Annotated in this window: 50 protein-coding genes and 2 pseudogenes (2 of these 52 running past the window's edge); 22 read left to right on the top strand and 30 right to left on the bottom strand. The window is 62.5% G+C overall.

The genetic code is table 11. The annotated features are described in order from the left end of the window. On the bottom strand, positions 1 to 657 hold the beginning of the coding sequence (locus CP556_RS23280) for an aminotransferase family protein (RefSeq protein ID WP_098727985.1). Its footprint begins 672 nt before the window's first position; only the first 657 of its 1,329 coding nucleotides appear in the window; it begins with the start codon at positions 655 to 657; its stop codon lies off the left edge, out of view. Positions 658 to 889: 232 nt separating this feature from the next. After that, the gene (locus CP556_RS23275; RefSeq protein ID WP_098727984.1) at positions 890 to 1,300 is read right to left on the bottom strand and encodes a hypothetical protein; all 411 of its coding nucleotides are present in this window, start codon (positions 1,298 to 1,300) and stop codon (positions 890 to 892) included. Between the two features lie 9 nt (positions 1,301 to 1,309). Here CP556_RS23275 and CP556_RS23270 point away from each other — a divergent pair, with 9 nt between their 5' ends. After that, on the top strand, positions 1,310 to 1,495 hold the full coding sequence (locus tag CP556_RS23270) for a hypothetical protein (protein ID WP_098727983.1): 186 nt from the start codon (positions 1,310 to 1,312) through the stop codon (positions 1,493 to 1,495). 1 nt (position 1,496) lies between these two features. On the opposite strand, the gene CP556_RS23265 is transcribed toward CP556_RS23270, so the two are convergent. After that, the gene (locus CP556_RS23265; protein ID WP_098727982.1) at positions 1,497 to 1,871 is read right to left on the bottom strand and encodes a VOC family protein; all 375 of its coding nucleotides are present in this window, start codon (positions 1,869 to 1,871) and stop codon (positions 1,497 to 1,499) included. Positions 1,872 to 2,034: 163 nt separating this feature from the next. On the opposite strand from CP556_RS23265, the gene CP556_RS23260 reads away from it, so the two are divergent. Then, the gene (locus CP556_RS23260) at positions 2,035 to 3,270 is read left to right on the top strand and encodes a Zn-dependent hydrolase (RefSeq protein WP_098727981.1); all 1,236 of its coding nucleotides are present in this window, start codon (positions 2,035 to 2,037) and stop codon (positions 3,268 to 3,270) included. Between the two features lie 75 nt (positions 3,271 to 3,345). Here CP556_RS23260 and CP556_RS23255 read toward each other — a convergent pair whose 3' ends face one another. Continuing rightward, positions 3,346 to 4,728, bottom strand: coding sequence for a dihydroorotase (locus CP556_RS23255; protein ID WP_098727980.1), 1,383 nt, complete (start codon positions 4,726 to 4,728; stop codon positions 3,346 to 3,348). A 204-nt stretch (positions 4,729 to 4,932) separates the two neighbouring features. On the opposite strand from CP556_RS23255, the gene CP556_RS23250 reads away from it, so the two are divergent. The 5 genes from CP556_RS23250 (at position 4,933) to CP556_RS23230 (ending at position 10,733) form a co-directional block, all read left to right on the top strand. Beyond that, the gene (locus CP556_RS23250; protein ID WP_098727979.1) at positions 4,933 to 6,531 is read left to right on the top strand and encodes a uracil-xanthine permease family protein; all 1,599 of its coding nucleotides are present in this window, start codon (positions 4,933 to 4,935) and stop codon (positions 6,529 to 6,531) included. Positions 6,532 to 6,716: 185 nt separating this feature from the next. Further along, complete coding sequence (locus CP556_RS23245; protein WP_098727978.1) at positions 6,717 to 7,925, top strand: molybdopterin molybdotransferase MoeA; 1,209 nt, start codon at positions 6,717 to 6,719, stop codon at positions 7,923 to 7,925. 102 nt (positions 7,926 to 8,027) lie between these two features. After that, positions 8,028 to 9,233 carry a CaiB/BaiF CoA transferase family protein gene (locus CP556_RS23240; protein WP_098727977.1) on the top strand — a complete coding sequence of 402 codons (1,206 nt, stop codon included), beginning with the start codon at positions 8,028 to 8,030 and terminating at the stop codon, positions 9,231 to 9,233. Between the two features lie 16 nt (positions 9,234 to 9,249). Further along, positions 9,250 to 10,395, top strand: coding sequence for a thiolase family protein (locus tag CP556_RS23235; protein ID WP_098727976.1), 1,146 nt, complete (start codon positions 9,250 to 9,252; stop codon positions 10,393 to 10,395). Beyond that, on the top strand, positions 10,392 to 10,733 hold the full coding sequence (locus tag CP556_RS23230) for a Zn-ribbon domain-containing OB-fold protein (protein WP_098727975.1): 342 nt from the start codon (positions 10,392 to 10,394) through the stop codon (positions 10,731 to 10,733). Before CP556_RS23235 ends, CP556_RS23230 begins: the two co-directional genes overlap by 4 nt. Before the next feature lie 108 nt (positions 10,734 to 10,841). On the opposite strand, the gene CP556_RS23225 is transcribed toward CP556_RS23230, so the two are convergent. From CP556_RS23225 to CP556_RS25610, 11 genes are all read right to left on the bottom strand, one after another. Further along, positions 10,842 to 11,615, bottom strand: coding sequence for an urease accessory protein UreF (locus tag CP556_RS23225; RefSeq protein WP_098727974.1), 774 nt, complete (start codon positions 11,613 to 11,615; stop codon positions 10,842 to 10,844). Continuing rightward, positions 11,605 to 12,258: an urease accessory protein UreE gene (gene ureE, locus CP556_RS23220; RefSeq protein ID WP_098727973.1), complete on the bottom strand. Its 654-nt coding sequence runs from the start codon at positions 12,256 to 12,258 to the stop codon at positions 11,605 to 11,607. The genes CP556_RS23225 and ureE overlap by 11 nt, the downstream gene beginning before the upstream one ends. Then, positions 12,258 to 13,229, bottom strand: coding sequence for an urease accessory protein UreD (locus CP556_RS23215; RefSeq protein ID WP_098727972.1), 972 nt, complete (start codon positions 13,227 to 13,229; stop codon positions 12,258 to 12,260). The genes ureE and CP556_RS23215 overlap by 1 nt, the downstream gene beginning before the upstream one ends. Continuing rightward, on the bottom strand, positions 13,226 to 13,846 hold the full coding sequence (gene ureG / locus CP556_RS23210) for an urease accessory protein UreG (RefSeq protein ID WP_098727971.1): 621 nt from the start codon (positions 13,844 to 13,846) through the stop codon (positions 13,226 to 13,228). Before ureG ends, CP556_RS23215 begins: the two co-directional genes overlap by 4 nt. After that, entirely contained in the window at positions 13,846 to 14,286 is a 441-nt protein-coding gene (locus CP556_RS23205; protein ID WP_098727970.1) for an urease subunit gamma, read from the bottom strand. Before CP556_RS23205 ends, ureG begins: the two co-directional genes overlap by 1 nt. Positions 14,287 to 14,423: 137 nt before the next feature. Beyond that, positions 14,424 to 16,130 carry an urease subunit alpha gene (gene ureC / locus CP556_RS23200; protein ID WP_098727969.1) on the bottom strand — a complete coding sequence of 569 codons (1,707 nt, stop codon included), beginning with the start codon at positions 16,128 to 16,130 and terminating at the stop codon, positions 14,424 to 14,426. Next, positions 16,127 to 16,513: an urease subunit beta gene (locus tag CP556_RS23195; RefSeq protein WP_098727968.1), complete on the bottom strand. Its 387-nt coding sequence runs from the start codon at positions 16,511 to 16,513 to the stop codon at positions 16,127 to 16,129. Before CP556_RS23195 ends, ureC begins: the two co-directional genes overlap by 4 nt. Before the next feature lie 64 nt (positions 16,514 to 16,577). Continuing rightward, positions 16,578 to 16,736: a hypothetical protein gene (locus tag CP556_RS26285; protein ID WP_176548326.1), complete on the bottom strand. Its 159-nt coding sequence runs from the start codon at positions 16,734 to 16,736 to the stop codon at positions 16,578 to 16,580. A 1,074-nt stretch (positions 16,737 to 17,810) separates the two neighbouring features. Then, positions 17,811 to 18,050 carry a DUF2061 domain-containing protein gene (locus CP556_RS23190; protein ID WP_098727967.1) on the bottom strand — a complete coding sequence of 80 codons (240 nt, stop codon included), beginning with the start codon at positions 18,048 to 18,050 and terminating at the stop codon, positions 17,811 to 17,813. A 532-nt stretch (positions 18,051 to 18,582) separates the two neighbouring features. Beyond that, positions 18,583 to 19,611 carry an LLM class flavin-dependent oxidoreductase gene (locus CP556_RS23180; RefSeq protein ID WP_098727965.1) on the bottom strand — a complete coding sequence of 343 codons (1,029 nt, stop codon included), beginning with the start codon at positions 19,609 to 19,611 and terminating at the stop codon, positions 18,583 to 18,585. Positions 19,612 to 19,832: 221 nt separating this feature from the next. Beyond that, complete coding sequence (locus CP556_RS25610; protein ID WP_141551752.1) at positions 19,833 to 20,735, bottom strand: hypothetical protein; 903 nt, start codon at positions 20,733 to 20,735, stop codon at positions 19,833 to 19,835. A gap of 178 nt (positions 20,736 to 20,913) precedes the next feature. On the opposite strand from CP556_RS25610, the pseudogene CP556_RS23175 reads away from it, so the two are divergent. Together CP556_RS23175 and lonB are read left to right on the top strand one after the other, a co-directional pair. Further along, positions 20,914 to 21,260 (top strand): annotated as a pseudogene (locus CP556_RS23175) (transposase); the annotation flags it as partial. A gap of 203 nt (positions 21,261 to 21,463) precedes the next feature. Continuing rightward, positions 21,464 to 23,608, top strand: a complete 2,145-nt coding sequence (gene lonB, locus CP556_RS23170) for an ATP-dependent protease LonB (protein WP_098727964.1) — start codon at positions 21,464 to 21,466, stop codon at positions 23,606 to 23,608. A gap of 272 nt (positions 23,609 to 23,880) precedes the next feature. Here lonB and CP556_RS23165 read toward each other — a convergent pair whose 3' ends face one another. From CP556_RS23165 to CP556_RS23155, 3 genes are read right to left on the bottom strand one after another with little or no spacing between them, the layout of a single operon-like run. Next, positions 23,881 to 24,705, bottom strand: coding sequence for a polyprenyl synthetase family protein (locus tag CP556_RS23165; RefSeq protein WP_098727963.1), 825 nt, complete (start codon positions 24,703 to 24,705; stop codon positions 23,881 to 23,883). A 5-nt stretch (positions 24,706 to 24,710) separates the two neighbouring features. Next, positions 24,711 to 26,183 carry an MATE family efflux transporter gene (locus CP556_RS23160; protein WP_098727962.1) on the bottom strand — a complete coding sequence of 491 codons (1,473 nt, stop codon included), beginning with the start codon at positions 26,181 to 26,183 and terminating at the stop codon, positions 24,711 to 24,713. Then, the gene (locus tag CP556_RS23155) at positions 26,180 to 26,779 is read right to left on the bottom strand and encodes a TetR/AcrR family transcriptional regulator (RefSeq protein ID WP_098727961.1); all 600 of its coding nucleotides are present in this window, start codon (positions 26,777 to 26,779) and stop codon (positions 26,180 to 26,182) included. Before CP556_RS23155 ends, CP556_RS23160 begins: the two co-directional genes overlap by 4 nt. Positions 26,780 to 26,959: 180 nt before the next feature. Between CP556_RS23155 and CP556_RS23150 the strand changes: the two genes are divergently transcribed. Further along, positions 26,960 to 27,583 carry a TetR/AcrR family transcriptional regulator gene (locus tag CP556_RS23150; RefSeq protein ID WP_098727960.1) on the top strand — a complete coding sequence of 208 codons (624 nt, stop codon included), beginning with the start codon at positions 26,960 to 26,962 and terminating at the stop codon, positions 27,581 to 27,583. Between the two features lie 5 nt (positions 27,584 to 27,588). Here CP556_RS23150 and CP556_RS23145 read toward each other — a convergent pair whose 3' ends face one another. Further along, a complete protein-coding gene (locus CP556_RS23145) occupies positions 27,589 to 28,014 on the bottom strand; it encodes a zinc ribbon domain-containing protein (RefSeq protein WP_098727959.1) in 426 nt (141 codons plus the stop codon). 332 nt (positions 28,015 to 28,346) lie between these two features. Here CP556_RS23145 and CP556_RS23140 point away from each other — a divergent pair, with 332 nt between their 5' ends. Beyond that, positions 28,347 to 29,384 (top strand): sodium:calcium antiporter, encoded by a 1,038-nt coding sequence (locus CP556_RS23140; protein ID WP_098727958.1) that lies wholly within the window; start codon positions 28,347 to 28,349, stop codon positions 29,382 to 29,384. Positions 29,385 to 29,655: 271 nt separating this feature from the next. Here the strand turns inward: CP556_RS23140 and CP556_RS23135 are convergent, their stop codons facing one another. Beyond that, positions 29,656 to 30,264: a TetR/AcrR family transcriptional regulator gene (locus CP556_RS23135; protein ID WP_098728260.1), complete on the bottom strand. Its 609-nt coding sequence runs from the start codon at positions 30,262 to 30,264 to the stop codon at positions 29,656 to 29,658. 626 nt (positions 30,265 to 30,890) lie between these two features. Here CP556_RS23135 and CP556_RS23130 point away from each other — a divergent pair. After that, a complete protein-coding gene (locus CP556_RS23130; protein ID WP_098727957.1) occupies positions 30,891 to 33,638 on the top strand; it encodes an efflux RND transporter permease subunit in 2,748 nt (915 codons plus the stop codon). A 195-nt stretch (positions 33,639 to 33,833) separates the two neighbouring features. Continuing rightward, positions 33,834 to 34,823 (top strand): annotated as a pseudogene (locus CP556_RS23125) (winged helix-turn-helix domain-containing protein). 174 nt (positions 34,824 to 34,997) lie between these two features. Here CP556_RS23125 and CP556_RS23120 read toward each other — a convergent pair. Further along, a complete protein-coding gene (locus CP556_RS23120; RefSeq protein WP_141551751.1) occupies positions 34,998 to 36,872 on the bottom strand; it encodes an archaea-specific SMC-related protein in 1,875 nt (624 codons plus the stop codon). 346 nt (positions 36,873 to 37,218) lie between these two features. Next, complete coding sequence (rdfA, locus tag CP556_RS23115; RefSeq protein ID WP_098727955.1) at positions 37,219 to 37,881, bottom strand: rod-determining factor RdfA; 663 nt, start codon at positions 37,879 to 37,881, stop codon at positions 37,219 to 37,221. A gap of 960 nt (positions 37,882 to 38,841) precedes the next feature. Between rdfA and CP556_RS23110 the strand changes: the two genes are divergently transcribed. Next, entirely contained in the window at positions 38,842 to 39,591 is a 750-nt protein-coding gene (locus CP556_RS23110) for an SDR family oxidoreductase (RefSeq protein ID WP_098727954.1), read from the top strand. Positions 39,592 to 40,133: 542 nt separating this feature from the next. Here CP556_RS23110 and CP556_RS23105 read toward each other — a convergent pair. The 3 genes from CP556_RS23105 to CP556_RS23090 form a co-directional block, all read right to left on the bottom strand. Then, positions 40,134 to 41,408 carry an MFS transporter gene (locus CP556_RS23105; protein ID WP_098727953.1) on the bottom strand — a complete coding sequence of 425 codons (1,275 nt, stop codon included), beginning with the start codon at positions 41,406 to 41,408 and terminating at the stop codon, positions 40,134 to 40,136. A gap of 516 nt (positions 41,409 to 41,924) precedes the next feature. Next, on the bottom strand, positions 41,925 to 43,931 hold the full coding sequence (locus tag CP556_RS23095) for a TRAP transporter permease (RefSeq protein ID WP_098727951.1): 2,007 nt from the start codon (positions 43,929 to 43,931) through the stop codon (positions 41,925 to 41,927). A 27-nt stretch (positions 43,932 to 43,958) separates the two neighbouring features. Continuing rightward, entirely contained in the window at positions 43,959 to 45,008 is a 1,050-nt protein-coding gene (locus tag CP556_RS23090) for a TAXI family TRAP transporter solute-binding subunit (protein WP_098727950.1), read from the bottom strand. 310 nt (positions 45,009 to 45,318) lie between these two features. On the opposite strand from CP556_RS23090, the gene CP556_RS23085 reads away from it, so the two are divergent. After that, positions 45,319 to 46,713: a M20/M25/M40 family metallo-hydrolase gene (locus CP556_RS23085; protein ID WP_098727949.1), complete on the top strand. Its 1,395-nt coding sequence runs from the start codon at positions 45,319 to 45,321 to the stop codon at positions 46,711 to 46,713. Between the two features lie 81 nt (positions 46,714 to 46,794). Here the strand turns inward: CP556_RS23085 and CP556_RS23080 are convergent, their stop codons facing one another. Continuing rightward, complete coding sequence (locus CP556_RS23080) at positions 46,795 to 47,586, bottom strand: SDR family oxidoreductase (RefSeq protein ID WP_098727948.1); 792 nt, start codon at positions 47,584 to 47,586, stop codon at positions 46,795 to 46,797. Positions 47,587 to 47,695: 109 nt separating this feature from the next. Between CP556_RS23080 and CP556_RS23075 the strand changes: the two genes are divergently transcribed. Further along, the gene (locus CP556_RS23075; RefSeq protein ID WP_098727947.1) at positions 47,696 to 49,321 is read left to right on the top strand and encodes a gamma-glutamyltransferase family protein; all 1,626 of its coding nucleotides are present in this window, start codon (positions 47,696 to 47,698) and stop codon (positions 49,319 to 49,321) included. Between the two features lie 356 nt (positions 49,322 to 49,677). Here the strand turns inward: CP556_RS23075 and CP556_RS23070 are convergent, their stop codons facing one another. Continuing rightward, a complete protein-coding gene (locus CP556_RS23070; protein ID WP_098727946.1) occupies positions 49,678 to 50,115 on the bottom strand; it encodes a universal stress protein in 438 nt (145 codons plus the stop codon). Positions 50,116 to 50,203: 88 nt separating this feature from the next. Then, on the bottom strand, positions 50,204 to 51,220 hold the full coding sequence (locus CP556_RS23065) for a 3-hydroxyacyl-CoA dehydrogenase family protein (protein WP_098727945.1): 1,017 nt from the start codon (positions 51,218 to 51,220) through the stop codon (positions 50,204 to 50,206). Between the two features lie 61 nt (positions 51,221 to 51,281). On the opposite strand from CP556_RS23065, the gene CP556_RS23060 reads away from it, so the two are divergent. Further along, complete coding sequence (locus CP556_RS23060; RefSeq protein WP_098727944.1) at positions 51,282 to 52,127, top strand: beta-keto acid cleavage family enzyme; 846 nt, start codon at positions 51,282 to 51,284, stop codon at positions 52,125 to 52,127. A 67-nt stretch (positions 52,128 to 52,194) separates the two neighbouring features. On the opposite strand, the gene CP556_RS23055 is transcribed toward CP556_RS23060, so the two are convergent. Beyond that, complete coding sequence (locus CP556_RS23055; protein WP_098727943.1) at positions 52,195 to 52,377, bottom strand: hypothetical protein; 183 nt, start codon at positions 52,375 to 52,377, stop codon at positions 52,195 to 52,197. A gap of 88 nt (positions 52,378 to 52,465) precedes the next feature. On the opposite strand from CP556_RS23055, the gene CP556_RS23050 reads away from it, so the two are divergent. The 5 genes from CP556_RS23050 (at position 52,466) to CP556_RS23030 (ending at position 57,601) form a co-directional block, all read left to right on the top strand. Further along, positions 52,466 to 53,860, top strand: a complete 1,395-nt coding sequence (locus CP556_RS23050) for an FAD-binding oxidoreductase (protein WP_098727942.1) — start codon at positions 52,466 to 52,468, stop codon at positions 53,858 to 53,860. Between the two features lie 121 nt (positions 53,861 to 53,981). Beyond that, positions 53,982 to 55,214 (top strand): mandelate racemase/muconate lactonizing enzyme family protein, encoded by a 1,233-nt coding sequence (locus CP556_RS23045; RefSeq protein ID WP_098727941.1) that lies wholly within the window; start codon positions 53,982 to 53,984, stop codon positions 55,212 to 55,214. An 80-nt stretch (positions 55,215 to 55,294) separates the two neighbouring features. After that, positions 55,295 to 55,810, top strand: a complete 516-nt coding sequence (locus CP556_RS23040) for an Lrp/AsnC family transcriptional regulator (RefSeq protein WP_098727940.1) — start codon at positions 55,295 to 55,297, stop codon at positions 55,808 to 55,810. A 100-nt stretch (positions 55,811 to 55,910) separates the two neighbouring features. Continuing rightward, complete coding sequence (locus CP556_RS23035) at positions 55,911 to 56,915, top strand: ornithine cyclodeaminase family protein (RefSeq protein WP_098727939.1); 1,005 nt, start codon at positions 55,911 to 55,913, stop codon at positions 56,913 to 56,915. Between the two features lie 251 nt (positions 56,916 to 57,166). Continuing rightward, on the top strand, positions 57,167 to 57,601 hold the full coding sequence (locus CP556_RS23030; RefSeq protein WP_098727938.1) for a GNAT family N-acetyltransferase: 435 nt from the start codon (positions 57,167 to 57,169) through the stop codon (positions 57,599 to 57,601). 64 nt (positions 57,602 to 57,665) lie between these two features. Here the strand turns inward: CP556_RS23030 and CP556_RS23025 are convergent, their stop codons facing one another. After that, on the bottom strand, positions 57,666 to 57,671 hold the 3' portion of the coding sequence (locus CP556_RS23025; protein ID WP_098727937.1) for an MFS transporter. It continues 1,248 nt past the right edge of the window; 6 of the gene's 1,254 nt are visible here — the last part of the coding sequence; the start codon falls outside the window, past its right edge; its stop codon occupies positions 57,666 to 57,668.

Raw genomic sequence — 57,671 nt, 5'->3', positions numbered from 1 at the left:
CGGAACGAGAATGCCGTTCGAGCCGACGATCGGCTCGACGAGCACCGCCGCGACCGTATCGCCCTCGAGTTCGAGCATTTCGTCGATGTACTCGAGGCTCTCCATCGGCTCGAGCGTCGAGCCGTACGCGTACGGGTCGGGCGCTTTGATCGCGCCGGGAACGCTGGGTTCGGCCGGCAGCCGCCGCGGATCGCCGGTGACGCTGATCGAACCGGCGGTCGCGCCGTGGTAGGAGCGGTACCGCGAGATGATCTTCTGCTTGCCCGTGTAGAAGCGCGCGATTTTGATCGCGGCCTCCACTGCCTCGGTGCCGCTGGTCGAGAAGAACGTTTTGGTGAGGTCTCCCGGTGTGACGTCGGCCAGTTTCTCGCCGAGTCGGGCGCGTGCCTCCGTCGTGAAGCCGGGCGCGAAGTACGCACCCTCTCGGGCCTGCTCGGCGATCGCATCCGCGACGCCGTCCGCGGAATGGCCGAGATTGGAACACATGAGCTGTCCGGAGAAGTCGATGTACTCCTCGCCGTCGGCCGTCGTAAATCGCGCTCCGTCACCGCCGACGACCTGCGTCGGGCTGACTTCGCTCTGGAACGACCACGTGCCGAAGACGTGTCGCTTGTCGGTCTGTTCGATGTCGTTGAGGGATGATAGCTCGTCTCCCATGAGACTACGTACGAAACAAAAGTTGAAAACTGTTGGCATAATATCGCCCTAAATTGATCTGTATCCAATATACTCGATATCTATCGAACAGTTATATAGTGGCGTCGAGCCGACGAATCGAGCGGGGACGACGAGCGATGATCACTGGAAACGGACACCGGGACGAGTCCGGATTCGCCGACGGAAACGCGACGACAGACGAGTCCGAATCGAATCTGTCCCGCGATGGGGGTCACTCCGACAGATGTGGACGGAGCGCCTCGTAGGCGGCGTCCGGACGCTCGGGAAACACTGTGAGTGGCTTCGTACGACCGGTGACTTTGAACGAGAGTTTGCCGCGCTTCCGGTACGTCAGGAAGAGGCTCACGACGCCGATGACGGCGAACGCGACGCCGCCGAGCACGTGTTCCGTCGTCGAGTACCCGCCGAACACGATGAGTCCGACGCTGAGCACGGCGAGAAACCAATCGAAGGCGTTGTACTCGACCTCTACGACATCCTCGAAGGTGATACGTATCGGTTCTCCATCGCCGCGAGCGACGTAGATGTGGTCCGCTGTGAGCGCGAACGCGTCGCCGCGACGAAGTGCGAACGTCTCCGCGGCAGCGGCGTCGATGTCGTCGAGCGTGTTGTCAGTGGTCACGAGTACAGCATGAGCGGTCACTGTCGTTACTGTTATGGTCGGGTCGAGGATCGCACTCCCAATCGGACCCTCGAGCGGGCGGACCGGATCGTGAGGGCGCACGCGGATACCGACTCCCTGCGGGGCAAGGAGGTGGAGATACTGTGTGACGGCGAGGTAGAGACGCTGTGTGACAGCGAGGAGGAATCCGCGTGACTTAGACCGGCTGAACGAACTCGACGACGTAGCCGTCCGGATCGTAGACGAACGCTGCTCGCCTGTTCGCCGCGTCGAACGTCGTCGGTTCGAGGTGGACATCGCACCCGCTCTCCTCGAGGACCCGCTCGAAGGTCGCGTCGACGTCCTCGACCGAGAACGCGAGGTGGTCGATACCCGACGGGTCGACGGCCCCGTCGGCGGTCGGGTCGAACTTGAACTGGAGAGAAGCGCCGTCGTCGGTTCCGACGTAATAGTTGACGACGCCGTCATCTCCCGTGAACTCTCGCTGGTACTCCAGCCCGAGCACCCCTTCGTAGAAATCGGTCGTCGCCTCGAGGTCGCTCACCGTGACGGCAGTATGTGTGGCGTGCATACACCACGAACGAGCCGCCGTCTACATATAGCTTGGTTCCACCGCTACGAAACCGACGTATTGTATCGATGTGTCCGATTATCGTGAAGAATCGGGAGTAGTATTCGAGTATTTTACCGCAATTGGGACAAGAGCTAATACGCGTCGTGATAGTCGTGAACGTATGTCGATAGGGATTGACAGGGAGCGGTTCGTCGAGACGATGAAAGAACAGGCGGCGATCGGCGGTACAGAAGACGGCGGCCTCCACCGGCTCGCGCTGTCCGACGAGGACAGGGAGATCCGGGACTGGTTCCGCGATCAGCTCGAGGAACTCGGGCTCGACGTCAGAATCGACGAATTCGGAAATATGTTCGGGCGTCGCGAGGGCACGGATCCCGACGCCGCGCCGGTGCTGATCGGGTCGCACCTCGACTCCCAGCCGTACGGGGGGATCTACGACGGGGCGCTCGGCGTGATCGCTCCCCTCGAATTGCTTCGCACGCTCGAGGAGGAGGGAATCGAGACCGAACACCCGATAGAGATCGTCAACTGGACGAACGAGGAGGGGTCGCGCTTTCAGCCGGCGATGCAGGGCAGCGGCGTCTGGGTCGGAGCCCACGACATCGAGACGGAGTACGAGCGGACCGACGAGAACGGCGATCTGCTGGTCGACGAACTCGAACGGATCGGGTACCGTGGCGACGTCCCGGCCGAACCCCAGGAGGAGTACGAGGCGTACCTCGAACTCCATATCGAGCAAGGGCCGTACCTCGAACTGGAGGGCAAGGAGGTCGGCGTCGTCACGGGCGTCGTCGGATTCTACTGGGGTGCGATCACGTACTACGGCGAGGCGGACCACTCGGGTCCGACCCCGATGCACTTCCGCAATGACGCGCTCGTCGGGGCCGCCGACGTAATCACGCAGGTCCGACGCATCCCGAGCACGCTGGGCGATCGAACCGTCGGAACGGTCGGCTACGTCGACGCGCAGCCAAACTCCATCAACATCATCCCCGAGGAGGTGACGTTCACGTTCGGGTTCCGGGACCCGTCCGACGATATCGTCGAGGAGGCGAAACATCGGGTGCTCGCCGAAGCGGAGGCAGCAGCGGAGCGAGAGGGGCTCGAGTGGGAGTGGGAGAAACGCCACCAGTCGGACAGCGTGCGCTTCGCCGACACGTGCGTCGACGCCGTGCAGGCGTCGGCCGACGAGCTCGGCTACGACAGCATGCGCATCTTCAGCGGCGCCGGCCACGACGCCGTCCACCTCACCGACGTCTGCGATACCAGCATGGTGTTCGCGGTCAGCGAGGACGGCAAGAGCCACAGCGAAGCGGAGTACACGAGCTGGGACGACTGCTACTCGTCGGCGAACACGATCGCCAACGCGGCGTTCCGACTCGCAAACGGCGAGTAGTCGACAAAAATAGCCAGGTACGCGGGCGGATACCGGACGGCCGCTGGCCGATACCGGCTTGGGTCCCGGCGGATATCAGAACTCCCAGTCGGGGAGGTCCCGTTCGACGAACTGGCCGTGCCCGGGCTCCCCGACGATTTCGCCGTCGTCGGCCACGAGTTCGCCCCGGACGAAGGTCTTCTCGACGCGACCGGTCACCTCTCGACCCTCGTAGATGGAGAAATCGGCGACGCTCGCGTTGTCCGCGGCGTCGATGGTGTCGGACGCGTCGGGATCGAACACGAGGACGTCGGCGTCAGTCCCCGGTTCGAGCGTTCCCTTCGAGGAGAGCCCGAACACTCGAGCAGGGTTCGTACACATCGCGCGAACGAGGAACGGGTACGAGTAGCCGCGCTCGTTGACCGCTTCATCGTGGAACACCGGCAGGCTCGTCTGGAGGGCGTTCGCGCCGAACTTGCTGTCCCACCAGTTCTCGACCTGTTTGCTCTCTTCCGTGTACCCGCAGTGATCCGTCGAGACGACGTCGAGCGTCCCGCGCTCGAGGTGCTCGAACATCGCCTCGTTGTCGTCGGGCTTCCGAATCGGCGGGGCGATCATCGGAAGGTGCCCCAGTTCCGCGAAGATGGAATCGTCCAGCGTCGTGTAGTGGGTACACGTCTCCGCCCGAACCATCTCCTCGCCGAACTCCTCCCGGAACTGCGCGAGCACCTCGGCGGACTTCCGACAGGACGTGTGGATCCCGTAGTACCGACAGCCAGCCTCCATCGCCATCCGGACGGCGTCCTCGGCGGCCATCGCTTCCGCGTAATCCGGCCGCGACTGTGGATACCACTCGGGGTCTCCCTTCCCTTCCGCCTGGAAGCGCTCGGCCAGATAATCACAGAGGGCGGCGTCTTCGGAGTGCAAGACGGCGACCGCGTCGTGGTCGGCCAGTTCACCGAACGTCCGGTCCATGAACCCGTTCGTCAACCCGAACTCGTAGGCGGTGAACAGTTTGAACGTGGGGACGCCGGCCTCGACGACGGCCTCGAACTCCTCGAAGACCGCCTCGTCTTCTCGAGTGATCGCCGCGTGGAGTCCGTAGTCGACGACCGGGTTCTCCGCTTTGTCGCGTTTGCGCTCGATTCCCTCCAGGAGCGTCCCCTCCTCGTCCCACAGGCTCGTCTCGCCGACCCAGGCCTGCCAGGCGAAGTCGATGAACGTGGTCGTTCCGCCGAGGGCCGCCGCCTTCGAGGCGCTCTCGTAGGTGTCGAACGAGAACATGTCGTCGATGTGGACGTGGGGATCGACCACGCCGGGCAGCACCAGTCTGTCAGTGGCGTCGACGACCGTCTCGGCATCGCTCATCTCGTCGCCGTCCCCGACGGCAACGATGCGTTCGCCGGTGATTCCGACATCGGCCTCGAACGTGTCCGCGGCCGTGACGACAGTCCCCCCTCGTATGAGTATGTCTACCATGTGCGCTCGTATTTACATAGAACAATCAAATATAGATTTCGATCAAATATAGGAGCGGTTATTCCGCATTCCACCCGACTCTATGCAATAAATACGAATATTTTTGAACATGCTTTGTCAAGAGCTAGCAACAGACTTAAGTAATTGTCTTTGAATTATGAGGGATGTGGGGATGACAGCTCTTCACACAATCGGAGTCACGATATGACAGACAACGATCCACCGAACGACGGCGATGGTATAGCCGCTGCAGAGGGGAACATTCCGGCCACACAGGAGTCGGATTTCGTCGAATACAGCATCGAAGACAAACCGCCACTCCTCGAGTCGATACTGTTGGGGTTCCAGCACTACCTCACGATGATCGGTTCGACCATCGCTATCCCGCTGGTACTCATCGGGGCGATACAGGGTGCGGGCGGGTCCATGCCCGCGTCGGCCCAGGCGCAACTGATCGGGACCTTCTTCGTCGTTTCGGGCGTCGCAACCCTCGCACAGACGACGATCGGTAACCGGTACCCGATCGTTCAAGGCGGGACGTTCTCGATGATCGCCCCCGCAATCGCGATAATCGGGGCTCTCGGCGCCCAAGGCGTCGGGTACGAACTCATGTTGCGGGAGCTACAGGGCGCGATCATCGTCGCAGCGCTAGTCGAAGTAGTGATCGGCTACACCGGCGTAATGGGTGCACTGAAACGGTTCCTTTCGCCGGTCGTTATCGCACCGACCATCGCGCTGATCGGTCTCGCTCTCTTCAATACGGGACAGATCACGAGCGCGACCCAAGACTGGTGGCTGTTCGGCCTCACACTGGTGCTCATCATCGCGTTCTCGCAGTACCTCGACAAGTACCACACCGTGTTCCGACTGTTCCCGATCCTCCTCGGCGTCGGCCTCGCGTGGATTATCGCCGCCCTGCTCTCGGTGGGCGGCGTCTACGGCACCGGCGCAGCTGGATACGTGGACTTCGGAGCCGTTACCTCGGCATCCGCGATCCAGCCCGTCTCGCCGTTCCAGTGGGGTATGCCGACGTTCACGACGTCGTTCATCATCGGAATGTTCGCTGGCGTCGTCGCGTCCATGATAGAGAGCTACGGCGACTACTTCGCCGTCGCCCGGCTCTCGGGAATGGCCGCACCCAGCAAGAAACGCATCAACCACGGCATCGGCATGGAGGGACTCGGGAACCTGTTCGCCGGCATCATGGGGACCGGGAACGGATCGACCTCCTACTCGGAGAACGTCGGCGCCATCGGGATCACCGGCGTGGCGTCCCGATACGTCGTCCAGATCGGTGCGCTCGTCATGTTGGTCGTCGGCTACGTCGGCTACTTCGGGCAGCTGGTCGCGACCATCCCCAATCCGATCGTCGGGGCGCTGTTCCTCGCGATGTTCGGACAGATCACCGCGGTCGGTCTCTCGAACCTGAAGTACGTTGACCTCGACACGAACCGGAACGTGTTCATCGTCGGTATCGCGCTGTTCTCGGGGCTCGCGATTCCGAACTACATCGGCAACGTCGGGGCCGTGACTGACTTCCAGGCCGGACTCGAGGGCGTTGCCGTCCTCGGCCCAGTGTTGGGAACCGAACTCGTCTCGCAGACGCTGTTCGTCATCCTCGGAACGGGGATGGCCATCGGAGGCATCATCGCGTTCGTCCTCGATAACACCATCGAGGGGACGACCGAAGAGCGCGGGCTCGACGCATGGGACGAGCTCTCGGAGGACGAAGACGACTTCGTTAGCATCTTCGATCGGCTCAGCTCGGACGGCGGATCGAAACCTGTCGATCGCGCGGACTGATCGCCAATCGTCGAGCGTCGAGCGTCCTCGGCCGGTCGAGGAAGACGACGAGGAGCGGGTCACGTTCCACGATGAAGCCGATCCGTTGACCGTCTCTCTCGATCGCAACGAATGACTCGGCTCGCGGTGGGCCGTCGCGATCACCCCAACCGAACCTTTTTTCCGGTCACTGACGATTCTGTGGCATGGACGACTACGACGAGATGTGCTGGCAGCACGAGGCCGTCGACCACGTTCTCGCCGCTCGAGAGGAGTTCCTCGAGGATCGTGCGACATCGACCGTTCCAGTCGCTGAAATCGCCGGCCAACGCCTCGCCGAGCCGATAGTCGCCGAGACGGCCCAGCCGACGATCGATCGCGCCACCATGGACGGCTACGCGTTCGCCGACGACGACGGGCCGCTCGAGATCGTCGAGAACGCGGTGTTCCCGGAGACGAAACCGCCCGCGCTCGAGGCCGGACAGGCGATCGAGATCGCCACGGGGGCACCGCTTCCCGACCGGGCCGATACCGTCGTCAAGCGCGAGGACGCGGTCGTCGACGGTGGCCGCCTGCAGACGCCCGACCTCGCGACCGGAACGTACGTCTACGAGCGCGGCTCGAACGTCGAGGCCGGCGAGCAACTCTACATAGCCGGTGATCGGCTCACCGCGCTCGACGCCGTCTTGCTTCGGGACCTCGGCCGGGAGTCGGTCGTCGTCACCGCGCCGCTGTCGGTCGCCGTGCTCGCCACGGGGACCGAGATCCACGAGGGCCGGCACACGGACCTCGATTCGCCGATGCTCTGTAACCTGGTGCGGTCGTGGGGGCACTCCCCCTCGTATCGGGGATCGGTCCCCGACGAGGGCGACCGGGTCGAACGGCGAATCGCCGAGCTCGCGAGCGAGGCCGACGTGGTCGTGACCACCGGCGGGACGAGCGTCGGCAAGAAGGACTACGTGATCGACGCGCTCGAGTCCCTCGGCGACGTCGTCTTCCACAGGGTTCGGATCCGACCGGGCAAGCCGATTGCCGTCGCTCGGTTGCCCGACCACGACGCCCTGGCCGTCGCTATTCCCGGGAAGCCGATCGGGGCGTACGTGAGCGCTGCCCTCGTGGCTCGCCCGCTGTTCACGGGCGATCGAACGACGCCGACGCTCGAGCGAACGATCACTCACGATGTCGGACTCGGCCCCGAGGGCTTCGAGTACGCGATTCCGGTCACCCTCGAGGGCGACGATGCCACGCCGCTCGGGCACGTCGACTCCCCGCTCGCGGTGTACGAGGAGACGTTCGATCCCAGCGTGCTCTCCTCGAGCACGCGCGCGGCGACCGCCGACGGCTTCGTGCTCACGACCGACCCCCTCGACGCCGGAGCGCGGGCGGACGTGATTCCGACGGACAGCCTCGAGTGAGACGAGGCCGTGTGATCTCGACGGACAGCCTTGAGTGAGTCGGAGCCGAGACTGCCGATAGCAAAGTTTTTTGCCGACTGTGCGAATTGGTCATGGTATCACATGACTACCGGTGATCGCATTCTCGACGGCGTGAGAGTCGTCGATCTGACCACGTTCGTTACCGGCGGCTTCTGCTCGCTGATGCTCGCCAATCAAGGCGCTGAGGTAATCAAAGTCGAGCGGCCCGGCGTCGGCGACGACAATCGCCACTCGGGACCGCCGTTCATCGACGGCGAGTCGCCGTACTTCTGGACGGTCAACTACGGCAAGAAGAGCGTCGAACTCGACCTCAAGAGCGACGCCGGACGGGAGGCGCTGTACGACCTCGCGAGCGAGGCCGACGTCTTCCTCCAGAACTACCGCCCGGGGACGGCCGAGCGCCTTGACGTCGACGAAGAGACGATCCGGTCGCACAATGACGACATCATTTACTGTGCGATTTCGGCGTTCGGACAGACGGGGCCCTGGCGCGAACGGCCCGGCTACGATCTGCTGATTCAGGGGATGAGCGGCATGATGAGCGTCACCGGAGAGCCCGACGGCCGGCCGGTGAAAGTCGGCCTCCCGACGACCGATCTCATCACCGGGATGTGGGCCGCATTCGGCATCTCGAACGCGCTCTACCGGCGCGAACGGACGGGCGAGGGCGAGACCATCGATCTCGGCATGCTCGACGCCGCGCTTCCGTGGCTGACGAAACAGGCCGGCAAGGTGTTCGCGGGCGAGTCCCCCTCGCGTATGGGAACGAAAGATCCGGTGCTCGCCCCCTACCAGACGTTCGAGACCGCCGACGGCTACCTCAACGTCGCCTGTCTCAATCAGAAGCTCTGGAATGGGCTGTGCGAGGCGATCGATCGCCCCGAACTGGCCGACGACGACCGCTTCGAGACGAACGCCGACCGCGTCGAGCACATGGCCGAACTCGAGACCGAACTCGAACGGACGTTTCGCGAGCTGACGACCGACGAATGGATGACCCTGCTCGTCGACGAGGCGGGGCTTCCGGCGGGTCCGGTACACGACGTCGAGGACGCGCTGTACAACGAGCAGACGGAGGCCCGCGAATCGGTCACGTCGATGGAGCACCCAGAACACGGCGAGATTCCCGTGATCGAGCACCCGCTGAAGTACGATCGCTCGAGCAGCGGCTTCGAGTCGCCGCCGCCGAAACTGGGCGAGGACACCCGGAGCGTCTTCCGGGACCTCGGCTACGACGAAGCGGAACTGGACGACCTCACCGAGCGCGGCGCGTTCGGATCGGAGTGATGGGAGGCCCATCGAGATGACCGACGCGTTCGTTACCGGTGTCGGAATGACGCGATTCGAATCCGAGAGTGCCGGATCTGCGCTCGAGTTAGCCGAGCGAGCAGCGTGGCGAGCCCTCTCCGACGCTGCTGTCGAGCCGGCGGACGTGACGTCCGTCCACGTCGGAAACATGGCGGCCGAGGCGTTCGAGGGGCGAACGGGGCTCGAGAACGCCCTCTGTGGTGCGCTCGGCGTCGAGGGGGCAATCGCGGATCGAATCGAGAACACCAGCGCGAGCGGGGCGAGCGCCGTCCTTCGCGCCGTCCACGCGCTCGAGGCGGGCGCGTCGTCGCGCGCCCTCGTCGTCGGTGTCGAGACGATGACGGCCGCCGAGACGGACGCGGCGACGGAGCTCATCAGCCGTCTCGTCCACGACCGGGAGTACGCCCAGGGCGTCACCCTCCCGTCGTTTGCGGGACTCGCGGCCGAGCACTACCTGCGGACGTACGACATCGAGCCATCGGCGATCGCGCACGTGGCCGTCAAGAACCACCGCAACGCCGCGGCGAATCCGTACGCGCAGTTTCAGGAGCCGATCACGCTCGAGGAGGCGCGAACCTCGCCGCCCGTCGCGGAACCCCTTCGGCTGTACGACTGCTGTCCGACGAGCGACGGCGCGGCCGCGATCGTCCTCGAGACGACCCCGGAAACGGACGGGATCCGAGTCGCGAGCGTCACCGGCGCGACCGGCACCCACGCGGTCGCCGAACGACCGAATCCGCTCGAGATCGAGAGCGTCGAGCGGGCCGGTCAGCAGGCGTTAGCCGACGCGAACGTCATGCAGGACGACGTCGACGTCGCCTGTATTCACGACGCGTTCACGATCCTCGAGTTGCTCGAACTCGAGGAGCTGGGGTTCTACGACCCCGGCGACGCCTGGCGGGCGACGGCGGACGGCGAAACGGCCATCGACGGACGGCTGCCGGTCAACCCCGGTGGCGGGCTCAAGGCCCGCGGGCATCCCCTCGGCGCGACCGGCGTCGCCCAGATAATCGAACTCACCTGGCAGTTGCGCGGCGACGCCCCCGAGGAGCGACGCGTCGAGAGTCCGCGGACGGGGCTCGCGCTCAACGTCGCCGGATTCGGAAACAACGCGGTCTGTACGATCCTGCAAGTACCATGACTCGAGACGTTCCGACCGACCACGCGTTCGTCTGTGAATCGTGTGGAAGCCGCTGGTATTACACGCGCGACCGGTGCCCGGAGTGTCGGTCGACGGCGGCCGACTCCTACCGGCTCGGTGAGGGAACCGTCGTCACCGCGACGACTGTCCACGCGACGCCGCCCGGCGTTCGCTCGCCGAACCGGCTCGGGATGGTGCGGTTCGACGGCGACGTGACGATCGTCGCCCAACTCGGAGACGATAGCTCCGCCGGCGATACCGTGCGGTTCGGAGACGCCTCGGTCCTTCGAGCGGGCGATCGATCCGCCTCCGGGCCCCGGCTCATCGGAGTCGAGTGAGTCCGTTCCCGGCTCGGTACACTCGAGGAAGTTGCTAACCCGACTCGGCAGTTTCGAGCGAGCGTGACTGCTTCTCGCGCCGCGACAGATCGAAGAACGACCGCGGCGTCAGCTCATGAACAGCCGTCTTCCGGCGCGTTCGTGGTTCATCCCCATTATTTCGGCCAGCGGGGCAAAGGACGCCATCGCCGTCGGCTCGTCGTCGACGTGGCGCTCGCAGACCTCCGTTATCGTCGGCTCGAGTCGCTCGAGCACGGACTGGATCTCGGTGTGCCCGAACCGACCGAGCCGCTGGGCCGCCCCGAGCAGCCCCGACACGAACGAGTACGCGTGTGCGAGACAGGCCTCGAGTCGCGAGAGGCCGCGCGACGCGGTGACGACCCCGAAGACGACCGGGTAGTGGCCCGGCGTCGAACCGGTATCGATGGCGTCGGCGACGGTCGCTGCGAAATCGCCACCGTCGGTCGCCGTTTCGGTCGCGTCGGAGGAGGCTCCGGCCCGGTCGCCGTGCCCTTCGCCTGCGTTCGAGCCCGCCGCCCCGTTCGGTCCGAACAGTTCGGAGAGCTTCGCGCCCGCCTTGGTCGAACTCTCGCGGAACTCTCGGGGCAGGGTGACCGCATGGAGTCGCTCGTCGACGGCCAGCAGCCGCTCGAGATCCGATTCTGCGCACGCGGCGTGAGCGTTCGCTAGCGCGACCGTCTCGCAGGGACCGACCACGCGACGGAGGTAGGCCGCGAGCAGGTCCCGCAGATCGTCGCCGGTCTCGACCCGATCCTCGTTGATGTACTGCTCGAGACCGTAAGAGGCTGTGTACCCCCCGACGGGGAGAAACGAATCCGAGAGCCGGAGCGCCGTCAGGAACGGACTCGGGTCAGTGGTCATGGTGGGATTCGTGCGGGTTGTCGTGTGTGTGGTCGTGATCGTGGGAGTGACCGTGTTCGTGCTCGGTCCCGTGGCCGTGACCGTGTTCAGGCCCGTGCTCGTGTCCCTGCTCTGAACCGTGATCGACGCCGCGTGCGCCGCCGGGATCCGCGTCCTCGAGGTCGGTCACGAACAGGTCGGCCTCGACGGTCGTCTCGCGGACGTCCGAGCCGGGAACGACGTCGGCGACGACCCGCTCGACGATGTGGCGGTCGGCCTCGAGCGGGACGTAAACGTCCCCGTCGTCGATCGCGAGATCCCAGTGCTGGTTGCCGATTCGGTGGCCGAGTTCGACCGCCGCCTCGAGCCGCTCGGCCGTCGCGTCGGGCAGCGAGACGACCAGCGCGTCGCGGGGTTCGAACGCGACGACGATCAGCCGGTCGTCCTCGACCAGCAACACGTCGCCCGCCGAGACCGCGGCCTTGTCCACGACGACGCCGACATCGGTGCCCGCGTCCGTCGTCGCCCGGAACCGCGACCGCCGGCGGTCGTCCGCGTCGATGACGACGCGCTCGAGCGTGCCCGCCGACTCGTGGCCGGCGTACAGCGCCGCGAGGTCGTCGTCGGCGTGGACGTTGCCGACAATACCGTCGATTCGTTCCATCAGTATCGCCGGTCGGCGGGTACGCCGACCCCCACTAGCTGTCGTCTCGTCGCGTCCCACGCGGCGCGCAGCGTCTCGGTCACGTCCGCCTCCCGGTGGCCGAGGAGACGGACGACTGCGCCGACGTCGTGGGGAAGCCGCGAGACCCCGGCCTCGACGCCGTCGCGGTCCGCGATCTCGTCGTGGATCCCGTCGATCAGCGCCTCGAGGTCGCTCTCGCCGGGCGCGGGCGCGTCGTCATGATCGTCACCGCTCGGTGCGAAGACGTACAGCGAGCCGACGACGCCGTACTCGCCGACGCTGGCCGGATCGCGCGGATCGCGCTCGTTCGGCCGCAGATCGACCGCGTCGGCACAGACCAATCGCCCCTCGTGTTCGGCCTCGACGCGCGACTGGTAGTGATCGAAGCCGAACGGCTCGTGGTCGCTCAGCCCGTCCGGAACGAGGACATCGGCCACCACGACGACCGCGTCGTCCGCCAGTTCGACATCGATCGTTTGGAGGCAGCGCGCGTCTTCGTTGACGATCGTCGGCCCCGGAACGTACTCGAGGTAGCTCCCCTCGGCCGCCCGGAGCGCGGTATCCAGGTGGGCGTAATTCGCGGTCATGCTGTGGACCTTCGTCGCGCTCTGGGTCGTCACGTGCGCTCGCGCCCCCGCTCGAGCGTCGATCCGCATCCGGTGGCGGTCGCCCTGGGCGACGCCGCCGGTCGGCTCCTGTGCGACCAGCGTCGTCAGCCCGGGCACCGGATCGGTGTCGAGCGTTCCCGTCAGGTGGTAGGGGACCGTCACGTGGTCGCGGATCAACCGGGTCGGGCCATCGTCTCGCCGGGCGAACGTCGCCTCGAGCAGGCCGTTCTTCCCGGGGCCGCCAGCGGGCGCCTGCGCGAGCGATTCGTCGGCGTAGGCCTCGAAGGACGGCGGAAGGGGGAGCCCGTCGTCTGCGGTCGTCCCCGAGCGCGCCCCACTCACGCGAACAGCACCTCCCGCTCGACGTGCTCGAGGACCGCGTCGATCCCCTCGCCGTCCTTGCAGTTAGTGAAGACGAACGGGTCGTCGCCCCGCACCGCGTTCGTATCGTCCTCGATCACCTGCAGGTCGGCGTCGACGTGCGGTGCGAGGTCCGTTTTGTTGACGACTAGCAGGTCGGCCTGCATGACGCCAGGGCCGCGCTTGCGGGGAATATCCTCGCCCTCCGCGACGCTGATGACGAACAGGAAGTAGTCGGCCAGTTCGGGGTTGAAGGTCGCGGCGAGGTTGTCGCCGCCGCTCTCGACGAGGACCACATCCAGATCGGGATGACGTTCGGTGAACTCGTCGATCGCCGCAAGGTTCATGGAGGGATCCTCGCGGATGCCCGTGTGTGGGCAGGCCCCCGTTTCGACCCCCTCGACGAGGTCTGCGGGTAGCAGGTCGGCGAACGACTCCCGAAAGACGTCGGCGTCCTCCTGCGTCATGATGTCGTTGGCGATGACGCCGACCTCGTAGCCCCGGTCGACGAGTTCGGGGACGATCCGCTGGACCATCGCCGTCTTCCCGGAGCCGACGGGGCCGCCGAGACCGACTTTTGCGACGTCGCGGTACCCCATCAGTCGCCCTCCGTGGGTTCGGGGCCGCCGCCCGTGGTATGCGCTTCGCTCGAGTCGTCGCTTCCCAGCGCGTCGGGATCGGTCACGACGTCCTCGCCGGGGTCCGGATCGACTGTCTCGAGTTGGTCTGGGCCGTCCGCGCGGATCGGATCGTGGACGGTCACCAGCTTGGTTCCGTCGGGGAAGACGGGCTCGACCTGGATCATGTCGACCATCGCCGGGACGCCGTCCATGACGTCCTCGCGAGTGAGTAACTGGGTCGCCTCCGAGCGGATCTGCGCGACGGACTTGCCCTCGCGGGCGGCCTCGCAGGCCCAGTCGGAGATGTACGCGACCGTCTCAGGGTGGTTGAGCTTCACACCGCGGTCCTTTCGCCGGCGGGCGAGTTCGGCGGCCATGAACACCGTCAGCCGCTCCATCTCCTTGGGCGAGAGGTTCATCGGTCCACCTCCGTTCGGACGGGGCGTCGGTTCGAGTGACTCGAGCGCGGCGTCCTCGAGGCGGTCGACCTCGAGCGAACTGTTCGTCTCCTCGATTCCGTCGCGATCGGTGGGATAGCTGTGTGGGAGATCATGATTCAGAGCAGGTATCGCTGTGCCAGCGGGACGTCGTCGGCCGGGTCACAGGTGACGTGTTCGCCATCGACCTGGACCTCGAACGTCTGCGCGTCGATTTCGATGTCGTCCGGGCAGTGATCGTTGTGCAGCATATCCGATTTTCGGACCGATCGCGTGCCGCTGACGGGCCGGACGGGCGTCTTGAGGTCGTAGGCGTCGCCGACCTCGTTCTCGGAGGCGGCCTCGCTGACGAACGTCACCGAGAGGCCGTGTTTCGCTCGCCCCTGTGCGCCGGCGCGTTCGCGACCGATCACGGGCTCGCAGGTCATCAGCGAGCCGTTGGCCTCACCCATCTGGGACCAGACCGGGAAGCCGCCCTTGATAACGACTTCCGGCTTGATCCCGAAGAAGGCCGGATCCCACAGCGCGATGTCCGCGAGGTTTCCGGGCTCGAGCGAGCCGACGTAGTCGTCGATTCCCGCCGTGATCGCCGGGTTGATCGTGTACTTGGCGACGTAGCGCTCGATCCGGGCGTTGTCCGCGTCGGTTCCCTCGTCGGCCTCGAGCGGGCCGCGCTGGGCTTTCATCTTGTGGGCGGTCTGCCACGTTCGGCTCACCATCTCGGCCATTCGGCCCATCGCCTGCGAATCGGTGGTCATCATCGAGATAGCGCCGGTGTCGTGGAGGACGTCCTCCGCGCCGAGCGTCTCCGCGCGGATGCGCGACTCGGCGAAGGCGACGTCCTCGGGGACGTCCGGGTTGAGGTGATGACAGACCATCACCATATCGAGGTGTTCGTCGAACGTGTTCTCCGTGTAGGGCATCGACGGGTTCGTCGACGACGGCAGCATGTGCTCGTGGCCGATCAGTTCGAGCACGTCGGGCGCGTGGCCGCCGCCGGCGCCCTCGATGTGGAACGTGTGGATCGCGCGGCCGTCGATGGCGTCGAATGTGTCCTCGACGAACCCCGACTCGTTCAGCGTGTCCGTGTGGATACAGACCTGAACGTCCTCCTCGTCGGCCACCTCGAGGCAGGTATCGATAGCCGCGGGCGTGGAGCCCCAGTCCTCGTGGAGTTTCATCCCGCACGCGCCGGCCTCGACCTGCTCGTGGAGCGATTCCGGCCGGCTGCTGTTGCCCTTCGCATAGAAGCCGACGTTGACGGGCCAGTCCTCGGCGGCCTGCAGGAACCGCTGGATGTTCCGCGGACCGGGCGTACAGGTGGTCGCACCGCCCCCGAAGCCGCCGCCGAGCATCGTCGTCACGCCCGAGGCGAGCGCGTGGTCGACCAGCTGCGGGCTGTTGAAGTGAACGTGGATGTCCAGCGCGCCGGGCGTCGCGATCAGCCCGTCGGCGGGGACGGTGTCGGTACTCTGCCCGATCACCATGTCGACGCCGTCCATCGTGTCCGGGTTGCCCGCCTTTCCGACGCCGACGATCTTCCCGTTGCGGACGCCGATGTCGCCTTTGCAGACGCCCAGCACGGGATCGATGATCACGACGTTCGTAAAGACCCAATCGAGGGTCCCTTCGGCCTGCGTCGTGCCGGATTGCATTCCCATCCCGTCGCGCATCGTCTTCCCGCCGCCGAAGACCGCCTCCTCGCCAGGGACGCCGTAGTCGGTCTCGATCTTCGCGAACAGGTTCGTATCGCCCAGCCGAAGCCGGTCGCCCTCGGTCGCGCCGAACAGTTCCGTATACTCCCTGCGCGGGAGGTCCCGGCTCATTCGTCCGCCTCCGCGATATAGCCCCGCTCTCGAGCACGCTCGAGCGCTCGAGCCTTCACGTCCTGGTCGTCGAGTTCGCCGCCGACCAGGCCGCCCATCCCGTGAACGATTCGGTCGCCGCCGATATCGACGAGATCGACCTCGCGTTCGCAGCCGGGCTCGAATCGAACGGCCGTGCCCGCCGGAATATCCAGCCGCATCCCGTACGCCGACTCGCGGTCGAACTCGAGTCCCGGGTTCGCCTCGAAGAAGTGAAAGTGTGAGCCGACCTGTGCGGGCCGATCGCCGGTGTTCTCGACCGTGACCGTCGTCGTCGACCGTCCCTCGTTTATCGTCACCGGCTCGTCGGCCGGGAGCAACGCTCCCGGAACGAACTCGCTCATTCCTCGATCACTCCGGACGCGGTACCGGAGACCGCAATATCATGTGTACTCGTCATGGTAGCGGTCAGTTGTTCGCGGCGTCCTGCTGTGGACGGAGCCAATTGCGCAACCGGTCCGAGACCGAACCGAGTCCGAGGCCCGCCACGAACGAGAGGAAACTCGGGACGAGTATCCAGAGGAGGTCGGGGTGCTGTGCACCAGTGTGTAACGGAGCGTCAAGCATACACGTTCTCCATAGCCGATTACGGCAGTTAATATCCTGATGGCGGCCATATTTGCCACACCTACAACTAAATCTGGTACTCTTTGTGGAAACGGGACGCGTTCTCGAGTAAAGTCTACTGTTCGTCCACGGCGTTAAAATAGCCGGTCCGATTGTGTAGCGCGACGACGGCATCAATACTGGCTGTCAGAGAGACCGCGGAGTCACTGTCGGACTCGGAAACGAGTTCTATCGACGCCAAAATATTCGCGAATATCCCTCACGAGATCAGTCTCGACTCCCATTCGGTCACACGTCGGCCCGTCATCGCTCTGTCGACTCCCGTTTCCGCGAGTGATCGCACTCCGTGGCGTGCGAAGCGACACCGCGCGAACTCGTTCGATCGAGCATCCCGCTTCACCTGCCCATAGTACCGCATTCTAATACTATCGCTGTTTCAGAGGTGTTCGGTATCGATCGGGCGGAGTCGACGAGCCAAAATCGGGGACAGAACGCTGACCGACGGCCGGTCGACGGAAGCAACTGAATCGCGTTTCGGCCGATGAAACTGCGATCCGACTCGACACTCAGCGCGACCGGCTGTATGCTCCCATCGATTCAAGGCCAGCGCACTCCGCCGAATTCGACGTTTCCCGTCTCGAGAGACACCACTACCATCTCTCGGCTCACTGCGTTCAAACGGAAACATGATATCTCAGTCGCCGCGTTCCCGTCGGGTCCACATCCCGGTTCAACGCTACACTCCATTGTCACGAACTCCGATTTCGAGACGACATGCATGAAAACCGACACACTGACAAACACATAGTTTAAATTACTGAATGGAGGAAGTGTCTGTTCTAGCAGCACTATAGGGACGGGATTCGATAACCGCCGAACGGTGGTTGCAGAGCGATGCATCTACTGAAAGAATCTACTCCGAACAGTGCCATTGCTCGGCGACAGAGGCGCCGCTCGTCCCCGCCTCCGATGAACCGATTCGCGCGGTTCCGAATCGGCCGAATCTGAGAATGGAACGAGTACTTTCATCGGCCCAGACGCCGAGTGGCATGAAGAACGAGGACCCGACGGAGATCACGAGTCAGGCAGTACCCCCCACGTGATGTGGTCCCATGTCCGCTCATAGACGTAGTACGTCCCCGTCTTCAGTAGATTAGTTATAAGACCGATATTTATCGCGGCGCTTATATCACCGACGATCAACCACGCGACGAGTATCGTGATCAGCATCATGAACAGCCGATAGCAGAGCGTTTTGACGATAGCCCGTTTCCGGGCCTGAATAGCTGACCGGGAAACCACGTTCCGTCCCATACTCCGTTTTCGGAGAGTACCCCCATAAATAACTAATATTGGCATCATAATTGCCTATTAGTAACTATAATAGGTTTCGTATCGAGCAGTCCGCTCCAGCGATACTCTGCTCGCATCACTCGAGTTCGTTCGTGGGTATCGATGCGAGCAACCGATCTTTCGGGTCGCTTGTGACGTCCGTAGATCGCGTACTCCTCCGAAAACGGAGTCAGAGAGAGGTATGGAACAGCCCTTCAGCGGATGATGAGAGAAAATCGGATGGTTGGCCTCCGGCCGACGTTGCTCGGGGGTCGACCGACGACTGCTGCGAGCCCGTTCTCCGATTCGGACGTGTCGTTGGCTTCGATACTCGTGAACGATCGTTCGTTCCCATTCCGGGACTGGGACGAGAAAAGGCAGATCGCTCGTTTGGAAGGGATACTGGCGGCTGCCAATCGCTGGGAGGGAACGTCCGGGGAGCGGTTCACCAGGAGGAGACGCTCCGCTGAAAGCCGCGAATTCCGACAGCGGTCTCCGACGCTGGCAGCCCCCGTCAGCGAGACGTGAGGCCGATGCCATCGGCAAGCAATTCGTGAGAGCGGAGCGCATCGTCGTGGTCGGCGACGACGTGTTGGATCATCACTTCGTCGACACCGACGCGATCAGCGAGTTGCTCCAACAGGCCCGCGAGCGTGTCCGGATCGCCGGAAATGGCGCGTGGCCACTCGTCGGGACCGAGCGTTGCAGGCGTTGGCTCCGGGACGCCACCGAGTTCGTCGATGGCCTCCTCGATGGACGGTGTGGTGCCAACCTCTCCGCGTTGCATCCGCTTGAACGACGCCTCGGCCACCGCTCGTATCCGCGCCGCTTCCTCGTCGGTCTCGGCACAGACCGCGTTCACCGCGATCATCCCCTGGGGCTCGTCGATGCCGTCGGCCAGCCGTGACGACTGGAACTGCTCGCGATACTCCTCGAGCGACCGCGCGGCCAACTGCGGCCGAATGAACGCCGCGAAACAGTACCGCAAGCCGAGTTCGCCCGCAATAGCCGCGCTGGAGGGACTCGAGCCGAGCACCCACGGCACCGGTTCGGCCTCGCCGGAGCGCGGGAGCTCGAGGTCGCTGTAGGCGTGCCCTTCTGGATAGTCGTCGTAGAGGTGATCGATGACGGCCTCGATTTTCTCGGCGTGGTCGTCGTCGGGATTCTGCACGCGTCGGTCCGTCTCGAGGGCCCGGTCGGCGGCCGGCGACCCGTTCGCCCGCCCGAGACCCGCGTCGATGCGACCCGGTGCGAGCGCGTCCAGCGCGCCGAACTGTTCGGCGACCTTGAACGGGCTGTAGTGGTTGAGCAACACCGCCCCGGAGCCGAGGCGGATCGAATCGGTTTCGGCGGCGAGGTGCCCGAGCAACACTTCGGGTGTCGTCCCCGCGATCCTGCTCGCCATTCCGTGGTGTTCGGCGACCCAGAACCGCGAGTAACCGAGTCGTTCGGCCTGCTGTGCGGCTTCGACGGTGTTCGCGTAGGCATCGGTCGCGGTGCCGTCGTCGGGAACCGGAGAGAGATCTACGGCAGAGAGTTCCATATCCGATCTCGGTGACTACGAGGGATAACGGTTCGGTTAGTGGAACCGTTTTACTCACCCGTTCGAGGGTGTCATAGAACTCTTCTCACATCGTGATGATCGTGCTTCCCGGATTGTCTCCGCGTTCGTAGTTTGTGATAGCGACGACGAGGCGAAAGCACAGGGCAAGAAGACGCTCCGTGAGGCAGGGTTATCACGCTATGGGACGGATCTGTGTCACCTTATTCTCGTCTATCAAGGTATTCTTCGAGATTATTGATGATTTCTTCGTCATCAAACCGGAGATCGTTTCGATCGAATCGAATACTCGGTAAAAGACCGGATCGATGTAATATTACATGGTACTCCGATACTGTAACGTATTTTATCTGTGACATTGGTATAAATTGGCGCCAGGTGACAAGTTTTCCACCTCCACTCCGACGAAGCTCTAACCCAGCCGGAGTAAGCTTATAGGCTCTATCAGACAGCACTGTGTTTGTTGTACTAGATACTGTGACGACGACAACGAGAGCAGTTAACACAGTCAGATGTGGAGGAAGCCAAAATGAAAGTAGCCCAACTAGGACCAATCCAGTGACCATGGTGAATATCTGCACTTTTATTCTGTGAGCCCGCGGCCACCTGGAAGTCCATTCTATCAGGACGTTCTCGGATGCGATAGCGGAAGACGCAACCCGATTACGAGCCGTGAGTATGGCAATCTCACCTGCCACAGCTGCGACAATCCCGAGTAGGAACCCAGTCGCACCGACGAGACTTGACACGGGGATGGAAGCCGGGTCAATGAGATAGACAGCGACCACCTCGAGGACACTAAAATGGTAAGCCATCATTGGAACGAGTCCGAGAAGCGGGAAGAGCCAGGCTACCCAACCTGAGTTCAGCCAAGAGGCTATTTGTCCGTTGTCGGTTGTTAGGAATGCCGTCCCGGAACCGATAGTAATACCGATCGTTCCTAGAACGGCGAATGCAAGCACTTTGCTGCGCAAGCCCAAATACTCCACAGTGAACAGAGTAAGCGTCGGCGCAATCAGCGCGGCTACGTAGCTGCCGACGAGCACGCCGAATCGAGGACCCAATCCATCCGGTGAAACTACCGAGTTTTCGGTATTATATTTCATATTTGATTTTGATGTGGTTCATATAAAGTATTTAGGTGCGCTGAAAACTGAGTGTTGACCTCAGCGTGAAGGAGGGAGTTGAAGCGGTTTCTGACGAGTGCTGTTACTGAAGACTCGCCGGCCCAAGGTCGCGGGCTGGCTGTCAGCCCGCGACCGGAGCGTACGCGTCGGGACGCACGTCCTCGATTGGCACGACCACCTGCTGGCCCAGGGGTCGTGCCAATCGCTCCGTACAATCCACGAAACACTGACGACCCGAAAGACATCGGGTACAGGGTCGAAGATCGCATTGAGGAACATAGCGAGGACGTTCAGCTGAAGCAATCTATCTTGGACGAGACGTACAACAACCGGACAGGCGTCGAACGAACCAACGACGCGGTCAAGGACTGCGGCCTCGGGCACGTCCGCGCCCGAGGCCGGGTTCACGCACGAACAGAAGTATTTGTTGCGCTCTGTCTACGACTCGTCGTTGCCATCACCAACTACGAGCGAGGAAACGATCCGGGCTGTGAGATATTATGAGATGGATTCTATGACACGCTCCACCCGTTCGCGTAATTTGATGATCCCTCCGCTTTCCCACGGACGGAACGCGGAGTCCCATCGGCCGCCCGTTTTCCGGCTATAGCCGTTGTATTCCACGACGTACGCAACTGCTACTATCTCCCCTATGGAGAAAGTATATCTGTCGCAATCCCCTCGTCTTCGATACTGAATCGAGTTCTATGAGTAACAATACAGACGTTGATGACTCTCCCGAAGACGCTTCGGACACCGCCGACGAGGAACGGTCCGAGCGGCAGGGAGATCAGTCGCCGCTCGAGGAAGACGGCGACCGTCGTCCCGACGTCGACGATCCGAGCGACGAGTTCGAGTCGTCGTCCGACGAGGAGGAGAGAGACGATATCGAGACCGTCGACGATCTGGGGAGTACGGTCGAAGTCGATCCCGGCGTCGAGGTCGACGAGGAGATCGCCGAGGACGACCTTCTCGGCGGTCTGAAGATCGACTCGACGGAGGATATCGAAGTCCCCGACCGACTCGTCGATCAGGTCATCGGTCAGGACGAAGCACGAGACATAATTATCAAAGCGGCGAAGCAGCGCCGCCACGTCATGATGATCGGCTCGCCGGGGACCGGCAAATCGATGCTGGCGAAGGCGATGAGCCAACTGCTTCCGCAGGAAGACCTACAGGACGTCTTAGTCTATCCCAATCCGGACGACGACAACGAGCCGAAAGTACGGACCGTCCCTGCCGGAAAAGGGGAGCAGATCGTCGACGCTCACAGGGAGGAGGCGAACAAGCACAACCGGCGGCGCTCGATCCTGATGTGGGTCATCATCGCAGCCATCATCGGCTACGCCATCTTCGTCGGTCCCCTCCTGCTCGGCTTTCTTGCAGCGGGGGTCATCTGGCTGATCTTTCGGACCATGGGCAAGGGTGGGGATGCGATGGTGCCGAACCTGCTCGTCAACAACGGCGAGCAGCGCGTCGCCCCCTTCGAGGACGCGACCGGTGCCCACGCCGGCGCGCTGCTGGGCGACGTCCGCCATGACCCGTTCCAGTCCGGCGGCATGGGAACTCCGAGTCACGAACGGGTCGAACCCGGTTCGATCCACAAGTCCAACAAGGGCGTGTTGTTCCTCGACGAGATTAACACGCTCGACATCCGGACCCAGCAGAAGCTGATGACGGCGATTCAGGAAGGCGAGTTCTCCATTACGGGCCAGTCCGAGCGCTCCTCGGGCGCGATGGTCCAGACCGAACCCGTCTCCTGTGACTTCATCATGGTCGCCGCGGGGAACCTCGACGCCATGGAGAACATGCACCCCGCGCTCCGCAACCGGATCAAGGGGTACGGCTACGAGGTCTACATGGACGACACCATCGAGGACACCCCCGAAATGCGGCGCAAATACGCCCGCTTCATCGCCCAGGAGGTCGAACGCGACGGCCGCCTCCCCCACTTCACCGACGACGCCGTCGAGGAGATCCTCCTCGAGGCCAAGCGGCGCTCGGGTCGGAAAAACCACCTCACGTTGCACTTCCGTACCCTCGGTGGGCTGATCCGCGTCGCGGGAGACATCGCCCGCGCCGAGGATCGTGAGTACACCACTCGAGACGACGTTCTTCGGGCCAAAGACCGATCGCGCTCGATCGAGCAACAGCTCGCCGACGACTACATCGAGCGCCGCAAGGACTACGAGCTACAGGTCAACGACGGCGGCGTCGAGGGCCGCGTCAACGGCCTCGCCGTCATGGGCGAGGATTCGGGTATTATGCTCCCCGTGATGGCCGAGATCGCGCCCGCACAGGGCGGCGGTCAGGTGATCGCGACCGGCAAACTGCAAGAGATGGCCGAGGAGTCGGTCCAGAACGTCTCCGCGATCATCAAGAAGTTCTCCGACGTCGATCTCTCGGAGAAGGACGTCCACATCCAGTTCGTTCAGGCCGGCGAAGGCGGTGTCGACGGCGACTCCGCCTCGATTACGGTTGCGGCCGCCGTCATTAGCGCACTCGAGGACATCCCGGTCGACCAGTCGATCGCGATGACCGGTTCGCTCTCCGTGCGCGGCGACGTACTGCCAGTTGGCGGGGTCACCCACAAAATCGAGGCCGCCGCGAAGGCCGGCTGCACCACGGTCATCATCCCCGAAGCGAACGAGCAGGACGTGATGATCGAGGACGAGTACGAGGAGATGATCGAGATCATCCCCTGTTCGAACATCAGTGAGGTCCTCGACGTCGCCCTCATGGGCGAACCGAAAAAGGACTCGCTGGTCGACCGGCTGAAATCGATCACCGGGACGACGTTCGATCAGGGCACCGTCGGTTCGACCACCGGCTCGAATCCGAGCCTGCAGTAACCGACCCGGTAGTCGCTGTTCGCGGTAGTACGAGTATCGGGCGATAACGACTGTTCGTCGGAGCGAGGTGGATTCAATTTTGCGCACCGTGAACACACCAGTTTGCAGCGGACGGAGAGTTCCAGACGCGGCGTTCGAGAGTGAGAAGCACGACCAGGCACAAACGAGAGGCGTCGTATTTCGCTGGTGCCGACTCGAGGGAGACCGTATCACGCGGCGCTGCTTCGTTGCGACCACTCACTCATACTGGCCGCTGTGATCAGTCGCTGTTGCTACGATTCGTCGCTGCTGCGACCTGCTATACTCTCCGACACAGTTTCCGCACCGAACGCTCGCAAGGAGGGGACGTCGACAGCGGACGAAAGCTGTCGAAGCGCGCGGTCCGTTTCTCGGAGGCGTCGGTTCGCGTGCTGGCGGAGTCGGCGTTCAGTGAGTGTTGTCCCCGTCCGGACAGAGAGACCATCAGAAGCGAGGATATCCTGTATCTTCCAGACCGTGCCGAATCCACGCCCCAGTGTCGCAAAGTGGTCGCCGTCTGGGCCGTCGATACCCGCCAGCGTTGCACCGATGACGGCAGCCCCTCGACCGAGCGCGCCGGCAGTGTTATCGATAGCCGAGCAGTACTCGGCCGGCGACGGTGGTGACTGCAGACAGTCGCTTCCCAACGCCTCGATGATCGACTCCGAGACGGTCGTGAGTTCTTCGACGCACTCCGCGATGCAATCCGCGGGAAGGGTTCCGAGCGTGGAATACGCCGACGTATAGAGGTAGTCCGAGGCCAGCAATGCGGGCGTCACCTCCCGCTGCAACGAATCAATGGCCTCGTTGTCGAGTTGGCGTATCAGTTCCTCGCGAAGCCGAAGGTATCCGCGAAGCAGTTCGATCGCTGTCGCTGCGGGAACCGCTACCGCTCGATCCGCCGTCGTCGCCAGAGAGTTGTGAGAGAGGGCTACCAGTTGCCCGTACCACCGAGTATCACGCTCCAGAACTGCCGTCGAGGCGGGAGCTAACCGACCGCTCTCTGTCCCGTCGAGCGCCCGCTCGAGTCGGGTGTCGATTTCGGTCCGTCGGTCAGTGAGTGAGAGGTTGTGAGCCATCGTCGTTAGTCGTCCGTTGTCGGGACCTCGACACTGGTCTCATCGATGCCGACGTCCGATTCGGTCAGATCTCCCGCTCGCCAGGTCCCGCGCTGATACCACGCGTACGCGATGGCCGCACCGGCGACGTTAGAGGCGGCAAACGAGAGCCAGATGCCCGATTCGCCGATCGAACTGGCGAAAACCCACGCGATCGGGAAGCGGATGAACCCGAGCATCAGCACGGAGATCGCTGCTGCAGTGAGCGTCTTCCCGGCACCGCGGAAACTACCCGTGTACGCCCGCATAATTCCGATGAACCCGAACGTCAGCGCGACGTAGCGCAGAAACTCCGTGGAGATTTCGACCACTTCGGGATCCGTCGTGAACAGGTCGGCGATAGGTGCCGCACCGAACCAGATGAGAACTCCCGCACCCGTGAGGATACCGAAGAGGGCCTTCGCTGCGAGCGCCGTCGCCTGCTCGGCTCGATCTGGCTTGTCCGCACCGATGTTCTGTCCGGTCATCGTCTCGACACCGCGGGCGACCGCGATCGCGGGCAGGAAGACGACCGAGAAGACGCGCGTGCCGATCCCGTACGCGGCGACGACTGTATCGGGGAAGAACGCGACGATGAACAACAGCAGGTTCATCGACACGGCTCGTCCCGTCCCCTCGATCGAGGCGGGGACGCCGATTCGGGCGAGGCGGCGGAGATAGGTGAAATCGGGCACCATGTCTCGGAGATTGATCTGGACGCCACGCTCCCCGCGAAACATGATCGCGAGGCCGACGACCAGCGCCAGCGCACGAGAGAACACCGTCGCGATCGCGGCGCCTTCGATTCCAAGTTCGGGGAAGGCAATGGTGCCCACGAGCGGTGCGTTCTCGACGACCGTCCACCCGAAGATCAGGAACGGGTCGATGATGATGTTGAGAACCACCGAGCCGAACATGACCAGCATCGGTGTGATCGTGTCTCCGTAGCCTCGCATGAGCGCGACGAACACGGCGAACCCGAACATGAACAGAAGACCCAGCGAGATGACTTCCATGTAACTCGAGGCCATCGGGAGCACGTCGGGAGACGCGCCCATGAATCCGAGGAAGTCTCCGACGAAGAGATAGCCGACGACGCCGAGGATGACCGACGCGATGCCGGCGAATGTCATCGTCTGTGACGCGGCGTATTCGGCTTCCGTCTCCTCGCCAGCACCCGTATACTGGGCGACGAGAACGCTTCCGGCGACTGAGATGCCCATTCCGAGCGAGATCAGTAGAAACACCATCGGGAACGCGAAGCTGATCGCCGCGAGCGCGTCCGTGCTGTACTGACCGAGCCAGAACGTATCCGCGAGATTGTACGCGGTCTGAAAGAGGTTCGTGACGACGATCGGCATCGACAGGAAGAAGAGCGGTTTTCCGATGCCGCCCGACGTGAGGTCGAACTCCTCACGCCCTTTGAAGAGCGAACTGATGCGACGTCGAATGCCCGTCATTGCGCTCCCTCCACCGGTGTCCTGATCAGTAGATCCGTCTCAATATGGGACGTAATGGTCTCGGAGAGACGATCCGTCGAATACTCGACCGCGACTTGACGAGTGTGAGATCCCACGATCAGCGTCGTGAACACCTCGGCGATACGCGACGGAGCGACGCTCTCGTCGAATTCACCCGCGTCGATGCCGGCCGCGATTATCTGTCGTATCCGTTCGAAGAGATAGTCGCCAAATTCGACGAGGCGGTCCCGGATTTCGTCGTCGTACGGAGCCTGTGCCGTCACTTCGAGCATTGCAGTGCGGAACTCCGTCCCGGGCGTGTCCTCCTCATCAGTGAGCAACACCTCGAGTAGTGAGCGGAGATGTTCTCGGGGAGAGTCCCTGGCAGTCGAATCTATCTGGGTCGTATACCGGTCGTAGAGAAAGTCAAGAAACGCAACGAACAGTTCGTTCTTGCTATCGTAGTAGTAGTGGATAGATGCTTTACTCATCGGGGATTCATCGGCGATATGCTGCAACGTGAGTGCAGCGTACCCGTGCTTGCAGAGGGCATGATATGTTGCATCCAGGATTTCACTGGTTGGTTCGTCGTTCATGTCGGTCGATACGGTTACTTACTGACTAGTTAGTCAAAAGCGTTCGGAAACGGGATCGGTCCGAAACCATCGCTTCGTTTTGCGTTCGTTCAGTCGGCGGCGGTCGAGGAGATACCGAAACGATTCATCCTGACGAGTGGGTCAAAACTGTTATCCCTCGCCTACGTGAGTATCGATACGATGGCTGATCCGCCGACAGAGACAGTCTCTGACCCAAACGAGGCAATCATGCGGGCCACGTACCGTGCACTTCGAGAGCACGGATACGCCGATCTCACGATCCAACGGATCGCCGACGAATACGGAAAGTCGACCGCTGCGATCCACTATCACTACGATACGAAAGAGGATCTACTCGCGGCGTTCCTGGACTATATCCTCGAGCAGTTCAAGGATGCGGTCCACGAGGTCGAAACGACAGACCCCGAACAGCGACTCGAGTTGCTACTCGACAAACTGCTCGTCGACCCCGAGGACCACCTGGATCTGCTCGTCGCAATACTGGAAATGCGTAGTCAGGCACCGTACAAGGAACGGTTTCGCGAACGGTTTCGGCAGAACGACGAGTACGTCCGGTACATGCTTCAGACGGTGATCGACCACGGGATCGACGAGGGCGTGTTCGCAGCTGTCGACGCCGAACACGAGGCGCGAGCGCTCATGACGATCGTCGACGGCGCCCGCACTCGAGCGGTCGTACTAGACGAGGAGCGTGCGTTGACGACGGCGAGGCGGATCGCCGACGAGTACGTGGCGAACGTGCTGGTGAACGACCGTCGAGGAGACGGGTCGCAGCGCGGCTAGCGGGCCTACTCACTGCTGATCTGACGCATCCGGTCGACGTCCTCGACGGAATTCGTACACCAGTGACAGAACTCGAGTTCCGGATCGAGGTCGTGTCCGCAGTGGGGACAGGCGACCGCGCTTTCGTCGGCGTCATCGGACGAACTGGCGGCAGCGTTCTGTCGCTGCGCGATCCGATACGCGTCAACGACGCTGAGTCCGATGACGATGAACATCGGTGTGACCGCCAGCAGCGTTCCGGGAGTCCAGTTCCCGGTCAGAAACGCGTCGACCGCCGCCGGATCGACGAACAGTACACTCGCGCCGAAGGAGGCAACGAGCCATCCGATCCCGCGACCCCACCGACGGAGATAGAGGTGGCCGAGACCGGTAGCCAACGCTGCGAGAAGCGCTGCAAACCACGGTCGTTTCTGTGGTAGCGACTGGGGCATATATTGACTAATCGGTCAGTCAGCAATAAGCCTTCTCCCTTTCGGCTCCCCCTCGAACGGCTTCGCTCACCTCTCGACAACACCCGGTGTAGAGTCGCACCGCTGCGGACCGATTCGCTTGACCGCTCGAGACGCGAGGACGGCGATTGGGGTCTCGATGCAGTCGTAAACGTCGTCTCTCGTCGCCGAACACCGACCGGAGTTCGATCCGAGACGCTCGCGTGACCGGTCGATAGCCCCAACTGAAAGTCACTGCAGACCCGACCGCACGACGAGAGCGCGGTATCGATCCATAGAATAATTAAAAGGACTCGAGTCGGTATCGACGGGCAATGGCCCTCGGTGGTGTACTCCCGGACGTGCCCGTTGTCAACGGGCTCGTCATCGTCGTTGCATCTGGCCTCATCTGGGTCGGCAGTAACTGGCTCGAGGACTCAGCGGAACGCCTCTCGGCATACTACGGATTGCCAGCGGTCGTCCAGGGATCGATCGTCGTCGCTATCGGCTCGAGCTTTCCAGAGTTGTCGAGCGTCGTCTTCACGGCGCTTGCCGGAACGTTCAACATGGGTATCGGGGCGATCGTCGGTTCCGCTATTTTCAACATTCTCGTCATCCCCGCACTCTCCGGGATCGCGACGGACGGCGACCTAGACACGAACCGGGCCATCGTGTACAAGGAAGCACAGTTCTACATGATCGCCGTTGCCACGCTGATCATCACCTTCGCACTCGCCGTGATTTACGTTCCCGTTCCCGACGGACCCGAACTTACCGGACAGCTCACGCGTCCGTTAGCGCTGCTCCCCCTCCTCCTCTACGGGTTGTATCTCTTCATCCAGTGGCAAGATGTCAGCGACCACGAGGCCGAAGACGCACCGACTGGGATTTCCGTCGGCCACGAGTGGGGAACACTCGCTGTCGGCTTACTCGTCATCCTCGTGGCCGTCGAACAGCTGGTCGGTGGCGTCGAATCGCTCAGCCAGACGTTCGGTATCCCCGAGTTCCTCGCCGGTGTCACCATCATCGCGGCGGCGACGAGCCTTCCGGACACGCTCGTGAGCGTCCGGTCTGCCAAGGCGGACAAGGGGATCACGAGTCTCGGGAACGTGCTCGGATCGAACACGTTCGACCTTCTGGTCGCGATTCCGATCGGCGTTCTCATCGTCGGGAGCGTGCCCGTCGATTTCGCGGTGGCCGTCCCGATGCTCGGCGTCCTCACCCTGGCCACCGTTCTCTTGTTCACGTTTTTGCGCACCGATCTCTCGGTCACGAAGCGGGAATCCGTCGTGCTACTCCTGGCCTACGGCTTGTTCGTCACGTGGATCATCGCCGAAACCGTCGGCGTGACACATCTCCTCAAGGGAACGTAGCGGGCGACTACTATCTCGGCTCGCGGGGTCAGAGATGACGTTGCGAACGTCTCGAGGATCTTGCAGAGAATCTATAGTAGCCACTGCAAGTCACTGCACACCTGCTCGCACGACAGTAGCGCGGTTCGGAGCGAACGTAGTGAGCGAGAACCGCGGAAATGCGAACGGCGAGCAAAGCGAGCCGTGAGCGAACGGAGTGAGCGAGAACCGCGTACTGTGCGATCAGTGTGTAACTAGTTGCAGTTGGTACTATAGTCGTTTGCTCGCCGTCTCACTCCGCTTCGAGGAGGCAGTTTCGCACGTATCGCTCGAATTCGGCGCGGGCGTCGTCGAAGACGTCGTCGTTACTGGTTACGCGCTGGGTCATCGTTCCGGAGAACACGATCTGGAAGAGCGCTGCCGTTTCCTGTGGATCCACCTCCTGAAAAACGCCCTGTTCGATACCCGAGCGGATCGTGTGGACGACGTGTTTTCTGACGAACTGATCGCTCCGGGTGAAATACTCGCGGTAGTCCTCGTCGTGTGCGGCCTGTATTCGGAGCTCGACGAGTGCTTGCGTGAAATCGGTGTCCGGCCTGCCGTCGCCGAACGAGAACGTGCTATCGACTATTTCTTCGATGTGGGCGTCGGCTCCACCCTCTCGGTACGTCGGCAGCTGTTCCTCGAGCTGGTCCAGCATGAACTCGAGGAAATCGAGGAGGAGGTCGTCCTTGCTGTCGTAGTGGTGGTACAACAGCGACTTGCTCTTCGAGAACTCGTCTCCGATCCGCTGGATCGTGAGGTCGCTGTATCCGTGTTTACAGAGCGCGATATATGTCGCTTTCATGATCGCGTCCCGAGTATCGTCCGGTTCCTCGAGGAACGGTGGTGGGTGCGTCATATTGCTAGCCTCCTCGCTGTCAGCCATCTCTCGCCGAAACGTGCGGTTGCCAGCGTTGGACACCGGACGGATCCCGGATTCCCGCGGACACCGGCCCGCAAATCTGACGGAACCGAGGTCTGTGGCGCGGTGCCGAATTCGTGAGCACGGCGATGTCGATCGCGTGCCGGACGTAACGTGTTGTCTGTCCGAACTGATGTGGTATCGCCGCGTTGCGTGCACCCGATTCGTTTCAGCGAGGCGACGGGGATGCCCACGATCGCACCGTACATGGCGATTTCGGAGCGACGCCGACTCCGATTCGGTTCTGTAGCAGTTCCCATTCTGGAAACGGTATACTATCGCCACCTATAAATATTGATTGAATGGTCAGTTCCGGACTTGTGAGACCCTCTCATCCCCCGTTTCAGCCATTGTGCAGCGTCCGACAGTGAGAAGGTTGATAAGGGCTGACTGAATAGTCAGTCACAAGATGATCGAAGAACCGAGACGGAGTGGGTGGCGATGAGCCCGGTGCAGACCCGACGGCGATCGATCGGGGTATCGGCCCATCGACTCCGCGAACGACTCGCATTCAGTTCGAATAACACGGTCGGAGACGCGGCTCACGGGGACTGGCTCGACGAATGAGCTGGATCGACCGCTTCTCCGAGACGATCATGGCCCACAGTCGGGCCGTGATCGCCATCATGCTCGTTCTCACAGTCTTCATGGGCGCCGGTGCCGGCATGATCGAGCAGTCCTCGTCGCTCGACCAGTTCCAGAGCGATTCGACGGAAGCCCAGAAACTGAGCTACGTCGAGGAGAACTTCACGACCGGGCAGGAAAATACGACGTCAGCCCAAGTAATCGTCAAGGGTGAAAACGTCCTCTCCCAGGAGTCGATGGTCGAACAACTCCGATTGCAACAGTCGTTCCGAGAGAACGAGACGATCAATCGGACGCTCGTCGACGAACAGCCGACGGTCGGCGCGGCGAACCTCGTCGCGCTCGCGTCGCTCTCCGGGGGGCAACAGGCAGCCCAGGAGAACGGCACCAATCAACAGCAAGCGACCCAGGAGAACGACTCGAATCAACAACAGGCGGCCCAAGAGGCCCCCGCGTCGCCCACGCTGCAGGACCAGATCGACGCGCTCGAGTCGATGAACGCTACGGAGTACGAACGCGCACTCGGTGCCGTGCTGAGTGAGGATTCCGACGGCCAGATGAGCGGGCTGGCGTTCATGCCGACGAACTACGAGACTGGTTCGACGAGCGCGAACGCGACGATGCTGCTGGTCACGCACCAGTCCGAGGGCGACGGCGGTCAGGGCGGAACGGCATCCGACGCGCTCGTCGACGCACAGCTGGCGATGCAGTCCATCGCGAACGACAACGTCGAGGCGAGCGGATCGGAGGTCATCGTCTTCGGCGGCGGGATCATGGGCGAAGAGATCAACAACTCGATGGTCGATAGCCTCGCGATCGTCGGCCCGCTCGCGCTGTTGTTCGTCGTCGTCGCCCTGATCGTCGCGTACCGCGATGTGTTGGATATCCTGCTCGGCCTGTTCGGAATCGCCGCCGTCCTCGTCTGGACGTTTGGCTTCATGGGGTGGGCCGGGATCGACTTCAACCAGATGTTCATCGCGGTCCCGGTTTTGCTAATCGGGCTCTCTATCGACTACGCGATACACATATTCATGCGCCACCGCGAGCAGCGCCAGCACGGTGGTGCATACGGCAACGATGACGCTCGAGGATCGATGCGAGTGGCGCTGGCCGGCGTCGGCATCGCGCTCGTGCTGGTGACTGCGACGACGGCCATCGGATTCCTCTCGAACCTCACGAGCCCGGTCCCGCCGATTCAGGACTTCGGCGTCGTGAGCGCGGTCGGCATCACGGTCGCCCTGCTCGTGTTCGGCACCCTGGTTCCAGCGCTCAAGGCCGAACTCGACGAGTTCCTCGAGAACCGTGGCTACGATCGGAAAAAGCGCGCGTTCGGGACGGGCGGGGGCCGATTCAGTCAGGCGCTCTCGGTCGGCTCGACGGCAGCGCGACGGATCCCGATCGTCATCATCCTGATTGCAGCCCTTGTGAGCGCGGGCGGTGCGTACGGCGCGACGCAAGTCGACACCAGCTTCAATCAGGAGGACTTCATCGCGGAGGACCCGCCTGAATGGACGAAGAACCTCCCCGAGCCGTTCAAGCCCGGCGACTACTCGATGAAAGAGAACCTCGAGTTCGTCAACCAGAACTTCGTCCGGGAGGATTCCCAGGCGCAGATCCTCATCGAGGGCAACGTTACTGATCCTGAGACGTTACAGCGGGTCTCGGACGCCGAGAACGAGACCGCCGACAGCGACGTTGCCGTCACCCTCTCGAGTGGCGAGGCCGACGTCCAGAGTCCGCTCCGGACGATGCAACGGGTTGCCGCCGAGAACGAATCGTTCAACGCGACGTTCACCGCGGCCGATACGGACGGCGACGGAGTGCCCGATCGGAACCTCGAGCAGGTGTACGACGAACTGTTCGAGGTCGCCCCCGACGAAGCGGCCGCCGTCATTCATCGAACTGATGACGGTGAGGGATCCACGGTGGACGACTCGTCCACCGGTGGTGACTACGAGGCCGTTCGAATGGTCATCTCGACCAGCGGGACGGCCGCCATGAGCGACGTCACGACCGAAATGCGATCCATCGCGGACGGAATCGACGGCAGCGGGCTCGAGGCGACCGCGACCGGACAGACGATCCTGTTCGATATCGTGCAAAAGCAGCTGATGGACACGGTCATCCAGAGCCTGCTGATCACGCTCGTGGCCGTCTTCGCGTTCCTGATGGTCAGCTACCGGATCAGAGAAGGGAGTGCAACTCTCGGTGCGGTGACGCTACTTCCGGTCGTGTTCAGCGTCTCGTGGATTCTCGGGACGATGTACCTGCTCGAGATCCCGTTTAACGTCATGACGGGGATGATCACGAGCCTCACTGTCGGACTCGGCGTCGCCTACAGCATCCATATGAGCGAACGGTACAGCCTGGAACTGAAGCGGACGGGATCGGTCTGGGAAGCGATGTCCCGGACGGTCACCGGCACGGGCGGTGCGCTGCTCGGCAGCGCCGCAACGACCGTCGGCGGCTTCGGCGTCCTCGCGTTCGCCATCCTCCCACCGCTACAGCAGTTCGGGATCATTACCGGGCTGACGATCATCTACGCGTTCCTCGCGAGCGTGCTCGTCCTCCCGAGTCTGCTCGTCGTCTGGACGAAATATCTCGGCCCCGATGTCTCCTTCCAGGCGCCGAGTAGCGATTCGACCGCACCCGCAGCCAGCGACGGCGGGCGGATCGAGAAGTCCGAAACGGAACCCGCTCGTTCCAGCGACTCGGACGACTTGTAGACGCACCACAGACGCCGGTGGTATTTTTCGCTCGATCATACCGTGTACATCTGGGGCCCAGAGATGTGACGACCGGTACTCAGCGTTGAGGTCTTCGTGCGTGAGATCGGTGAGCACCCACCCGACGAAAGACTTCGACGGGTGTGTCCGTAGTAGCCGTTAGAACGTTCTACTCAGAAACTTGTACTGAACACAGTGAATCATCTCGACGAGATCTCTGTCGAGAAATTGCAAGATGCTCTCGACAACGTGAGAAGAAACCGACACAACGGCTAGTAGCGGCAATAGCGTACAAAAATGGCCTCACGCAGACCGCGCTAGTCGAGTGGTACGACGTTCAACGACGGCCGATCTACAGCTGGCTCAAACGACTCGACACCGACGAGTCGCTCGAGCAGGCAGTAACTGATACTCACTGATCTGAGAGAAAACAAAAAATGTCAGAAAAATCAAATTGGATTCGAGGAAGCTGTCCACGAATCACCCGAGGAGGTCGGTTTCGATACGACGATGTGGACGCCGGTGCTCGTCCAGCAATATCTCGACGACAGCTATGCCGTCGAATACTCGATTTCGAGTTGTCGGCGGCTGCTCAACCAAGCGGGATTGAGCTATCAAAAATCTCGCCTGGAAACCGCTGAATCTGATGTTGACGAGCGAGAACCTTTCGTGCGGAACCCGAAAAAAAAGCGGCGGGAAATGGACGCCACAGTAGTCTCTCTCGATCAAACCGAGAGATCCGTCCACGTCGAGCCGCGTACCGCGTCGTTTCCGTGCAGGTCGCGGCCATCTGTCGAATTTTTCGGGCAACGCGGCTGGATGCCTCTCTCGGGCGCGACCACCGGGGACGGTGATCACTTTTTTCTCTCGATCCGAGGTGTATGGTACTGCGGATTACTCAAAACATATCAGTTTTGAATTATACAACGGTACGAAGATAGCTCGGTCGTCATTCCGGAGGGAGCGCCGTCCGTCCTGGCATCGGTCGTCACTGTCCTCGAGGACCGTGACGACTCTGCATTCGCCACGTTTCCGGCGTATTCGCCGGAATCGAATCCAGTCGGGCGTGGTAACGATGGCTGCACCCCCTCTCAGGAATCGGTTCTCACATCCCCAGCGAGTTACTAACAGCGACTGTACCGCGCTTACTCAACTCTCAGTTCAAGAGTAAGCAATTACTTCTAACGTCTACTATAGATGGCGCGTCGTAGCGTTACGAGTCACTCAGCGGATAGACGGGATCGAGAGTACTGCGTCAAACGGTGTTCCGGTGCGCGTTTCGCCTACACTGCGTCTCGGTCCGGGGAACCGTCACCGTCGGAGCAGTAGCTTTTTTCCGAAACGAATTCCGTAACGGGTTCAGTTCAGTTCCGCAGCCGTAATCTGCGTATACTTGTCCGTGATTCCGGATGCGTCTTCGGGGAGCAGTGCGACGATGAGGTACGGTGCGTATTCCGAAAAGTAGTCGATGAGGTCGGCGATACGGTCCGAATCGATCGCCTCGAGGGAATCGAGTAGCATGAACGGGACGTGCTGATACACTTCGTGGACGAGATAGCCGGCAAGTGCGACTATGAGGCCGATGACTTCGCGTTCGCTTTCGCTCAGATTCGCGATCGTATCCTCGTATACGGATCCCGTGTCCGACTCTCGGACCAGGTGAAGGTCGAACGTCGAATCCGAGCCGTGACTCCCGCTTTCCGCTTCTTTTCTCTCGATCCAGACCCGGGAGATGTTTCGGTAGTTGAGGATGTCCAGCACTTCATCCATATGCTCGTTGAACTTCGAGACTGATTCGGACTCGAGTTCGGCCACCCGTCCGCGCTCGTAGTTGAGTTCCTGACGGATCTCGTTGAGTTGCTCTTGCAGCGTTGATTTGTCCGACAACGATTCGATCTCCTCGATTTCGTCTTCAACGGACGCTAGCTCCTGTTGGGTCTGACCCTGCTCGTACTGTAAGTCGCTTATTCGCTCGTACGTTTCCAACAGATCACTGTCGCGTAACTCTTCGGTGTCCGCTACGTTGGTCTCGAGTTCGCTGATCGTTTCGCGTACCGCCTCGGCTTCTTCCTCGAGAGACTCCTTTCGCTCCGCTTTCGCCTCGAGTTTCCGTTCGATGTCGTCGAGTTTCCGGTCGAGTTCGGTTCGTTCCTCGATCGCCGCTCGAATCGCTTCCTGTTCGTGCTCCAGTTCGGTGATCCGAGACTCGAGTTCGGTGGATTCGGTTCGCTTTTCCGTAACGACGTTCCGAAGGTTCTCCAGCCGATCGGCTATCGCCCCGCGTTCGGCCCGATTTCCGCAGGTCCAGCAGGTGACTTCCTGGTCCGATTCGGGGGCGAGTTCCGCGACCGGATCGTCGCTGGCCGATTCCTCGGGCAGATTCGAGATGCTGTCGGAGAGAATGTCCTCGTTGAATTCGACGATCGCGGAGAGGTCCGCGGCCGTATTTTCGAGGTCTCGTTTCCGATTTCTGACCGATCGGAGTTCCGCTTGAACGGTTTCCAGATCGGCCTGAGAGTGTTCGGGGAGTTCGTCGCGCTCAGTGCGGAGTTCCTCGGGCCGCTCCCGGAGGGCCTCGATTTCGGCCGTCACCAGATCTATCTGGTCCGTGAGTTCGCTTCGCTCTTTCCGCCGCTCGTCGAGTTTGTCGACCAAATCCTCGGCTTCCTCCGCCATTTCGGCGTCGGCCTCGTACTGGGTTACCTCCGATCGAAGTGACTCGATCTCCACCTCGAGCGACTCGAGTTCTGCCGTCAGCGTCTGGCGCTGTTCCTCGAGTGCAGGTAGCTGTTTCGAGCGCCGCTCGACGCGATCGACCGTGTCGGTGAGCTCGTCGCGCTCGCGTTGTAGGCGCTGGATCCGCTGTTCGATCTCGGTCGTATCTACCGGTCGCATGATGAGTTCGCGGAGGTCGTCACCGCGTTCGACCGCCAGACGGGCCGGATTGTTCTCGAGAAGGGAGATGAAGAGATCGATGAGTTCGCTGTTTTCCTCGTACGGTTCGCCCGTCACCTGAACGCCGGTTTCCGTGCGGTTGTACCGGCGTGAGTACTCCCGGTCACCAATAGTGAGCGTCACGTGGCCCTCGTCCGCGTCGCTCTTGAGGGTGGCGCTCGTTCCACCGAGAACGCCGGTAACCGCTCGAAGCAGACTCGTTCGATTGGTCGCGTTCCGTCCGGTGAGGAGATTGACCCCGCTCTGGAACTCGATAGCGGACGAATCGATTCCACCCATGTTTTCGGCCGCTAACTCGACTGGTACCTCGGCATGCGTGTTCTGTACGGTTCTATTCGAATGTTCCATTGTTCGTTGTATCACAGCTCACTCATTTATATCCATCGTGTGAGAAGTAGTTACGAAAACATTTTTGAACAGAAATCAGGTTTCTTTGATGGCGCCGTTCCGAGTGGGGTGGGAATCAAGCTGTAAACTCAGTGAGCGGCTGTTCCCCCCACGAACGACCGGTAAACACGAACTGACGGGTACGGCTAGCTGGTGAGCAGTCTCAGTCCGCACTCGCAAATCCGTCGCATGTGCCGAAAACGGAAGTCACGATAGCGTGGTGGGGAACGCTGGAGAGCTATCGGTGATCCAATGGGGTCGTTTCGTCGGCGGAGCAGGCACACGATCCGTACTCGAGTAACTCTCCGAATCGGTACGTCGAACCACAGTCGGAACACGTTATCTGAATCGTGACGGCGACTTCGGTATCACGAATCGAGACGATCCCTGCGCTGACGAGCCGCGAGATTGTCTGTTCGACGACTCGAGCGCATCTCGTTCGCGCCCATTCGATCGTATTTCGTGCTGATCCGGCCGTGATTTTCGTCGTCCGGGCCGTGTCGATCTGTAGGCAATCGTTGAGGTGGGAACGGACGGTGGGATGCGTGACCCAGTCGGACTCGATCTCTTCGATATCGATTCCGTTCTGTTCGAAGCGTTTTCGGACTCGCGCTTCGCGATCGGCCGGCACTGTGTCGCTCGTCAGCGTTTCATACACCGCTGAGAGGGCGTCGTCGGCGCTAACTGCCCCGTACGCGACGTCCGTTAGATCGGTCTCTACCTCGGCGAGCGCCGTCTCGAGGATCCGCTCGTTGATATACTCCGCGAGCGTCCGAAGGCTCGCATCCGCGACATCGCGTCGGTGCTGGAGTTCTCCGTTCAGTCCGTCGAGATCGTACCGATCGATGGCGCGACCGATTTTGCACGTGCACTGGTGTTCGTTCTCGACCGCGTCACTCATCATCGTTCCACCTCTGGTTCGACCGCATCACTCATTCCGGCTTCGCCTCCAGATACCTCCCGCGGCCGCCTGAACCCTGACGTGTCATCTTAGGTTGTTCATCGTATATCACGAAGAAAATCGTTTCCCTTCTGACGACTCACGCCCCGTTCACACAGTACCTGCTTTCCAGTAGTACTGTTGTAAATTACGTTGTCGGTAGCCGGCTCCGTGACGGTTCATACAGTGGGACGGAACTCACCGATCTATCCACCGCTGTCGACACTCGGTATGTGGCTTCGTTCCCAATCGGCTTTCCGACCCGACGAATGCGTCGAACGGACTATCGTCGCGGATCGGGCCACGAGACCGCACCGTGATTCCAGCCACTGTATCGCCGTCATAACTGACGGCTCGAGGAGCCAGAGGCAGTGATCGCTCGTGTCGTTCCGTTCGTACTTGATAATCGCGTTCGATACCCTTGAACGGCCTTTCCTTGGTGATTGATGACAATACACTTCCAGATGGTCGATACCTCAGTTCTCACCAATATTTTGGATGTGTGATAGTTGTCGTGGAATATCGTGTGATAGAGGGCTATGTAACGAATAGGGGCTCACGTTCCTGTCTACAGAACGGGATCGAAAACGGGGCCATTCGGAAAGCACCGTTGAGAAGCATATTTGACCCACGGGACTGGTACGGGAAAACTCGTGAGAACGAACTGTATGGTCGATCATGGAGGCTGCATTCCGACGCGGGACATCGTACTCAACTCCATGGGGGACAGGACCAACTTGCACGCACGTAGCCGTGTTCGACGCTCGCTCGAGGCAGCCGGTATCGACCCGGTGAAGCGACACGAACACGGCGAATCCACCGACGTGATTCTCTCCAATCGCCGAGGAAATCGACGCGGCTCTGTATACGGTCTCAGCAGTAACACGTAGAGTTTAGCATCACCGCGACAATGTCTCACCGATGGCAACCCACCCACTGGCAGACAACGGAGCGATCGTTACCGGTGCGAGCGCGGGAATCGGACGGGAAACGGCTCGCGCACTCGCAGCCGATGGTGCCGACGTCGCACTCGTCGCCCGTCGAGAGGATCGGTTGACGAAACTCGCGGCCGAAATCGAATCCGAGACCGACGCGTCAGCGCTCGTCTGTCCCGCAGATGTGAGCAACGAAGACGAGGTTGAGGCGGCCGTCGAGAAGACGGTCTCAGAGTTCGGCCGTCTCGACGTGCTGGTGAACAACGCGGGGATCGCGACCGATTCCGAGACGCCCGTCGAGGAGTTTCCGACCGACCAGTATCGGACCGTCATGGGGGTGAACGTCGACGGGATGTTCTACGCGGCCCGGGCAGCGATTCCGCACCTCCGTGAGACGAACGGAACGGCGATTTTCGTCGCGAGCTACGCAGGCAAGAATCCCAGTCCTGGCGCGCCGCTGTACGCGGCGACGAAGTGGTGGACCCGTGGATTCGCGAAGAGCCTCGCGGGACAGGTCGGGACGGACGACATCGCCGTCAGCATCGTCAACCCGTCGGAAGTCCGGACGGAGTTCGGCAAGGAGTTCCGAGAACGGATCTCGAAGGAACGCTACGAACAGGACGAAGTCACCGGGCCTCGAGCCGTCGCCGACGCGATCGCGTTCGCCGCGCGTCAGAAGACGCCCAACACGGTGAGCGAACTGGACCTGTACCGTCGCGACAAGTTTTCCGGCTAGCCCGTCCCGACGCGACAGCGGGATTCCGTTCTTTATCGAGGAACGATCGATAGCGCCGCATCGGTGAATCGAACGGCTGTAGACCGATCGGAACGGATTCGGGGATGAGACAGTGGGACCGGCCCGTAATTCGGACCACGGTGTGTTCTCCCGGAAACGAACGTCATGTCGAGTCAGTCCCTACTGCACTGATTCCGGCTGATTAGGCCGCTACACTCACTTGGTCCGCTTTTGTGAGTGGAAATGCTATCTGAAGGAGGAAATAGCGTGCTACCGTTTCACATCTTCGGGGGGTAGTTCGGTAATCAGTTCTAAACTCGAACCGAGTCGGATTAATACAATACTATTGGCACTGTTGCCACAATGCTACTATTGGCACTGTTGCATACTGCTCGACGTCGGCTTCTCGAGCCGAGCCAACGCTCACCGACTACATTACCCGTGACGTTGTCGCAGACGAGAGGGGGGTTCTACTCGTTTTAGAGTACTGTCGATCAGAATAGAGACCGTCCTGCTGCACCCTATTCAATGGTCGTACGCCGTTAGTCGCTCGATTTCGTCGCGCCCGTGGTCGTTTGCCACCAGTTCGTGCGATTGAGCGCCACGAGCAGTCCCGCTGTCAGCGCCATCCCACCGAACGCGAACGCCGCGAGCACGCCGAAGAACAGCGCCGTCGAGAACCCGCCGAGGATGAATCCACCGATCGCAATACTTACCGGACCGATACCGAACTTACCGACGTAGGTGTAGCCGTACGAGAGGCCTCGTGCACGTGCGGGTGTGTGGACCGCCACTGCATCTTGGTAGAGGGGTTGGGTGGCGAAGAGGAAGAACCCGAGTAGGATACAGTAGAGGACGATGGGCACTAGCCCCATCGACATGATCGGCACAAACGCGAGCGCGAGGACGCAGAGGACGGCGAAAATGGCTATCAGCCCGCGCTCCGATCGGATACGGTCGGTGAGCTTACCGCCGACGTACTGACCGGCCATTCCGACGACGAGCAGACTGACGTAGATGTAATCGCCGGGCGAGATTCCCTCGAGGTTGGTCGAAAGCGTGATATCGCCGATCGCGGGAAGACCGTGAAGGATTTCCGGCAGGTAAGTGAGCATTCCGCGATAGTAGAGCCCTTCGACGGCGATGATGGCGAAGACGACGGCGAACGCGCTCGTGAACAACACTCGCGAGTTCGTCAGGAATTCGCCCAACGACAGGGCGTCGTTTGCCTCGGCGTCCGCCTCGCTTTCGGCGGCGGTCGAATCGAAGTCGGCCTGGAGCCCGTACGCGGCCGCGACGAACCCCGGAACAGCGAGGATTGCGGCGACGAGTTGCCACTGATCGACGAGGAACAACAGCGTCGCCGCGGCGAACGGGCCGAGGGCGATACCGGCGTTGCCGGCGATCCCGTGCCAGGCGAAGACGGTCCCGCGCTCCTCGACGCCGGTGCTAATGAGTGCGAGTCCGGCGGGGTGGTACACGCTCGCGGTGACGCCCCAGCAGATGAGTCCGATCGCGACTGCGTAAATCGACATCGAGAGAGCGAGCACGAGAAACGAGGCGCTCATACCGACGAGACAGAGCAGGATCAACCGTTTCGGACCGTATCGGTCGACGAGGACGCCGGCGGGAAGTGCGCCCAACCCGAACAGGGCGTATCCGAACGCGACGATGACGCCGGCCAGTGCAACCGAAACGTCGAACTCCGCGAGCCAGACGACGAGAAAGATCGGAATCGACGTCTCGAACCAGTGGACCAGCGAATGGCCTGCCATCGTGAAGCCGGCGATCGACCGATCGTTTGTGTTGAGTCCCATGAGTACGTGGTTATCTTGTCGAACGGGACGCCACGGGGTCACTTATTGATTGTGAAACGTGTGACAGCCGATCGGATAGACTATCGTCTTACGTCTAGCTGACCCACTATTCGGCTACATATTTTCCAATCAAATGCGCGTCCGCCGTCGCCCTCTTCGGTCGAACGCCCGCTGAAACGACTGTTCCGTTCGCCCACTGCAGTCAGTTCGGTCGTCGAACTGGACGAGGGGACCCGGCTGCTCGCACCGATCGACGAGTCCGACGACGCACTCGAGATTGGGGATCGAATCTGCATTGAGCCGACCGAGTACGACGCTGACTACGACCGGGGGTGGCTCGAGGAGTATCCGTTCTTCGAAGCGAGACTCCTCGAGGAGTGATCGACGCTCCGCTCGAGAGCGACTCGCGGTGATCGAACCGGCTGGGAGTGTTCGAACCGTTGTCTCGCTCACGGTGGTCGCGCGTCTCTATCGCCGAGCCGAACTAAAAATCTACGCTGAACCGGTGTTCGGTCCCTAGTCCCTGGTGGTTCCGATGGAGTCGGTTCCGTATCGTCCGCCGACGCGCTCGAGGATCGGTTTTCGGAGCTGAATCGCTATCATCCCGAAGATAACGGCGACGCAGCCGAGACGCACCATGTCGTCCGGGTAGACCATCGCGAGAACGCCGAGGACGAAGAAGACGGTTTTGACGGGGAATTTGATGAACGGACTCTCGTGGAAGAACGTCCCGTAGTAGTTGAGGCCGTGAGAAATTCCCAGTGCACCGGCCAGTGCGATGAGTCCCGAGAATAACGTGTCGATACCGAACCCACCGACGACGAGTTCGGGGTTGTAGATGAACGCGAACGGAAGGACGTAGATCGGTGCGGAGATCTTCATGGCTTCGTGGGCCGTCCGCCAGAAGTTACTCTCCGCGATTCCCGTCGCGACGACGACCGCGATCGCGATCGGCGGCGTCAGTCCCGACAGAATCGCAGCGTACAGCACGAAGAAGTGTGCTGCAAGGTCCGGAACGAAGAACTGCTGGACCAGCGCCGGTGCGATCAGCGCCGCGACGATGACGTACGCGGCGACCGTCGGCATCCCCATCCCCAAAACGATCGAAATGACCATCGCGAGGATAACCGCGGTCAACATGACGCCGCCGGAAAGGTCTAGCAGGGCCAGCGAGAGAATTCCCGGAATCCCTGATGCGGTGAAGACGTCGACGACGCCGTTGATGGCGGCGATAATGATCGCGATCGGTGCGAGGATCATCGCCCCTTCTCTGAAGCCGAACGCCGCGTCGCCGAGTAGACTGACGAACTCGGCCCCGAGGTCGCCACCCTCCGTCGCTGTCTGGACCAGCGGGAACCCGAAGCCGGTGATGAACATCGCGATGATCGTGTACAGCGCGGCCGTGAGCACCGTATACTGAAGGACGCCGAGGATGTACACCAGGATGGCGAACGGAATGCCAAACCGGAGACACTGGATAATGAACTCCTTTTGCGACATCTCTTCCTCGAACTGGCTCTCGACGTTGATCTTGGTCGTCTGTCCGCGGAGCTGGCCGATCCCCTTGTAGTGGACGGCGATGGTGACGGAACCATAGAAGATCATCGCGGGAACGATTCCGGCGATGATCACGTCGAGGTAGGTGATTCCGAGTAGCGAGGCCATCACGAACGCGGCCGCGCCCATGATCGGGGGCATGATCTGCCCGCCGGTCGAGGCGACGGATTCGATCCCTCCGGCGGTCTCGCCTTTCATTCCCGTCTCCTTCATCAGCGGGATCGTGAACGAACCGGTGATCGCCGTGTTCGCAGCCTGACTGCCGGTAATCGAGCCGATGATGATGCTCGAGGTCACCGCGGAGAGGGCGACGCCCGATCGGACGTAGTTAGCGGATCGGAGGCCGATTCGCATGATGAGGTCGAACGCGCCGAAGCCACGCATCAGCCCTGCGTATAGCAAGAATAGGGCGACCCAGGTCGCGATAATTCTCGAGATAGAGCCGTAGACCCCCTGGAAGTCGAGCACCATGATGCTCATCATCCGTTCGACGCTGAATCCCGCGTGGCGCAGAATTCCCGGTGCGAGGTTCCCGTAGAGTCCGTAGAGGATCACGCCCACGATTACGGCCAGAAACGTGAGTCCGTAGGCTCGGTACGACAGGTACAGGATGACGAGGAAGAACGCGATGGCGATTGCGTACTCGTAGCCAAACGCCGTACCGACGCGCACACGCAACAGCTCCCTGTAGTTCACGATCAAGTACACCGTCGTTCCGGCGGTGATGAACGCGGAGAGAGTCAGACCGGCCAACCCCAGTTTGTCACCGTCCTCATACGCTTCGATGAGTTCGTTTCCAAGATAGACGAGCATGACCGATCCAAGAAACGTGACAGTGAATAGAATTCGCTGGATTCCTTGCGTGAACGCGAAGTACAGGATCCAGACCCAGGTCAGGATAGCGAGTCCGGTCACTACGTCGTTGGCGATCTCTAGTCGGTTTTTGTCTGCTGTTGAATAAACCATGTATGGCGGTGACGGGTTCTGCAGGTGTTATTCGTCGCCGCGAGTCCAGCTGTCGTCCCAGACGTCGTTCTCTTCGTACCAGTCCGCGGCTCCCGGGTGGATCGGGATCTCATCGGTGTGGACCAGCGCGAACGTGAAGTTCGACGGATCGGACCAGTCGAGGATCGTCGGATTCGCCTCCTGCATCGACTCGTAGTTGTTGTGGCAGATCTCCATCAGGTCGTAGACGGCATCCGCGGAGATGTCCGGACTGAAGTAGTACGGGTAGGTCTCCGTCCACGTGTGCTTCGGGAAGTCACCGCCCTGAACGTCCTGCTCCCAGCCGCCGATCTCGTCGACTTCTTCGTAGCCAGCGCCTGCGAAGTCCTGTGCTGCTTGCACGTAATCGTCGGTCATCTCGATCGCCCGAACGGAGACGCGCGAGTCGATCTCCGTCGCCCACGAAGGCAGTTGGGTGTAGTTCGAGGTGTACACGATGAATGCCTCGGCCCGCCCTTCGTCGAGTGCGCTGGCCGCTTGGCTCGTCTCCACGTTGACGACGTTCTCTTCGAGGCCTTCCCAGAGACCCGCTTCGCCGTACATCTCTTCGGTCATCGCACGGAGTCCCCAGCTAGCGGGGAGACAGTAGACGTCCCTCCCGGCGAGGTCGTCGGTAGTCTGGATATCGCTGTCCTCCAGTGCCATCCAGTAAAGGTTCAGCGAGAGGTGACCAAATCCTAACTGTGGAAACTCCGAAACGGGCTCATCGGAGAACGGACCCGTCTCCGTGAGCGCCTGGTTCATGATGTAGTTTCCCGCGGAGTAGGAGTTGATCTCCCCGTCAGCGTACAGTCGGATTGATTGGGGGTCACCGCCCGCGTCCTGCGTAATGAAATTCAGGTAGTCCGATTCCTGACTCACTACCCGCTGAATCGCCTGCGAGTTACCGTACGTCGACGAACCGGATGACGACGAACCGACTGTCAGATCGACCTGATCCCCACCGTCGCCACCGAGACAGCCGGCGATCGAAATCGCCCCGATTCCAGCAGTTCCCCGTAGTACGTCCCTGCGTGTCTGTCTGTCATTCCCAAACATCGTTATGCATTATAACGCTTATATTATTTAAAGCTTCTCTCCCACTCCCACCGTGTTCAGTATCAGTCACGAGAAACTAGATAAAAGCCCATAATTACTATTTCATTCGGACAAGGTGTAAATACGACTGAACAGAGCGAACACCGTGAAATTCCGATACTGGCACCGGTCTCTGGATCGAAAACTGTCGTTACTCGAGATCGCTGGGAGCCCTAGAGCTTTCTTTCTTAGCGTGGTATATGTGGGTGAGTATGACACGGAATCTGCGCGCGCTCGCTGAACCGCTTTCGTCTCGATGGAGGCCCGTCCAATGACAATTGCAACGCCGTCCGCGTTCCTCGAGCGTCACGACGAAGCCGTCCTCGATGACCTGCGCTCGTTGCTCGCCCAGCCGTCGATCAGTGCGACCGGCGAGGGGATCGACGACTGCGCGACACTGGTCCGGCAGTCCTGCCTCGAGTACGGGTTCGACGAAGCGGAGATCGTCGAGACACCGGGACGACCGGCCATCATCGCCCACGCGTTCGCCGATGGAGAAGCGAGCGAGGATGAATCAACCGTGTTGCTCTACGGTCACTACGATGTCCAGCCGGCAACCGCCACGGAATGGGAATCGCCGCCGTTCGAACCGACCCTGCGCGACGGGCCCGACGGCGAGCCGCGCCTCTACGCGCGCGGTGCCGGGGACAACAAGGGACAGTGGTTCGCGCACCTCTGTGCGGTTCGCGCGCTCCGTGAGACCACGGGCGTACCGACCGATGTGACACTGCTTATCGAAGGCGAAGAAGAAAGCGGGAGCGAACACCTCGAGTGGCTCGTGCGCGACCGACGCGATGAACTCGACGCAGACGTCGCGTTCGTGGCGGACGGGCCGATCGACGAGTCGGGACGCCCGCACGTGTTGCTCGGCTCGCGCGGATTGCTCTACGTCGATATCGAAGCGACGGGTGCGAACCGGGATCTCCATTCGGGGAATTTCGGGGGCCCGGTCCCCAACCCCGCGACCGCGGTCGTCGAACTGCTCGCATCCCTCCGTGACGAAACCGGCCGAATCGCGCTCGAGGGGTTTCACGACGACGTGCGTCCGCTGACCGATCGCGACCGAGAGATACTCGAGGCGATCCCGGTCGACGAGGAGGCGGTGAAAGCCGATCTCGGACTCTCCGCGCTCGCGACGGACACGGACGACGAATACGTCGAGCGGTTGCTCTGCCGCCCGAACCTGAACGTCGCCGGGTTGGACGCCGGCTACGACGGCGAAGGCATGAAGACCGTGTTACCGTCACGCGCTCGAGCGAAGATCGACTTCCGCCTGGTTGCCGATCAGGATCCCGATGACGTCTTCGACTCCCTCTCGCGCCACGTCGAGGAGCGAGCACCAGCGGGCATCGACGTGACGCTCTCGCGCGTCGCGGCGATGGCCCCCCAGCGGACGTCGGCGGACAGTCCGGTCGTCGAGCCGACGATGCGAGCCGTCCGGGAGGGGTGGAACGCGGATCCCATTCTCAAGCCCTCGCTCGGCGGCTCGGTGCCGACGTACGTCTTTGCCGACAATCTCGACGTCCCGTGTCTGGTCGTTCCGTACGCCAATGCTGACGAGAACAATCATGCCCCCGACGAGAACATCGCGCTCGCGTGTTTCCGCGCGGGCGCTCGAACGACCGTCGCGCTGCTCGAGGAGCTGTCCAACGCGGATCTCGAGTAATCCGGGGTCAGCGCGTCCGCCGGTGGACGTGCGAAAACGATCGTCGAGCGGGTTCGACCTGCGAGGTCGACCGTCGACCCGTCAGATGTTCGATCGACCGAGCCCCCCGTCGATGGGGACGGTGATCCCGTTGATATACGCCGATTCCGGCGAGCAGAGGAACGCGACCGTATTCCCGAGCTCCATCGGTCGGCCGATCCGTCCCAGCGGGTTCGCACTCCCCTTCGCCTCGAGTCCCTCCTCGTAGGAGTCGAACTCCCCGCGCTCGACGGACTGTTCGATCAGGTCGCTGATCCGCTCGGTCTCGATCGGGCCGGGAAGCACGCTGTTGAAGCGTACCTCCGGTGCGAGTTCCCGCGAGAGGGTCTTTTCGAGGCCGATGACGCCCATTCGAACCGAGTTCGAGAGGACGAGCGAGTCGATGGCTTCCTTCACGCTCCGGGAGGTGATGTGGACGACGTTGCCCCCGTCGCCCGCGCGCAATTCGTCGGCCGCTTCACGGACCAGCCGCACGACGCTCATGACGAGCAGGTCGTATGCGTGGTACCAGTCCTCGTCGGTCGTCTCGAGGAACGGACCGCTCGCGGGGCCGCCCGCGGACGTTACGAGATGATCGATCCCGCCGAACTCGTCGACCGTCCTCGAGACGAGGGCCGAAATATCGTCCGGGTCGGTCAGATCGCCCGGCTGCACGACGACGCGGCCGTCGGCGACCGCCGAAATCTCCTCGCGGGCCGCCTCGAGCCGGTCCTCGTCGCGGCCGTTGAGTACGACGTTTGCACCCTCTCGTGCGAGCGCTTTTGCCGAGGCTTTCCCGAGACCGCTACTCGATGCCGTGACGAGTGCCGCGTCACCGTCTAGTTGCAAGTCCATAGTGATGTGGTATCACTACCCACATACATATCTACTGCGGTAGCCGTGCCGATTCGGTGCTGTACGGTGGTATACCAACGCTTTAGTCCAGACCCGACAATCCATTCACATGGACACGACGCCAGACCTCGACCAGTTCACCTCGCGGCGATCGACGGTGTACGCCACCCGCGGCGTCGTCGCCACGAGCCAGCCCCTCGCTGCGGCGGCCGGTGTCGCAACGTTGCGGGACGGCGGCAACGCGTTCGACGCGGCGGTTTCGACCGCCGCAGCGTTAAACGTCGTCGAACCGACCTCGACCGGCCTCGGCGGGGACGTGTTCGCGCTCTATCGAACCGCCGACGGCGAGATCGGCGCGCTTCGAAGCTGCGGGGGCGCACCGTCGTCGGCGACGCTCGATGACGTTCGCCGGCAGGTCGCCGACGAGGCGGACGTCGATCCCAACGACGCTATGATGCCCGAGTACGGCCCGCTGACGGTGACCGTCCCCGGAACGGCTCGCGGCTGGGAGCGGACCGTCGAGGAACTCGGCGAACTGAGCCTCGAGCGCGCGCTCGAGTCGGCGATCGAGTACGCGACCGAAGGGTTCCCAGTCTCGGAGATCATCGCCCAGCAGTGGGCCGAGGCGGCCGACGTTCTGCGCGGGGCCGACGCGCGGGCGGCGTACCTCCCCGACGGTCGCGCGCCGACCGTCGGCGAGCGCGTCCGCCTCCCCCGGCTCGGTGAGACGATGCAGCGTATCGCCGACGAGGGCGCAGACGTCGTCTACGAAGGCGACATCGCGGACGAGATAGTCTCCGAAGTCCGATCGCGCGGCGGGTTCCTCTCGCACGACGACCTTGCGTCGTTCGAGCCGGAGTTCGTCGATCCCATCAGCACGACCTACGGCGGCGCGGAGATCTACGAGCTCCCGCCGAACAATCAGGGGCTCGTCGCCCTCGAGGCGCTCAACGTCGCCGAGGCGCTCGAGGCGGGCGAGCAGCCACCCGACTCGCCCGAACGGATCCACCTCGCCGCCGAGGCGACCAAGCGCGCCCTGACCGACGGTCTCCACCACGTCACCGATCCCGAGTTCGCGGACGTTCCGACGCTCGCATCGAAATCCTACGCAAGCGATCGTTCCGCGGAGATCGGTTCGAACGCCACGGACGACGTTGCGGTCGGCGTTCCGAACGACCGCGCCGAAGACGCTGACACCGTGTTGCTGACGGTCGCCGACGAGGCGGGAAACGTCGTCTCCTACATCAACTCCCGGTTCAAGGACTTCGGCAGCGGCGTCGTCGCCGGCGACACCGGCATCGCCCTGCAGAACCGGGGGAGTTCGTTCTCTCTCGACCCCGAACATCCGAACCGCTTCGAGCCCGGAAAGCGACCGTTCCATACGCTTATCCCCGGCCTCGCGCGGTTCGACGAGGACGACTGGGCCGCGTTCGGCGTCATGGGCGGCTACATGCAACCGCAGGGCCACCTCCAGGTACTGATGAACCTCATCGACGACGGGATGTCGATTCAGGCGGCGCTCGACTTCCCGCGCTGGCGGTACCAGATGAACGGTCAGCTGGCCGTCGAAGGGCGCTTCGACGGCTCGGTGCTGACGAAACTCGCCCGACGCGGCCACGACGTTCGCGTCATGCCGCCGCCGCACTTCGGCGGCGGCCAGATCACGCGCAACGCCAACGACGTGCTCTCCGGCGGAACCGATCCGCGAAAGGACGGGGCTGCGATCGGGTTTTAACCTCCATAAGTTATCTCCTTCCGCCACTCAAGGGTTTCAGGAGTGTCAACCAGTAGCGGGTGATCTCGGGACGTTCAAATCGCCGGCCATCCCGGTCAACTTCGGTTCGCTCGAGACCGATGCGGAGGGGCCACCGCCGCGCCTCGGTGAACACACCGACGAGGTGCTGGCGGAACTCGGGTACGACGAGGCCGAGCGCGAGCGGCTTCGCAAGAACGACATCGTCTGACTTCGGCCCGCTGGGCTGTGAGGGACGGATCGCCGGCGCTCCGGCGCGACCTATTTCGGCCTGACCAGTTTCGGCCCGATCAGCGTCGGTCCTGCCGGTTTCGGCGTCCCTCGTTCCGGCGTCGCCGCTAGACGATCGTGACTGGCCGATCGGCGTTGAGAATAACGTCCTGAGTGACGCTTCCGAACACCGCCTTGCCGACCGGCGACCGCTTCCGACCCGGGATCACGATGGTATCGGCGTCGACCTCCTCGGCATATTCGGCGATCTCGTCGCCGGGGTCGCCGTGCCGGCGAACGAGATCCGCCTCGATACCCGCCTCGGCGAACTGCTCTCGGATGCGTTCGACCGAGTCGGGGAACTCGCTTTCGTCGTAGAGGTCCTCGGAGCGGACGTTTCCGCCGTCGTCGACCGCTTTGAATTCCTTGAACACGTTCACGACCGTGACGGAGAGTTCCTCGGAGTCGACGCCGAGACCCGACTCGTCGCAGAGATCGGCGACGAACTGGACGGCGGCCGCCGATCGCGTCCCCTCTTTGTCGATCGGGATGACGATGTGGTACATAGACTCTCCCTATGATTGGGGGCCCAGCCATATAATCGTACTCGCAGCGCCGGGAGCGTCGGCGGCTGTGGCGCCGCCGATCGCGGCGTCACGGATCGCGGGTCGACGACTCGGAATCGTCGGCCGTCTCGGGCGGGTCGCTCGCGGCTCGATAGACCTCGAGTTGATCGAGGAGACGCTGGTCGCGCTCGGCGGTCACCTCGTCGCGGTCCGTCGCCGACCAGTCGTAGACGCCACGGCCGGCCTTGCGGCCAACGCGACCCTCATCGACGAGTTCCGTGAGCACGGCCGGCGGCTCCGGTCGCGAGTCGATCTCGTCGAGCAACTCGGAGAGGACCGTGTGGTGAACGTCGAGCCCCGAGTGATCGCCCTTCTCGAGGACGCCGAGCGTCGGGAGCCGGAAGCCGAACGTCCCCTTGACCGCACGGTCGATGTCCTCGGCGCTGGCGACGCCGGCCTCGAGCAGTGCCCACGCCTCGCGGGCCATCGCCGACTGGATCCGGTTTGCGATGAATCCCGGCACGTCCTGCTCGACGACGACGGGATCCTTGCCGATTGACTCGAGGAAGCCCGCAGCGGCGTCGACGGTTTCGTCGGCGGTGTGCTCGCCGTAGACGACCTCGACGACCGGCACGATGTGGGCCGGGTGAAACCAGTGGGTTCCGCAGAACCGCTCGGGACGGTCAAGCGTCGACGCGAGTTCCGTGATCGACAGCGAGGACGTGTTCGTCGCGATCGTCGCATCGGACGCCGCGTGGCGTTCGATCTCCTCGTAGACGGTCGCTTTCACCTCGTGGTCCTCGGTCACCGCTTCGATGATCAGGGGCGCGTTCCCGACTGCAGCTGGCAGTTCGATCGCGTACGTGACGCGATCGCGGACGGCCGAGACGTCAGTCGTGTCCCCCAGACCGCGGTTGACGACTGTCCCGACGGTCGATCGGATCTCGTTCTCCGCGTCCGCCAGCGCGTCCTCGTCGACGTCGAACAGCGTGACGGGCCGGCCGCCGACCGCGCTGGCCACGGCGATGTTCCGACCCATCGTTCCGGCACCGATGATCGCGGGACGGGACGCTATCTCCCGATCCGTTGACGGCTGGTCGTCCATGGTGGACCGTCTCTGGGATGTCCATTAACGCTTTCGTGGTGGCCCGTTTGGAAGACGGTAGATGAGTTACCAGACCTACCTCGAGGGCGGGAAGCTGATCCTGACCGTCCCGACGACGGGCGGCGTGCAGGGAAAGGAGGCGAACCCGAACCTGCCGGAACAGCCCGACGAGATCGCCGAGACAGCCCGGGAGTGTGAGAAACTCGGCGCGGCGATCGTTCACCTGCACGGCCGGGACGAACACGGCGAGCGCGACGCGGGTCGCCTCCAGGAGATCAACGATGCCGTTCGCGAGCGCTGTGACGATATCATCATCCAGAACACGACCGGTGGGACGGGAATCCCGCTCGAGCAGCGAGCCGAGGGGATTCGGACCGATCCGCTGCCGGAGATGGCATCGCTCGACATGGGGCCGATGAATCGGTATCAGCACATCACCTCGGAGAACACGCGTCACATGATCGATACGCTGGCCGCGGAGATGCAAGAGAAGGGGATCAAACCGGAGATGGAGGTGTTCAACAACGGCCACATGAACGAGGTCCACCGCCTCATCGACAAGGGACTGCTCGAGGAACCGTACTACATCAACATCATCTTCGGGCCGGGAACGCTGACGCCGCCGACGCCGGAGAACATGGTCAACATGGTGAACAACCTCCCGGAGAACTCGATCTTTAACGTGCTCGCGATCGGTCCCCATCAGCTCCCGCTGACGACGATGGGGATCGTGATGGGCGGCCACGTTCGCATCGGCATGGAGGACAACCTCTACTACCGCCGGGGCGAACCCGCCGAGAGCAACGCCCAGCTCGTCGAGCGAACGGTTCGCATCGCCGACGAACTCGACCGCGGACTCGCGACGCCTGCGGAGGCGCGCGAACTGCTCGAGATTCCGACCCGGTGATCGCGGACTCCGGCGTGGCGATCGCTACTTCGGACTGAGGATGGGGGTCGCCGGCGTCGACCGCCGCTCACTCGGATTCGGCGTCGCGATAGAACTCGCAGTCTCGCTCGTGGTTCAACTCGTGGCGGTCGTTGCAGACGTCTGCACGCATCGGCGAGACGAACTCTTCGACGACGCCGCAGTAGGCGCGTTCCGTTTCGAACTCCTGATCGCCGGCCGACTGACGGTACGACAGGTAGGGGCAGGTCATGTCTCCTTCCAGACGCCCGATCTACGAATAGCTACTGGTGGGACGGAATCGGAGAGCGTTTATCCCAGTTCGTGTCCCATACGGTACCATGCAACGGGACCCCGACTCGAGCTACGACTGCACGTTTCTCGACGATGCGGTCACTGACGGACGCGTCGCACACGGAACGAGCGTTCGCGAACAGTACGCGTCCGACGAGAGTCCGCACACCGGGCGAGTACCGGACGCCGTCGTCTGGCCGGCGTCGACCGACGAGGTCGCCGCCGTCCTCGCGGCGGCGAACGAGCGCGGCGTGCCGGTCACGCCGCGCTCGGGCGGCTCGGGTCTCGAGGGCAACGCCATCCCGACCGCCGGCGGCATCGTCCTCAGCACGGCCGAGATGGACCACGTCGAGGTCTCGCCGGACGACATGCAAGTGACCGTCGGCGCGGGGGTCGTCTACGACGATCTGAACGAGCGACTGGCCTCCCACGGACTGCGGTTTGCGCCCGGCATCTCGAGTGGCGACGTGGCGACGATCGGCGGGATGGTCGCGACGAACGCGAGCGGCTTCAACGCGGTCCGCTACGGCGAGACGCGCGACCACGTCCGTCACCTCGAGGCGGTCACCGCCGACGGGCGCGTCGTCGACTGCGGGAGGGGCGTCGTCAAGACGTCCGCGGGCTACAGTCTGAAGGATCTCTTCGTCGGGAGCGAGGGCACCCTCGGCGTCGTCACCGAGGTGACGCTCGGTCTCGTGGGGATCCCCGAGTACCGGCGGGCGGCGCTGGTAACGTTTCCCTCGCGCGTCGACGCGTCCGGGGCCGTCGCGGACGCGATCGGCTCGGCGCTGGTCCCCGGTGCGATCGAGTTCATCGACACCACGGCGATCAAGATGCTGAACGCGTACCACGACGACGTGTCCTTCGAGGAGCGACCGACGCTGATCATCGAGTTGCACGCGAACAACAGCGGGATCGAGGAGGACCTCGCGTTCGCGAAGGCGATTTGTGAAGATCACGGGATGCTCTCGTGGGAGGCGGCGGGCGAGGAGAACCTGGACGATATCTGGCAGGCTCGCCGCGACAAGTACCCGGCGACGCAAAGCTATCGAGAGGGGTGGGAAGTCGCGCTGGTCGGTGACGTGGTCGTGCCGATCTCGCGCTACCCCGACATCGTCGAGGAGGTCTCTCGAGTCAGCGAGGAACTCGACCTGTTGACGTCCTGCGTCGGCCACGCCGGGGACGGGAACCTCCACTTCACGTCGCTGGTCGATCCCGACGATGAGGAGATGGTCGAACGGGCACACGAGTTGAACGAGCGCGTCGTCCGGAAGGCAATCGCGCTCGGCGGCACCTCGACCGGTGAACACGGTGTCGGCATCGGGAAGCGGCAGTTCATGGCCGAGGAGCACGGCCAGGCGCTCGATCTCATGCGATCGGTCAAGGAGACGTTCGATCCGAACGGAATCTTGAATCCCGGGAAGGTGCTTCCGGACGTTTAGCCTACCGAATTCGCCGCGTCAGGATTGGTTCGTGCAAGTGTCGAATACCGTTCGAAGCGGACCGCGCTCCCGTCTCGCCCATAAGTTAATATGACGACTCCGAAAAGTGAGACGTGATACCATGTATTCTGACTTCGCGGCGCGGTTAGCCTCGAGCATCTGGCCCGACTTCGGGAAGACGCCCGCCCGCTCGACGGAGACGCCCGAGATCACCGGACTGTCGACGATCGTCGTCGACGGCAACTTCCCGTGGACGATCGTTCGCCTCGAGACGGACGCCGGCGTGACGGGAATCGGCGAAGCGTATCCCTCGCCGGGCGTCCACGAGGTAATCACGGACTACTTCGAGCCCGTCCTCGTCGGCGAGAACCCGCTCGACGTCGAGCGGCTATATCACCTCATGCGGGAGAGTCTCTCGGGACGGGGGTCCCAGCAGGGGATCGGGACGATCGCGATCAGCGGCATCGAACTCGCGCTCTGGGACGCCGCCGGCAAGATCCTCGAGCAACCCGTCTACCAGCTTCTCGGTGGCAAGACCCGTGAGGCGGTCCGAATGTACGCGGACTGCCACGCCGGCGAGGGGATGGTCGAGTCGGCGCTCAACGACCAACCCGACGAGACCTACGAGGCCGACGCCTACGCCCGCGCCGCTCGAGCGGCGGTCGACGACGGCTACGAGATCATCAAGTTCGACCTCGACGTGCCGTCGGGCCGGGACATCGACACGCTCGCGCGCCACTTCGACCGTCCGGAGATAGAGCACAAGCGCGGGCTGGTCGAGGCCGTGACCGAGGAAGTCGGGGACGAGGCGGAGGTCGCGGTCGACCTCCACTGGAACTTCAGCGTCGAGGCGGTCGAAAAGCTGTGTAAAGCCCTCGAGCCCTACGATCTGGCGTGGATCGAGGACCCGCTCCCGCCGGAGAACGCGGACGCGTTGGCGACGCTCAATCGGAGCGTCGAGCAACCGCTGCTCACCGGCGAGAACCGCTACGGTCGCCACGGCTTCCGCGATCTCGTCGAGGAGGAAGCCGTCTCGTTCGTCGCACCCGATATCCCGAAGACCGGCGGCATCGCGGAGACCAAGAAGATCGCCGAATTGGCCGACACCTACTACCTGACGATGAGTCCCCACAACATCGGGAGCCCCGTCGCGACGATTGCCGGCGTCCACGTGGGCGCGACGGTTCCGAATTTCCTCGCGCTCGAGTTCCACGCCCGCGACGTGCCGTGGTGGGACGACCTCGTTGCCACCGACGAACCGCTTATTCAGGACGGGTATATCGAGGTTCCCGATGAACCGGGGCTCGGGATCGAACTCGACTGGGACGTCGTCGAGGAACATCGGAAGGAGTAACTACTGGTCTCTCCCATCGCCGAATCCGCCTCTGCAGTGAGAGTATAGAGCCGTATTCCCTGAGATCAGTACGAAATAGTATGAACCACACCAACGCCACGCCGAATCTCGACGAACACGACCTCGATATCATCCGCGAACTCGAGCGAAACGACGACAAAAACCTCGAGGAGTTCGCCGACGAACTCGACCTCTCGAAGTCGGCGATCCACTACCGACTGAACAAACTGAAAGAGAGCGGCGTGATAACCGATATCTCCGCGGACATCGATCCGCACGCGCTCGGAATGTCGATGGTCGTCATCACCGAGGTGTACGTCTCCCACGAGAGCGGCTACGCCGACGAAATCGGCGACGAGCTGGTCGACGTGACCGGCGTTCAGCAGGTGTACTATACGATGGGCGATGTCGACTTCATGGCCGTCTCCCGCGTCCAGAATCACGAACAAATGAACGAACTGATCGACGGGATCGTCGCTATCAAGGGCGTCAACGAGACGTCCTCACGATTCGTGATGCGCGAACTCAAGAAAGGCAACCGGCTGCTGGAGAGCATGTCCGCGGAGATGATCGATCGGGTGCTCGAGACCGAGTGATCGCGTGCCCGACCGACGAGACAGTGAGAGCCGTTCCTCGCTATGCACGACTGCCATCGGATCGGCTGTCTTTTTCTACCTCGCGTGTGTGGCACGGAGTATGACAGACACACTGTTCCTGACCAGTGCCGAAGTCGAGGGTCTCGCAACGCCCGCCGAATACGTCGAGGTCGTCCGCGACGGCTACCGCCAGCGCGGCGAGGGCGCACCGGCCCTGCCGCGACAGACGTTTCGCCGGGAGAACCCTGACGGGAAGCTGACGAACTACTCGACGATCCTGCCCGAGACGGGTGCAATGGGAGGCTATACGTACTCGTCCGGCTTTTCGGGCCCGAACGCGTGGTTCGTGACGCCGCTGTTCGACGCAGAGAGCGGCGAGCCCCTCGCGCTCATCGACGGCGCGAGCATGAACCCGTTCAAGACCGGAGCGACCGGTGCGGTCGCCGTCGACGCGCTGGCACGAGCGGACGCGAGCACGCTCGCCGTCATCGGCAGCGGCGCACAGGCGCGGGGCCAGCTCCACGCAACGGCGACCGTCCGAGATCTCGAGCAGGTCCGCGTCTTCTCGCCGACACCCGAAAACCGGGAGACGTTCGCCGCGGAGTTCGACGACCACCTCGACGCCTCCGTCGGTCCCGTCGACTCGAGCGCGGCCGCCCTCGCGGGCGCGGATATCGTGATCACGGCGACGAAGGCGGCCGATCCGGTCTTCGACGGCGAGGACCTCGAGCCCGGCGCGCACGTGACGGCAATGGGCCAGTACACGCCCGGTCGGCGCGAACTCGATACGACGACCATCGAGCGATCGACGTACGTTCCCGACCTCCGCGACCGCGTTACGCAGGACGCGGGGTCGTTTCTGGCGGCCCTCGAGGCAGGCGTCGTCGACGAGGACCACGTCCACGCCGAACTCGGCGAGGTCGTAGCGGGGACCGAGCCCGGGCGGACGAGCGACGACGAGATCACGGTCTTCGACAGCGGCGGAACGGGTATCGAGACGGTCGCAGCCGCCTACATGCTCTACGAAAAAGCGCGCGCGGACGGACTCGGGACGGAGTTCCCCATCGCACCCGCAAGCGAGGCGCTGACCGGTCGACTCCCGTAGGAAGGTCCCCAGCCACCCCAGCCACTCCTCCCGTCTCCGATCGACTCGAAGCGGCCCGTCAGCCGTCCTCGGGGACGAACACCGGAACCGTGTTTTCCGACTCGTCGATATCGCTGGAACACGTCTCGTCCCTCGCCAGCGCTGCAACGATCCGGACGATTCGTGGCCAGCAAGCCCTCGAGCCGCGATACGGAGCAGTACAGTCCCGACTAACCCGCGGTTTGATTAGCCGTCGTTCCCCATAGCGGTGTATGTCATCATCCGACATTCGGGAAGTAACGACGGAAAGCGAGCGGCGGGAGGCGTTCCCGGTCCTCGTTCAACTCCGCGATCACCTCGACGTCGAGTCGTTTCTCGCCCTGTTCGAGGAGATGCGCGAGGAAGGCTACCGACTGTTCGCGCGCTACGTCGACGACGAACCGGTGGCGGTCGCCGGCGTGAAAATCGCGACGAACTTCTACCTCGGCCGGCACGTCTACGTCTACGACCTCGTGACCGACGAAGAACAACGGTCTGAGGGCCACGGCGAACGGCTCCTCTCGTTCGTTCACGACTGGGCCGCCGAGAACGACTGCGAGGCGGTCGAACTCGAGTCGGGACAGTGGCGCGAGGACGCCCACCGGTTCTACACGGAGAAGATGGGGTACGAGGAGTACTGCACCTCGTTCGTCAATCACCTGTCCTGAGGGAGCCGTTTGCCCGGGAATCGGGAATCAGCCCTCTCAGCGGCCGTCTACCAACGACTCCGGATCAGCG

The sequence above is a fragment of the Natrinema sp. CBA1119 genome (assembly GCF_002572525.1).
GTDB lineage: Archaea > Halobacteriota > Halobacteria > Halobacteriales > Natrialbaceae > Natrinema.
Note: the sequence above shows the minus strand (reverse complement) of the source record. Positions and strands in the feature narration are given on the sequence as shown.

Coding starts and splice junctions, on each gene's coding strand:
- CP556_RS23050 (WP_098727942.1), top strand. CDS start 52,466: ATGCAACGGGACCCCGACTCGAGCTACGACTGCACGTTTCTCGACGAT.
- CP556_RS23250 (WP_098727979.1), top strand. CDS start 4,933: ATGACAGACAACGATCCACCGAACGACGGCGATGGTATAGCCGCTGCA.
- CP556_RS23035 (WP_098727939.1), top strand. CDS start 55,911: ATGACAGACACACTGTTCCTGACCAGTGCCGAAGTCGAGGGTCTCGCA.
- CP556_RS23165 (WP_098727963.1), bottom strand. CDS start 24,705: ATGGCTCACAACCTCTCACTCACTGACCGACGGACCGAAATCGACACC.
- CP556_RS23060 (WP_098727944.1), top strand. CDS start 51,282: ATGAGTTACCAGACCTACCTCGAGGGCGGGAAGCTGATCCTGACCGTC.
- CP556_RS23150 (WP_098727960.1), top strand. CDS start 26,960: ATGGCTGATCCGCCGACAGAGACAGTCTCTGACCCAAACGAGGCAATC.
- ureG (WP_098727971.1), bottom strand. CDS start 13,846: ATGGGGTACCGCGACGTCGCAAAAGTCGGTCTCGGCGGCCCCGTCGGC.
- CP556_RS23080 (WP_098727948.1), bottom strand. CDS start 47,586: ATGGACTTGCAACTAGACGGTGACGCGGCACTCGTCACGGCATCGAGT.
- CP556_RS23270 (WP_098727983.1), top strand. CDS start 1,310: ATGAGCGGTCACTGTCGTTACTGTTATGGTCGGGTCGAGGATCGCACT.
- CP556_RS23135 (WP_098728260.1), bottom strand. CDS start 30,264: ATGACGCACCCACCACCGTTCCTCGAGGAACCGGACGATACTCGGGAC.
- CP556_RS23230 (WP_098727975.1), top strand. CDS start 10,392: ATGACTCGAGACGTTCCGACCGACCACGCGTTCGTCTGTGAATCGTGT.
- CP556_RS23040 (WP_098727940.1), top strand. CDS start 55,295: ATGAACCACACCAACGCCACGCCGAATCTCGACGAACACGACCTCGAT.
- CP556_RS23130 (WP_098727957.1), top strand. CDS start 30,891: ATGAGCTGGATCGACCGCTTCTCCGAGACGATCATGGCCCACAGTCGG.
- CP556_RS23105 (WP_098727953.1), bottom strand. CDS start 41,408: ATGGGACTCAACACAAACGATCGGTCGATCGCCGGCTTCACGATGGCA.
- CP556_RS23155 (WP_098727961.1), bottom strand. CDS start 26,779: ATGAACGACGAACCAACCAGTGAAATCCTGGATGCAACATATCATGCC.
- CP556_RS23145 (WP_098727959.1), bottom strand. CDS start 28,014: ATGCCCCAGTCGCTACCACAGAAACGACCGTGGTTTGCAGCGCTTCTC.
- lonB (WP_098727964.1), top strand. CDS start 21,464: ATGAGTAACAATACAGACGTTGATGACTCTCCCGAAGACGCTTCGGAC.
- CP556_RS25610 (WP_141551752.1), bottom strand. CDS start 20,735: ATGAAATATAATACCGAAAACTCGGTAGTTTCACCGGATGGATTGGGT.
- ureE (WP_098727973.1), bottom strand. CDS start 12,258: ATGGAACGAATCGACGGTATTGTCGGCAACGTCCACGCCGACGACGAC.
- CP556_RS23140 (WP_098727958.1), top strand. CDS start 28,347: ATGGCCCTCGGTGGTGTACTCCCGGACGTGCCCGTTGTCAACGGGCTC.
- CP556_RS23085 (WP_098727949.1), top strand. CDS start 45,319: ATGACAATTGCAACGCCGTCCGCGTTCCTCGAGCGTCACGACGAAGCC.
- CP556_RS23160 (WP_098727962.1), bottom strand. CDS start 26,183: ATGACGGGCATTCGACGTCGCATCAGTTCGCTCTTCAAAGGGCGTGAG.
- CP556_RS23205 (WP_098727970.1), bottom strand. CDS start 14,286: ATGAACCTCTCGCCCAAGGAGATGGAGCGGCTGACGGTGTTCATGGCC.
- ureC (WP_098727969.1), bottom strand. CDS start 16,130: ATGAGCCGGGACCTCCCGCGCAGGGAGTATACGGAACTGTTCGGCGCG.
- CP556_RS23190 (WP_098727967.1), bottom strand. CDS start 18,050: ATGGGACGGAACGTGGTTTCCCGGTCAGCTATTCAGGCCCGGAAACGG.
- CP556_RS23110 (WP_098727954.1), top strand. CDS start 38,842: ATGGCAACCCACCCACTGGCAGACAACGGAGCGATCGTTACCGGTGCG.
- CP556_RS23265 (WP_098727982.1), bottom strand. CDS start 1,871: ATGCACGCCACACATACTGCCGTCACGGTGAGCGACCTCGAGGCGACG.
- CP556_RS23235 (WP_098727976.1), top strand. CDS start 9,250: ATGACCGACGCGTTCGTTACCGGTGTCGGAATGACGCGATTCGAATCC.
- CP556_RS23195 (WP_098727968.1), bottom strand. CDS start 16,513: ATGAGCGAGTTCGTTCCGGGAGCGTTGCTCCCGGCCGACGAGCCGGTG.
- CP556_RS23245 (WP_098727978.1), top strand. CDS start 6,717: ATGGACGACTACGACGAGATGTGCTGGCAGCACGAGGCCGTCGACCAC.
- CP556_RS23240 (WP_098727977.1), top strand. CDS start 8,028: ATGACTACCGGTGATCGCATTCTCGACGGCGTGAGAGTCGTCGATCTG.
- CP556_RS23055 (WP_098727943.1), bottom strand. CDS start 52,377: ATGACCTGCCCCTACCTGTCGTACCGTCAGTCGGCCGGCGATCAGGAG.
- CP556_RS23045 (WP_098727941.1), top strand. CDS start 53,982: ATGTATTCTGACTTCGCGGCGCGGTTAGCCTCGAGCATCTGGCCCGAC.
- CP556_RS23225 (WP_098727974.1), bottom strand. CDS start 11,615: ATGACCACTGACCCGAGTCCGTTCCTGACGGCGCTCCGGCTCTCGGAT.
- CP556_RS23180 (WP_098727965.1), bottom strand. CDS start 19,611: ATGGAACTCTCTGCCGTAGATCTCTCTCCGGTTCCCGACGACGGCACC.
- rdfA (WP_098727955.1), bottom strand. CDS start 37,881: ATGAGTGACGCGGTCGAGAACGAACACCAGTGCACGTGCAAAATCGGT.
- CP556_RS23090 (WP_098727950.1), bottom strand. CDS start 45,008: ATGTTTGGGAATGACAGACAGACACGCAGGGACGTACTACGGGGAACT.
- CP556_RS23065 (WP_098727945.1), bottom strand. CDS start 51,220: ATGGACGACCAGCCGTCAACGGATCGGGAGATAGCGTCCCGTCCCGCG.
- CP556_RS23255 (WP_098727980.1), bottom strand. CDS start 4,728: ATGGTAGACATACTCATACGAGGGGGGACTGTCGTCACGGCCGCGGAC.
- CP556_RS23070 (WP_098727946.1), bottom strand. CDS start 50,115: ATGTACCACATCGTCATCCCGATCGACAAAGAGGGGACGCGATCGGCG.
- CP556_RS23260 (WP_098727981.1), top strand. CDS start 2,035: ATGTCGATAGGGATTGACAGGGAGCGGTTCGTCGAGACGATGAAAGAA.
- CP556_RS23075 (WP_098727947.1), top strand. CDS start 47,696: ATGGACACGACGCCAGACCTCGACCAGTTCACCTCGCGGCGATCGACG.
- CP556_RS23120 (WP_141551751.1), bottom strand. CDS start 36,872: ATGGGTGGAATCGATTCGTCCGCTATCGAGTTCCAGAGCGGGGTCAAT.
- CP556_RS23030 (WP_098727938.1), top strand. CDS start 57,167: ATGTCATCATCCGACATTCGGGAAGTAACGACGGAAAGCGAGCGGCGG.
- CP556_RS26285 (WP_176548326.1), bottom strand. CDS start 16,736: ATGCTTGACGCTCCGTTACACACTGGTGCACAGCACCCCGACCTCCTC.
- CP556_RS23095 (WP_098727951.1), bottom strand. CDS start 43,931: ATGGTTTATTCAACAGCAGACAAAAACCGACTAGAGATCGCCAACGAC.